The sequence below is a fragment of the Janthinobacterium sp. SUN100 genome (assembly GCF_030397705.1).
GTDB classification, from domain to species: domain Bacteria; phylum Pseudomonadota; class Gammaproteobacteria; order Burkholderiales; family Burkholderiaceae_D; genus Janthinobacterium; species Janthinobacterium kumbetense.
Genome location: NZ_JAPUBU010000006.1, coordinates 56440 through 113398, shown reverse-complemented (window position 1 = coordinate 113398; position 56959 = coordinate 56440). Strand labels below are relative to the sequence as shown.

The 56959-nt window shown below is 62.2% G+C and carries 50 protein-coding genes and 1 riboswitch (2 of these 51 running past the window's edge); of the genes, 17 read left to right on the top strand and 33 right to left on the bottom strand.

All coding sequences use genetic code 11. The annotated features are described in order from the left end of the window. From thiS to O0881_RS26095, 6 genes are all read right to left on the bottom strand, one after another. A protein-coding gene (gene thiS / locus O0881_RS26120; RefSeq protein WP_289900423.1) for a sulfur carrier protein ThiS crosses the window boundary here: on the bottom strand, window positions 1–178 show its 5' portion. Its footprint begins 35 nt before the window's first position; the window shows 178 of its 213 coding nt (coding positions 1–178); its start codon is at window positions 176–178; the stop codon falls past the left edge of the window. Between the two features lie 11 nt (window positions 179–189). Continuing rightward, a complete protein-coding gene (thiC, locus tag O0881_RS26115; protein ID WP_289913600.1) occupies window positions 190–2103 on the bottom strand; it encodes a phosphomethylpyrimidine synthase ThiC in 1914 nt (637 codons plus the stop codon). A gap of 79 nt (window positions 2104–2182) precedes the next feature. After that, a riboswitch (TPP riboswitch) is annotated at window positions 2183–2298 on the bottom strand. A gap of 108 nt (window positions 2299–2406) precedes the next feature. Further along, window positions 2407–2661 carry a hypothetical protein gene (locus O0881_RS26110; protein WP_077399591.1) on the bottom strand — a complete coding sequence of 85 codons (255 nt, stop codon included), beginning with the start codon at window positions 2659–2661 and terminating at the stop codon, window positions 2407–2409. Between the two features lie 38 nt (window positions 2662–2699). Continuing rightward, complete coding sequence (locus tag O0881_RS26105; protein ID WP_289906797.1) at window positions 2700–3506, bottom strand: response regulator; 807 nt, start codon at window positions 3504–3506, stop codon at window positions 2700–2702. Window positions 3507–3534: 28 nt separating this feature from the next. Then, the gene (locus O0881_RS26100; RefSeq protein ID WP_289913599.1) at window positions 3535–5439 is read right to left on the bottom strand and encodes an ATP-binding protein; all 1905 of its coding nucleotides are present in this window, start codon (window positions 5437–5439) and stop codon (window positions 3535–3537) included. Window positions 5440–5488: 49 nt separating this feature from the next. Continuing rightward, window positions 5489–6229: a Crp/Fnr family transcriptional regulator gene (locus O0881_RS26095; RefSeq protein ID WP_099665503.1), complete on the bottom strand. Its 741-nt coding sequence runs from the start codon at window positions 6227–6229 to the stop codon at window positions 5489–5491. Between the two features lie 237 nt (window positions 6230–6466). Here O0881_RS26095 and O0881_RS26090 point away from each other — a divergent pair, with 237 nt between their 5' ends. Then, entirely contained in the window at window positions 6467–8551 is a 2085-nt protein-coding gene (locus tag O0881_RS26090) for an EAL domain-containing protein (protein ID WP_289913598.1), read from the top strand. On the opposite strand, the gene O0881_RS26085 is transcribed toward O0881_RS26090, so the two are convergent. Further along, window positions 8548–9627 (bottom strand): porin, encoded by a 1080-nt coding sequence (locus tag O0881_RS26085; protein ID WP_289913597.1) that lies wholly within the window; start codon window positions 9625–9627, stop codon window positions 8548–8550. The genes O0881_RS26090 and O0881_RS26085 overlap by 4 nt on opposite strands. Before the next feature lie 539 nt (window positions 9628–10166). After that, window positions 10167–12521, bottom strand: a complete 2355-nt coding sequence (locus O0881_RS26080; protein WP_289913596.1) for an ankyrin repeat domain-containing protein — start codon at window positions 12519–12521, stop codon at window positions 10167–10169. A 170-nt stretch (window positions 12522–12691) separates the two neighbouring features. Here O0881_RS26080 and O0881_RS26075 point away from each other — a divergent pair, with 170 nt between their 5' ends. The 4 genes from O0881_RS26075 (at window position 12692) to O0881_RS26060 (ending at window position 19287) form a co-directional block, all read left to right on the top strand. Beyond that, complete coding sequence (locus O0881_RS26075; protein ID WP_289913595.1) at window positions 12692–15499, top strand: valine--tRNA ligase; 2808 nt, start codon at window positions 12692–12694, stop codon at window positions 15497–15499. 114 nt (window positions 15500–15613) lie between these two features. Next, window positions 15614–16081, top strand: coding sequence for a DUF2147 domain-containing protein (locus O0881_RS26070; protein WP_099665508.1), 468 nt, complete (start codon window positions 15614–15616; stop codon window positions 16079–16081). Window positions 16082–16355: 274 nt separating this feature from the next. Beyond that, window positions 16356–18131, top strand: coding sequence for an ice-binding family protein (locus O0881_RS26065; protein WP_289913594.1), 1776 nt, complete (start codon window positions 16356–16358; stop codon window positions 18129–18131). Between the two features lie 13 nt (window positions 18132–18144). Beyond that, window positions 18145–19287 (top strand): OmpA family protein, encoded by a 1143-nt coding sequence (locus O0881_RS26060; RefSeq protein WP_289913593.1) that lies wholly within the window; start codon window positions 18145–18147, stop codon window positions 19285–19287. 55 nt (window positions 19288–19342) lie between these two features. Here O0881_RS26060 and O0881_RS26055 read toward each other — a convergent pair whose 3' ends face one another. The 11 genes from O0881_RS26055 to tyrS form a co-directional block, all read right to left on the bottom strand. Further along, complete coding sequence (locus tag O0881_RS26055; RefSeq protein WP_099668247.1) at window positions 19343–19801, bottom strand: YaiI/YqxD family protein; 459 nt, start codon at window positions 19799–19801, stop codon at window positions 19343–19345. Between the two features lie 32 nt (window positions 19802–19833). Next, the gene (gene ruvB, locus O0881_RS26050) at window positions 19834–20889 is read right to left on the bottom strand and encodes a Holliday junction branch migration DNA helicase RuvB (RefSeq protein ID WP_034749202.1); all 1056 of its coding nucleotides are present in this window, start codon (window positions 20887–20889) and stop codon (window positions 19834–19836) included. Window positions 20890–20895: 6 nt separating this feature from the next. Then, a complete protein-coding gene (ruvA, locus tag O0881_RS26045; RefSeq protein ID WP_034784779.1) occupies window positions 20896–21474 on the bottom strand; it encodes a Holliday junction branch migration protein RuvA in 579 nt (192 codons plus the stop codon). A 44-nt stretch (window positions 21475–21518) separates the two neighbouring features. Next, complete coding sequence (gene ruvC / locus O0881_RS26040) at window positions 21519–22058, bottom strand: crossover junction endodeoxyribonuclease RuvC (RefSeq protein ID WP_289913592.1); 540 nt, start codon at window positions 22056–22058, stop codon at window positions 21519–21521. A gap of 99 nt (window positions 22059–22157) precedes the next feature. Beyond that, the gene (purH, locus tag O0881_RS26035) at window positions 22158–23744 is read right to left on the bottom strand and encodes a bifunctional phosphoribosylaminoimidazolecarboxamide formyltransferase/IMP cyclohydrolase (RefSeq protein ID WP_289913591.1); all 1587 of its coding nucleotides are present in this window, start codon (window positions 23742–23744) and stop codon (window positions 22158–22160) included. A gap of 102 nt (window positions 23745–23846) precedes the next feature. Next, on the bottom strand, window positions 23847–24080 hold the full coding sequence (locus tag O0881_RS26030) for a helix-turn-helix domain-containing protein (protein ID WP_008445162.1): 234 nt from the start codon (window positions 24078–24080) through the stop codon (window positions 23847–23849). Window positions 24081–24250: 170 nt separating this feature from the next. Further along, complete coding sequence (gene dusB / locus O0881_RS26025) at window positions 24251–25303, bottom strand: tRNA dihydrouridine synthase DusB (protein WP_289913590.1); 1053 nt, start codon at window positions 25301–25303, stop codon at window positions 24251–24253. Window positions 25304–25408: 105 nt separating this feature from the next. Beyond that, window positions 25409–26053, bottom strand: a complete 645-nt coding sequence (locus O0881_RS26020; protein ID WP_289913589.1) for a histidine phosphatase family protein — start codon at window positions 26051–26053, stop codon at window positions 25409–25411. Window positions 26054–26056: 3 nt separating this feature from the next. After that, window positions 26057–26689, bottom strand: a complete 633-nt coding sequence (locus O0881_RS26015; protein ID WP_289913588.1) for a YbhB/YbcL family Raf kinase inhibitor-like protein — start codon at window positions 26687–26689, stop codon at window positions 26057–26059. 18 nt (window positions 26690–26707) lie between these two features. Continuing rightward, window positions 26708–27157, bottom strand: a complete 450-nt coding sequence (dtd, locus tag O0881_RS26010; RefSeq protein WP_099665515.1) for a D-aminoacyl-tRNA deacylase — start codon at window positions 27155–27157, stop codon at window positions 26708–26710. Continuing rightward, a complete protein-coding gene (tyrS, locus tag O0881_RS26005; protein ID WP_289913587.1) occupies window positions 27154–28419 on the bottom strand; it encodes a tyrosine--tRNA ligase in 1266 nt (421 codons plus the stop codon). Before tyrS ends, dtd begins: the two co-directional genes overlap by 4 nt. 154 nt (window positions 28420–28573) lie before the next feature. Between tyrS and O0881_RS26000 the strand changes: the two genes are divergently transcribed. Together O0881_RS26000 and O0881_RS25995 are read left to right on the top strand one after the other, a co-directional pair. Next, window positions 28574–29941: a M23 family metallopeptidase gene (locus tag O0881_RS26000; protein WP_099379945.1), complete on the top strand. Its 1368-nt coding sequence runs from the start codon at window positions 28574–28576 to the stop codon at window positions 29939–29941. Between the two features lie 120 nt (window positions 29942–30061). Beyond that, the gene (locus O0881_RS25995; RefSeq protein ID WP_289913586.1) at window positions 30062–31189 is read left to right on the top strand and encodes an anhydro-N-acetylmuramic acid kinase; all 1128 of its coding nucleotides are present in this window, start codon (window positions 30062–30064) and stop codon (window positions 31187–31189) included. A 65-nt stretch (window positions 31190–31254) separates the two neighbouring features. Here the strand turns inward: O0881_RS25995 and erpA are convergent, their stop codons facing one another. The 5 genes from erpA to rplM all read right to left on the bottom strand — a co-directional run bounded on the left by erpA (window position 31255) and on the right by rplM (window position 34229). Further along, the gene (gene erpA / locus O0881_RS25990; protein ID WP_029496047.1) at window positions 31255–31617 is read right to left on the bottom strand and encodes an iron-sulfur cluster insertion protein ErpA; all 363 of its coding nucleotides are present in this window, start codon (window positions 31615–31617) and stop codon (window positions 31255–31257) included. Window positions 31618–31711: 94 nt separating this feature from the next. After that, a complete protein-coding gene (locus O0881_RS25985; RefSeq protein WP_077408960.1) occupies window positions 31712–32101 on the bottom strand; it encodes a polymer-forming cytoskeletal protein in 390 nt (129 codons plus the stop codon). A gap of 90 nt (window positions 32102–32191) precedes the next feature. After that, window positions 32192–33229: an N-acetyl-gamma-glutamyl-phosphate reductase gene (gene argC / locus O0881_RS25980; protein ID WP_289913585.1), complete on the bottom strand. Its 1038-nt coding sequence runs from the start codon at window positions 33227–33229 to the stop codon at window positions 32192–32194. Window positions 33230–33398: 169 nt separating this feature from the next. Further along, window positions 33399–33791 (bottom strand): 30S ribosomal protein S9, encoded by a 393-nt coding sequence (gene rpsI / locus O0881_RS25975; RefSeq protein WP_010393285.1) that lies wholly within the window; start codon window positions 33789–33791, stop codon window positions 33399–33401. 9 nt (window positions 33792–33800) lie between these two features. After that, window positions 33801–34229, bottom strand: coding sequence for a 50S ribosomal protein L13 (gene rplM / locus O0881_RS25970; protein WP_010393282.1), 429 nt, complete (start codon window positions 34227–34229; stop codon window positions 33801–33803). A 225-nt stretch (window positions 34230–34454) separates the two neighbouring features. On the opposite strand from rplM, the gene O0881_RS25965 reads away from it, so the two are divergent. Further along, entirely contained in the window at window positions 34455–34883 is a 429-nt protein-coding gene (locus tag O0881_RS25965; protein WP_070278278.1) for an OsmC family protein, read from the top strand. A gap of 159 nt (window positions 34884–35042) precedes the next feature. On the opposite strand, the gene coq7 is transcribed toward O0881_RS25965, so the two are convergent. Then, window positions 35043–35687: a 2-polyprenyl-3-methyl-6-methoxy-1,4-benzoquinone monooxygenase gene (coq7, locus tag O0881_RS25960; protein ID WP_035824568.1), complete on the bottom strand. Its 645-nt coding sequence runs from the start codon at window positions 35685–35687 to the stop codon at window positions 35043–35045. Window positions 35688–35772: 85 nt separating this feature from the next. Next, entirely contained in the window at window positions 35773–36204 is a 432-nt protein-coding gene (locus O0881_RS25955; protein ID WP_077399521.1) for a hypothetical protein, read from the bottom strand. A gap of 148 nt (window positions 36205–36352) precedes the next feature. Here O0881_RS25955 and O0881_RS25950 point away from each other — a divergent pair, with 148 nt between their 5' ends. The 4 genes from O0881_RS25950 to O0881_RS25935 all read left to right on the top strand — a co-directional run bounded on the left by O0881_RS25950 (window position 36353) and on the right by O0881_RS25935 (window position 43018). Next, on the top strand, window positions 36353–37132 hold the full coding sequence (locus O0881_RS25950; RefSeq protein ID WP_099668248.1) for an ATP-binding cassette domain-containing protein: 780 nt from the start codon (window positions 36353–36355) through the stop codon (window positions 37130–37132). 3 nt (window positions 37133–37135) lie between these two features. Continuing rightward, entirely contained in the window at window positions 37136–38332 is a 1197-nt protein-coding gene (locus O0881_RS25945) for an ABC transporter permease (protein WP_289913584.1), read from the top strand. Between the two features lie 203 nt (window positions 38333–38535). Continuing rightward, window positions 38536–39429, top strand: a complete 894-nt coding sequence (locus tag O0881_RS25940) for an ABC transporter ATP-binding protein (RefSeq protein WP_077399515.1) — start codon at window positions 38536–38538, stop codon at window positions 39427–39429. A gap of 10 nt (window positions 39430–39439) precedes the next feature. Next, entirely contained in the window at window positions 39440–43018 is a 3579-nt protein-coding gene (locus O0881_RS25935) for a M1 family aminopeptidase (protein WP_289913583.1), read from the top strand. Between the two features lie 53 nt (window positions 43019–43071). Here O0881_RS25935 and O0881_RS25930 read toward each other — a convergent pair whose 3' ends face one another. The 4 genes from O0881_RS25930 to O0881_RS25915 form a co-directional block, all read right to left on the bottom strand. Next, window positions 43072–43455 carry a hypothetical protein gene (locus tag O0881_RS25930; RefSeq protein ID WP_251350992.1) on the bottom strand — a complete coding sequence of 128 codons (384 nt, stop codon included), beginning with the start codon at window positions 43453–43455 and terminating at the stop codon, window positions 43072–43074. 170 nt (window positions 43456–43625) lie between these two features. Next, complete coding sequence (locus tag O0881_RS25925) at window positions 43626–45089, bottom strand: catalase (protein WP_289913582.1); 1464 nt, start codon at window positions 45087–45089, stop codon at window positions 43626–43628. A 93-nt stretch (window positions 45090–45182) separates the two neighbouring features. After that, window positions 45183–45839 (bottom strand): DsbA family protein, encoded by a 657-nt coding sequence (locus O0881_RS25920; protein WP_289913581.1) that lies wholly within the window; start codon window positions 45837–45839, stop codon window positions 45183–45185. A gap of 20 nt (window positions 45840–45859) precedes the next feature. Next, a complete protein-coding gene (locus O0881_RS25915; protein WP_289913580.1) occupies window positions 45860–46729 on the bottom strand; it encodes an MBL fold metallo-hydrolase in 870 nt (289 codons plus the stop codon). A gap of 320 nt (window positions 46730–47049) precedes the next feature. Here O0881_RS25915 and O0881_RS25910 point away from each other — a divergent pair, with 320 nt between their 5' ends. From O0881_RS25910 to O0881_RS25900, 3 genes are all read left to right on the top strand, one after another. Further along, the gene (locus tag O0881_RS25910; protein WP_257219058.1) at window positions 47050–48450 is read left to right on the top strand and encodes an alkaline phosphatase; all 1401 of its coding nucleotides are present in this window, start codon (window positions 47050–47052) and stop codon (window positions 48448–48450) included. 29 nt (window positions 48451–48479) lie between these two features. Beyond that, window positions 48480–49904 (top strand): alkaline phosphatase, encoded by a 1425-nt coding sequence (locus O0881_RS25905; protein ID WP_289913579.1) that lies wholly within the window; start codon window positions 48480–48482, stop codon window positions 49902–49904. Window positions 49905–49978: 74 nt separating this feature from the next. Beyond that, window positions 49979–50716: a hypothetical protein gene (locus O0881_RS25900; protein WP_289913578.1), complete on the top strand. Its 738-nt coding sequence runs from the start codon at window positions 49979–49981 to the stop codon at window positions 50714–50716. Between the two features lie 231 nt (window positions 50717–50947). On the opposite strand, the gene O0881_RS25895 is transcribed toward O0881_RS25900, so the two are convergent. The 3 genes from O0881_RS25895 to dprA all read right to left on the bottom strand — a co-directional run bounded on the left by O0881_RS25895 (window position 50948) and on the right by dprA (window position 55570). Next, a complete protein-coding gene (locus tag O0881_RS25895) occupies window positions 50948–53614 on the bottom strand; it encodes a DNA topoisomerase III (protein ID WP_289913577.1) in 2667 nt (888 codons plus the stop codon). A 293-nt stretch (window positions 53615–53907) separates the two neighbouring features. Next, the gene (locus O0881_RS25890; protein ID WP_099665525.1) at window positions 53908–54372 is read right to left on the bottom strand and encodes a DUF494 domain-containing protein; all 465 of its coding nucleotides are present in this window, start codon (window positions 54370–54372) and stop codon (window positions 53908–53910) included. A gap of 94 nt (window positions 54373–54466) precedes the next feature. Beyond that, on the bottom strand, window positions 54467–55570 hold the full coding sequence (dprA, locus tag O0881_RS25885) for a DNA-processing protein DprA (RefSeq protein ID WP_289913576.1): 1104 nt from the start codon (window positions 55568–55570) through the stop codon (window positions 54467–54469). 305 nt (window positions 55571–55875) lie between these two features. Between dprA and def the strand changes: the two genes are divergently transcribed. Together def and fmt are read left to right on the top strand one after the other, a co-directional pair. Further along, complete coding sequence (gene def / locus O0881_RS25880; protein WP_034784735.1) at window positions 55876–56418, top strand: peptide deformylase; 543 nt, start codon at window positions 55876–55878, stop codon at window positions 56416–56418. 108 nt (window positions 56419–56526) lie between these two features. After that, a protein-coding gene (fmt, locus tag O0881_RS25875; RefSeq protein ID WP_289906774.1) for a methionyl-tRNA formyltransferase crosses the window boundary here: on the top strand, window positions 56527–56959 show its start. It continues 524 nt past the right edge of the window; only the first 433 of its 957 coding nucleotides appear in the window; its start codon is at window positions 56527–56529; its stop codon lies off the right edge, out of view.

Sequence of the window (56959 nt, the reverse complement as noted above, 5' to 3'; positions counted from 1 at the left end):
GGTCTTGAATTTCCAGGACCCTGTCCTGCCACGCCTTGCGCGGCACGACGCTGCGGTTGACGGCCAGCGCCAGCGCCTGGTTTTCCAGCGACAGCGCGGCGATCAATTGGTCCAGGGTTTGCCCCGGCGGCACCTGGTGCGGCGCGCCGTTGAGCGTGATGTCGATCAATGCAGTCATCACGCCCTCCTTCAGACCTTGCGGTACAGCTCGGCGCCGTTCTTGATGAATTCGATGGCCTTGATTTCCATGCCCTGCTTGAGCGCCTTGTCTTCCGCGATACCCATGCCGGCCGCGTATTCGCGCACTTCCTGCGTGATCTTCATCGAGCAGAAATGCGGGCCGCACATGGAGCAGAAATGCGCCACCTTGGCCGAATCCTTGGGCAAGGTTTCATCGTGGAATTCGCGCGCCTTGTCCGGGTCCAGACCGATGTTGAACTGGTCGTCCCAGCGGAATTCGAAGCGGGCTTTCGACAGCGCGTTGTCGCGGATTTGCGCGCCCGGATGGCCTTTCGCCAGATCGGCCGCGTGCGCCGCGATCTTGTACGTGATGATGCCGTCCTTGACGTCCGCCTTGTTCGGCAAGCCCAGGTGTTCCTTCGGCGTCACGTAGCACAGCATGGCCGTGCCATACCAGCCGATCATGGCCGCGCCGATGCCCGAGGTGATGTGGTCGTAGCCGGGCGCGATATCCGTCGTCAGCGGCCCCAAGGTGTAGAACGGCGCCTCGCCGCACTGTTCCAGCTGCAAGTCCATGTTTTCCTTGATCAATTGCATGGGCACGTGGCCCGGACCTTCGATCATCACTTGCACGTCGTGCTTCCAGGCAACTTGCGTCAGCTCGCCCAGGGTTTTCAGCTCGCCCAGCTGCGCCTCGTCATTGGCGTCGTAGATGGAACCGGGGCGCAAGCCGTCGCCCAGCGAGAACGACACGTCATACGCCTTCATGATTTCGCAGATCTCTTCGAAATGCGTGTACAGGAACGATTCCTGGTGGTGCGCCAGACACCATTTCGCCATGATGGAGCCGCCGCGCGAAACGATGCCCGTCAGGCGCTTGGCTGTCATCGGCACATAGCGCAGCAGCACGCCCGCGTGGATGGTGAAATAATCGACGCCCTGCTCGGCCTGCTCAATCAGGGTGTCGCGGAAGATTTCCCACGTCAGATCTTCCGCCTTGCCGTTGACCTTTTCCAGCGCCTGGTAGATGGGCACGGTGCCGATGGGCACGGGGCTGTTGCGCACGATCCATTCGCGCGTCTCGTGGATATGTTTACCTGTGGACAGGTCCATCACATTGTCGCCGCCCCAGCGGATGGCCCAGGTCATCTTTTCCACTTCCTCGCCGATGGAGGACGTCACGGCGGAATTGCCGATATTCGCATTGATTTTCACCAGGAAATTGCGGCCGATAATCATCGGTTCGACTTCCGGGTGATTGATATTGGCGGGGATGATGGCGCGGCCGCGGGCGATTTCCTCGCGCACGAATTCCGGCGTGATTTCGACCGGGATGCTGGCGCCGAAGGACTGGCCCGGATGCTGGCGGCCCATCAGGTCGGCCAGGCGCTCGCCCATGGGGCCAGAGGCCTTGAGCTCGCGCAAATACTCCTGGCGGCGCATGTTTTCGCGGATGGCGACGAATTCCATTTCCGGCGTGATGATGCCCTGACGCGCATAGTGCATTTGCGTCACGTTCTTGCCGGCGATGGCGCGGCGCGGCTTGCGGTGCAGGTTGAAACGCAGCTCGGCCAGCTTGGGGTCCGCCAGGCGGGCGATGCCGTAATCGGAGGTGGGACCGGGCAATTCCTCCGTGTCGGCACGCTCCATGATCCACGGCAGGCGCGGCGTATCGAGGCCGGAGCGGATATCGATATTCACGTCCGGGTCCGTGTACGGGCCGGACGTGTCGTAGACGTAGATCGGCGGATTCTTTTCGCCGCCGAACGACGCTTCCGTGTCGGACTGGCTGATCTCGCGCATGGGCACGCGGATGTCGGGGCGGCTGCCTTGCACGTAGATCTTGCGCGAATTGGGCAGCGGCGCGATGGCGGCTTCGTCGACCGTGGCGGTGGCGGAGAGGAATTTCGGGTTGGCGTTCATTTTGGCTCCTTGGCTAGACTATTTTTAAGCCTGGAGCCAGCTAAGGAGGTTCGGAATTGCGCACGCGGAAAGGCGGGGTGCAGTCATCCTAAAGCTTCCCTTCGCTGGCATTATCCAGATCAGGTTCGGAGGGTATTTCTCACCCGCGCTTGCACCGTGTTTCCACAGCGAAAGGCAGGACCCCTAGCGTTTGCCGCCTTGCGGCAGCGAGCCAATTATACGCGGTTCGCGCCGCGTGGCCAGATGATTTCTTGCAGGTGTCGTCTTTGCGCATCTGCTGCATTGCAACAGACGCCAGCGCGCTTATTTCTTCTTGCCCCAGCGCCAGCTGGTCGGTTCGCCCTTCAGCTGGCAGATGAAAATGAGCACGGCAACGATGGCCACTTCATAGACGATGTAGCCGACCAGCATGGTTTGCGGGGGGAACAGGAAGGCGCCGCAGGCGAACAGCGCCAGCGCGGCCAGGAACACCAGCCAGCCTTGCCAGGTGATGGGCAAGCCCCAGCCCCAGCCATAGGTCTTGGCGGGGAACCAGTAGGAGGGAGATTTGTCGGTCATGATTTTTCCTGGTCTGTATCGATGGCGCCCAGTATAAATCAGGCACTGCGATGGCGCTCCGTGACATCGAGGCCGATGCCGCGGTAGCCGATGAAACGGCTGCCCGTGTCGAACATCGGTTCGCCGCTCACCTGCAGGTATTGCGTGCTGCCGTCGAGGTTGGCGCGGCTGTAGATAAAGTCGAGAAACGGTTCCCTTGCGGCAATCTTGGCGTCGAGCGAGGCGCGTTCGGCCGCGTTCCAACGCTGCGGCTCTTCCTCGCTGCCGATACCCAGCATTTCAGCCACGGGGCCGGAAAAGCGCGTCAAGTTGCCCTGCGCATCCTGTTCCCAGTACCAGTCGGACGACAGTTCCGTGAAGCGCTGGAAGCGCGCTTCGCTTTCGCGCAACTCCGCCGTGCGCACTTCCACCATCTGTTCCAGCGACTTGTTGTATTCGGCCAGCTTCTGGTACAGCAATCGCACTTCCAGCATGTTGTGGATGCGCGTCTTGACTTCCACCAGGTCGAAGGGCTTGCTGACGAAATCCTTGGCGCCCGCCTGCAGCGCGCGCAGCTTGTGGCCCGGCTGGGCCGTGATGACCAGCACGGGCAGATAGCTGCCCGCCTCGAGGTCGCGCAAGCCTTCCATGACTTCAAAACCATCCATTTCCGGCATCTGCAAGTCGAGCAGGATCAGGTCGTAGCGGTGCTGCTGGTGCAGCGCGCGCACGGCTTGCGGGTCCATGGTGGAGGTGATGCGCGTATAGCCGGCATTGCGCAGCACCTGTTCCAGCAGCATGACGTTGGCCTCCTGGTCATCGACGATGAGGATGCTGGCGTTCAGGATCTCGGTGGCTTGAAGCATAGCGGTATTCCTAAAAATAAATGCTGAATTAGCGTACTGCATGAGTGTCGTCGGCCAGGCCGTGCGCGGCCGCATGGTGCAGGGCCACGTCGAGCGCATCCATGAATTCGACGACCTTGATCGGCTTGGTCAGGTAACGGAAGAAGCCCGCTTCCAGGCCTTTTTCGATGTCGCGCGGCACGGCGTTGGCCGACAGGGCCATCACGGGAATGTGTTTCGTGAGCGGATCGTCGTGCAGGATATGCAGGGCGCCATAGCCGCTGATGCCGGGCAGGTTGATATCCATCAAGATCACGTCCGGCTGATACGTGCGCGCCAGGTCGATGCCCAGGTGCGCATCGATGGCCGTCAGCAGCTTCAAGTCGCTGCGGCGGGCGATCAATTGCTCCACCAGCGCCAGGTTGGCGGGATTGTCTTCCACGTACAGCAAGGTGCGCTGGCTTTCCTGCGCCTCCTGCGCCTGCGGCAGCGCATCGCCGTCGCCCAGCATCAGTGCCGGCGCGCTGCTGGCGGCCAGCTCGAACCAGAAGGTGGCACCCACGCCGACCGTGCTGTCGACGCCGATGGTGCCGCCCATCAATTCAATCAGCTGCTTGGTGACGACGAGGCCGATGCCCGTGCCCTCTTCCGTGCTGTTTTCCTGTCCCAGGCGGTTGAAGGGCTGGAACAGCTGCGCCACCTGCCCCGCATCGAGGCCGGCGCCGCTGTCGCGCACGCTGACGCGCACCTTGGCGCCGCGCTGGCTGCAGTCGACGGTGACGGAACCGCCGCCCTGGTTGTATTTGATGGCGTTCGACAACAGGTTGATCATCACCTGTTTCACGCGCGTGCGGTCCGCATGCACGAAGTAGGCTTCGCCGCAGCGGGGGAAATGCAGGCTGATGCCCCGCTTTTCCGCCTGCGGCGCGATCATCGCCTGGCAATCCTGCAGCACGTCGAGCAGGGACATCGCTTCCTGCGACAACGTCACCTTGCCCGATTCGATCATGGCCAGGTCGAGGATTTCATTGATCAAACGCAAGAGATACCAGCCGCCCTTGAGGATCTGCTCGATCGAGCGCTGCTGCGGCACGGTGGGCGGCGGCACGTCGGACGCCATCAGTTGCGCAAAGCCCAGCACGGCATTCAGCGGCGTGCGCAATTCGTGGCTCATGCTCGACAGGAATTCGGACTTGGCGCGGTTGGCCTTTTCCGCCACCAGGCGCGCCTTCTTCAGCTCGGCATTGTTGGTCTCGACGAGCGAGCGCGTGTACGCCTGCTGTTCGCGCAGGCGCTGGTCCAGCAGCGCCTGTTCCGCCTCGACCTGCTTGCGTGCCGTATTGTCGGTGCCGATCAGCAAGTAGCCGATGACCTTGCTCTGCGCATCGCGCAAGGCCGTCACGGAAACGATGGCGGGGAAGCGGCTGCCATCGTTGCGGATGTAGGTCAGTTCATAGATGTCTTCGATGCCGCGCGTGGCCTTGAAGACGAGCGCTTCCACGCCCGGCGTGATGACGGTGTCGAGTTCGGCGCTGAGGGCGGCCGCGCGCGCGACGATTTCTTGCGCGTCGGAAATGCCGGCCGGCGTCAGCTTGTCGACCACGTCGCTCGCCGCATAACCGAGCATGCGTTCGGCGCCCACATTGAAAATCTGGATCACGCCCTGCGCATCGGTGGCGATGCACGAGAAATTGGCGCTGTTGAAAATCGCATCCTGCAAGGCGCCCGCCTTGAGCAGCTGGCGCGGCAGGCTGGCCGCCACTGTGCGCCGGTACAGCGCCACGAGCAGCATCAGCAGCAAGAAGACCAGCGCGTCGATGACGCAAGCCGTCTCGAACGGCGCGCGCCAGGCCAGTACGCCGACGGCCAGCAGCGCGACGGCGCTGAAGGAAAACGCCAGCGCCATGGGCCAGCGCGACGGTGCGCGCGGGGGAATGTTTTCGACAGATTGCATGAGGTAGCCCGGGCTATGACAACGATAAGAATACGAGGCAGTGCGGTCTTCAGGAAGACTGGCGCTGGCGCACGTCCGACAGCAGGCGCGCAAATTCCTTTTTGACCACGCCATAGCATTCGCACACATGGCCTTCGAGGCCGGCGCGGTCCAGCACGGAAATATGGCCGCGCCGGTAGCTGATGAAGCCGCGCTGCTGCAGGCGCCCGGCCGCTTCCGTCACGCCTTCGCGGCGCACGCCCAGCATGTTGGCAATCAACTCCTGCGTCATCGTCAGCTCGCGGTTCGGCAAGCGGTCCATGGTCAGCAGCAGCCAGCGGCACAGCTGCTGCTCCACCGTATGGTGGCGGTTGCACACGGCCGTCTGCGACATTTGCGTGATCAGCGCCTGCGTATAGCGCAGCAGCAAGCGCATGACGGGACCGGCGCGGTCGAACTCTTCCATCAGCAAATGGGCCTTCAGCCGGTAGCCGACGCCGCCCGTCTGCACGACGGCGCGGCTCGGCGTCGAGTTGCCGCCCATAAACAGCGACACGCCCACGACGCCTTCATTGCCGACACCGGCAATTTCCGACGAACCGCCATTTTCCAACAGGTAATGAATGGAAACGATGGCCGTGGTGGGGAAATACACATGCTGCAGCTTGTCGCCCGAATCGTAGATCACGTCGCCGAGCAGCATCGACACTTGCTCCAGGTACGGGGCCAGGCGCGCGAAATCGGCGTCGAGCATGGCGGCGAGCAAATGGTTTTGATTCGGGTTGTGCAGCTGGGCATGCGGACTCGACATGGGCAGGTTTCCTGGTTTCCAGTCGTCAGCTAGGGGATCGATGAAAGGCGTCCGAACGAGGGCCGCCATGTGGTGCAGCGTAACACAGCGCTGGCACGGTGCCCCGACTATATTTCTTGCCGGCATGGCCGTCCGTTCGGTAGCGAACGGACGGTATTTCGCCGCCCGCCCTACAGTCAGTCACTGCCCGGCCTGCCTGATCATGGATCGGCACCGGCGCTGCCACGGGACGTCACCATGCAATCATTCTTCAAGCGCATCTCCATTTCCGTTTCCACCTCGGCCCTGCTCACCCTGGCGTTCGGACTGTGTCTGACGGCCCTGTGCTACGCCTCGGCGCGCCAGATCGAGTCGGAAAGCACCCGGCTGCTGCTGCAGTACCACGCCAGCGCGCACACCCTGGGCGCCGCCCTGCTGCCGGCCAAAGGCATGGGCCTGGACGCCAACCACCGCGGCTCGCTGTACGTGCTGCTGGGCGGTCTGCTGTCGAGCCTGCTGGCGGCCGCGTATGTGTATCAGCTGGTGTCGCGCAATTCCGTGATTGCCCGCATCACGGGCGAACGCACGGCGGCGCTGCAGTTTGCCAATTTGCGCCTGTCCGAAGACATCGCCGCGCGCATGCACAATGAAAAGTCGCTGCGGCTGCGCGAACGCATCATCGAAGTGTCGGCCAATGCCATCATCCTGTGCAGCGCCGACGCGCCCGGCTACCTGATCGAATACGTGAACCCCGCCTTCGAACGCATCACCGACTATGCGGCCGGCGAAGTCATCGGCCAGCGTCTGGAAGACTTGCAAGGTCCGGAGCAAGGGCGGCAAGACATGCACGCCATTACGGCGGCCCTGCGCGAACAGCGCGAAGGCAAGGCCATCGTGCGCAATTTCCGCAAGGATGGCAGCTGCTACTGGAGCGAGCTGTTCGTCGCTCCCGTGCGCGACGATGGCGATGGCCCCGTCAGCCACTTTGTCGTAGCGCAATACGACATCAGCACCGTCATGCGTTTCGAACAGGAACTGGAATTTCAGGCCAGGCACGATATCCTGACGGGCCTGGCCAACCGGGCCCTGCTGCGCGAAAGGCTGGAGCAGGCGATGGCCGTGACGCGGCGCAGCGGCCTGCCCCTGTGGGTGGTTTTCATCGACCTCGACCGCTTTAAATTCGTCAACGATACCCTGGGCCACGATGCGGGCGACCTGGTCCTGAAAAGCGTGGCCGAGCGCCTGCGCGACGCGACGCGCGAAGTCGACACCGTGGCGCGCCTGGGCGGCGACGAATTCGTGCTGTTGTTGCCCCAGCATGGCAATGGCGAACCGGGCGTGGCCATCCTGCAGCGCATCCAGGACGCCGTGACGCAACCGTTGCAACTGGGCGAATATGAATTTTTCCTCAGCTGCTGCATGGGCGTGGCCGTGTATCCCGACGATGGCGACGATGCCGACACCCTGATCAAACACGCCGACATCGCCATGTACCGCGCGAAGGAACAGGGACGGGGCCACTGGCAATTCTATGCCGCGAGCATGAATACGGGCACACTGGAACGGCTGGGACTGGAGAGCGAGTTGCGCCACGCCCTGGAGCGGGGGCAATTCCACCTCGAATACCAGCCCCAGCTGGATCTGGCCAGCGGCACGGTGGTGGGCATGGAAGCGCTGCTGCGCTGGACCCACCCGCAGCTGGGACGGATTCCGCCGGCCAGCTTCATCGGCCTGGCCGAGGAAATGGGCTTGATCACGCCCATCGGCGACTGGGTGCTGCGCACGGCATGCGCCCAGGCGCGTGCCTGGCAGCTGGCCGGCCATGGCCCGCTGCGCCTGGCCGTCAATCTGTCGGCGAGGCAATTCAAGCAAAAGAACCTGCTGCACGCGGTGGCGCAGGCGCTGGCGGACACGGGACTCGATGCAGCCCACCTGGAACTGGAATTGACGGAAAGCATGGTCATGCATGACGTGGAACAAGCCACGGTCATCATGGCCAAGCTGAAGGGACTGGGCGTGCAACTGTCCATCGATGACTTCGGCACCGGCTACTCCAGCCTGGCCTACCTGCGCCATTTCCCCATCGACGTATTGAAAATCGACAAAACCTTCGTCAGCGACATCACGCACAGTGACGATGACGCGGCCATCGTGCGCGCCATCATTTCGCTGGCGCACAGCCTGCGCCTGAAAGTGATCGCCGAAGGCGTGGAAACGGCGCAGCAGCTGGACTTCCTGCGCCAGCACGGCTGCGACCAGATGCAAGGCTATTTGTTCAGCCGCCCCCTGGCCGCCGCCGCTTTCGAGACATTGCTGCTCGAAGGCAACATGCTGCCCGCTTAAAACGCGTGCCGCAAGCCGATGTTGAAGGCGCGGTTGCCGCTGCCCACTTCGGTTGCATTGCCCACCATGTAGGCGGCGTCGTTGCGGTTGCGGATATGCGCGTAGGCAACATACACCTTGCTGCGCTTGGACAAGGCATACGTGGCGCCGATGGCCAGCTGCTGCGCGTCGCGGTTGGCCGCATCGCGGTCATCCTTGCGCACATACGAGGCCAGCAGGGTCGTCGCGCCCAGCGGCACGGAGACGCCGACGATGGCGTCGCGGCTGTCGGTGGACTGGGCCGGCGCCTGCGCCGCGCCGTACGGATTTTCCGCAAAGAACATGCTGCTGCCATCGCCCGTGTTGCGGCCATAGCCGGCAAACGCCGTGGCCACGCCAAAGTTGTAATTACCGGCCAGAATGGTGTTATTCACGTCGGCCTTGCCCGGCTCGCCGGCACGGCTCTGGCGCGCCAGGCGCAAGGTCAGGGGGCCGTTGACATAACCCAATGCCAGGCCCAGCGAACGTTGATCTGCCGCAATCCCCGTGTGCTCGCCTGCACCATACATGACGGTGCCCGTCACGCCGCGCCATTCCGGCGAGGTGTAGCGCACGGTATTGTCGATGCGCGTGGCCGAATAGCCGGCCAGGTTGGTCGCCGCGCCGGCCAGGCCGCCCTCGAACGGGTCGGCCACGTCGGTCAGTGCCTGGCTTTGCAGGTTGTACTGGCGGCCCACGGTCAGCATGCCCAACGGGCTGTCGATGCCGACAAACGCCTGGCGGCCGAACAATTGCCCCGCCTGGTCGGAGCGGCCCGAGTCGCTCAGGACGCCCGCTTCCAGGGTGAACACGGCGTGCAAGCCATTGCCCAGGGATTCCGTACCGCGCAAGCCCAGGCGCGAGCCGGCCGATACGCCGCTGGTGAGCTTGCTGACGCCGCCTTCCTGCACCAGGCCCGCATCCATCAAGCCATACATGGTGACTGACGACGGGGTCACTGACGACGGGCCGGTGGACGACTGGGCGTGGGCGGCGGGCAAGGCGCCCAGGGTGGCGATGGTCGAAACGAGGCCGACACTGATCGAGAGTTTTTTCATGCTGGTTTCCTTGTAAAGGCAAAACCGGGAAAGCGCGCGGCCATGGCGCGGCCACAGGCGTCAAGGCGCGCCGTAGTTACATGCCGTATCGAAAGACGACGGGCCAGATAACAACATTCCTGGCTAAGCTGTGGCGGCGCGGCCGATAAAGACGATGGCGCGCGGTATTCCGCCGTGAATGGTGCACCGCTGGCGGTGCGCGTGGCTCAGGCGCCCGGCCCGAAGGGGACGCGCTGAAGGTGGCTGGCATCGCGGATGCGCTGGCCTTGAGACGCGGGCGCGTGTTGGATATGAAACGTTGATACAACCGCGTCTGCAGGCGCCGTCCGCAAGGATGAGGCAGGAGGCGCCGAGGCCGGCATTATAGCATCGGCAGCGCCTTGATCCCCGTTCTGTTGCAGTAAAACGACTCGCCAGGCCGCCAAAACACAGCGCTGTCGCCGCCCAAGGCGGCGCATGCCGGTCACCAGGCGAACGCTATTGCGGCGGCAGGCTGGCGGCCTTGTCCCTGCCTTGTGCAGCGGTGCGGCTGCCGGATGCTAGCGCGCCGCGGCAGCCGCCCGCAACGCGGCCAGCACGGCTTTGTTTTCCGACGTCGACGCCCGTTGCTGCGCCATCTTCAACACGGAAATCCCCCCGGCCTGCGGATCGGCGCCCAGGCCCAGCAGCAGCTTGACCATCGCCGCGTCGCCATTTTCGACGGCCGCCAGCAAGGGCGGAAGATAGCCGTCGCTGACGACGGGCGCGCCCATCGCGGCCAGGCGGGTGACCCAGTCTGGCCGCTGGCTGCGCACGGCATGCCACAGCAGCGTCTCCTTTTCCAGGCGCCGCGAATCGAGCGCCGCCCCCTGTCCCTTGTAAGACTCTTCGGCGGCGGGGCCGACTTGCTGCCATGGCATGCCGGGCACCACCAGTTGGCGCAGCACGTCTTCGGACGCCGGTTGATGGTTGTACATGGCGCGCATCGCGGCATCGAGCCAGCGGTCCTTGCCCTTCGCGTCATGCCGGGGCACGCGCTGCTTGAGCCAATCGAGCACGCCGGCGTTGCCCGCTTCGGCGGCATAGGCGTACAGCGACTTGTCCTGCTCATCAATATTCGGCGTGGTGCCGGTGGCCAGCATTTTGTCGAGCACTTCAGTGCCGCGCGTCAGGCGCAGCAAGCGCCCCCATGTCAACGAATCGGCCAGCGGCCGTTCGGCTGGCTGCGCAGCCCCGCCTTTCTTGGCTTTTTTCTCTGCCAGATACTGATCTACCAGTAAATATGGCCGGCCCGCGCCTGCGTCGAGCAAGGCGATCATGCTGGCCGTCCGTTCATTCGCGTCGATCAATTCCGGCAAGATGCCCGCATCCTCCTGCTGCAAGGCGTATTCCAGCGGCGCCATCGTTTGGTTTTCGCCGCCGTATTGCCGCGCATCGGCGCCATGGGCCAGCAACAGGCGCACCATCGCGGCATTGCCATACAGGGCAGCCAGATGCAGGGGTGCGGCGTGGTACAGCGTATCGCCTTCGCCGAGCGGCACGCCGCGTTGCAACAGCAGCGTCATCATGCGCAGCTTGGTGGGCAACAGCGCGGCGTGCCGCTCACGCAGCGCCTGGCGGCGGGCCGGCTCCGACGCTTGCGCCAGTCGCTCCTGATCGTCGTCCCGCCACGTTTGCGCCTTCAGCCATGCCGCTTCGGCTTTGAACATGCCGGATGGGGGCAAGATCAAATAGTTCAGCAAGGGAAGCCTGTCGATCGCATAGTTGCCCGGCTCGGCGACACCGGCAAGCAGCTTGCCGAAGGCCGCTTCATCGCCCTCTCTGGCAGCCTTGAACAGCGCCGTCACCTCTGGCGTCGGCGGCAGCTTGTTGCGTGCCTCGTGCACATAATTGATCAAGCGTTCCATGCCGTGCACGGAGACCTGCGGCAATGGCATGCCCACCTTCCATGCCCGCGCCAGCTGATCCGCCTCGGCGTGTTGCGCCGCATTCAATTTCTTTGCCCAGCGGGCCACGACGTCGCCGGCCTCCGCCGCGCCGCCCGCCGCCGCCAACTGGCTCAGCATGGAAGCGAGCACATAGTCCTGCGGCACGCCCGCCTCCTCTCCATACAGAACAGCCAGCTGCAACTGGGCCTTGGCACTGCCGCTTTCGGCGGCCTTGCGCAGCCAGCGGGCGGCCTGCGGTTCATCCAGGCCGCCCGTGCCTTTCCAGCACAGCAAGCCCAATTGGTAGGCGGCTTCCATGTCGCCGCCCTCGGCGGCGCGGCGGTACCAGTCCTGCGGCGAACGCTGTCCCGTCAGCGACATCGCCGGTAAGGGTGCGCCCCGCTTCCAGCCGGCAGCCAGGCGCACGGCTTCGTCGACCTGGTCCGGCGACATCCTGTCACGCTGCGCCGGCAGGGACTTCTCCATCGCGGCCGCGCCGCTCCACTCCTTGTCTTGCTGCGCCAGCAGGTTGAGCGCGTACGACAGCACCCGGTCGACCGGCCCTCCTTCACCCCGTTCATGCATTTGCGCCAGTTCCTGCAGCGGCTTGCCGTCACCCTGCGCGGCCATGACGCCCAGCCAGGGCCGCGCGCGCGCGGGATTGCGCATGCGGCCCGGCGCGTATGCATACATGAAAACCAGCGCCTTCTGCGCGGCGCGATCGCCCCCCTTGGCCGCCAGCAGATACCAGCGCTCGGCTTCGGCCTCGCTGCGCGCCACGTCCCGGCATCCTTGCTCGCCCAGGTAGATATCGGCGAGGACTTTTTGCGCCTCGACATCGCCACCTTGCGCCGGTCCGCTCAATTGCCTCACGGCCTCGCTGCAGCGCCCGGCCTGGAAAGCCGCCACCCCTTCCGGAACGCCGGCGCATGCGCCGCCGGCAGCCAATCCGACGCCGAGCACGGCCAATTGCCACATTTTTTTCATGATAGTCTGGGCTTTCAAGTAATGTTGCAAATATGATAGCTTAGAAAAAATACAATGAAGCAATATTGCTCAATCGTGCGCGGCTTTTCGGCGCATCCAGGGCCGCTATTTGCTGCGCATGCTTTATGCACCCCTTATAATGGTTCCTTTTGCCAATCACACGCCAAATCATGGAATTAGCCAAGTCTTTCGAGCCCGCCGACATTGAACAATTCTGGCGCACCGAGTGGGAACAGCGCGGTTACTTCACCGCCACCCTCGATGCCGGAAAACCTTCCTTCAGCATCCAGTTGCCGCCGCCGAACGTCACCGGCACCCTGCACATGGGCCATGCGTTCAACCAGACCATCATGGATGGCCTGACCCGCTACCACCGCATGCTGGGCCACAACACGGCCTGGATTCCCGGCACCGACCACGCGGGCATCGCCACGCAAATCGTCGTGCAACGCCAGCTGGACGCACAAAAGATTTCGCGCCATGACCTGGGCCGCGAGAAATTCGTGGAAAAAGTGTGGGAATGGAAAGAAAAATCCGGTTCCATCATCACCGGCCAGATGCGCCGCCTGGGCGCGTCGGCCGACTGGCAGCGCGAATACTTCACGATGGATGAACCGCGCTCGAAAGTCGTCACCGACGTCTTCGTGCGCCTGTTCGAGCAAGGCTTGATCTACCGCGGCAAGCGCCTCGTCAACTGGGACCCCGTGCTGGGCACGGCTGTCTCGGACCTGGAAGTGGTGTCCGAGGAAGAAGACGGTTCCATGTGGTACATCAAATACCCGCTGGCCGATGGCAGCGGCTTCCTGACGGTGGCGACGACCCGTCCTGAAACCATGCTGGGCGACGTGGCCGTGGCCGTCGATCCGACGGACGAGCGCTACACGGCGCTGGTGGGCAAGATGCTGAAACTGCCGCTGACGGACCGCGAAATCCCCATCATCGCCGACGAATACGTCGACAAGGAATTCGGCACGGGCTGCGTGAAGATTACGCCTGCGCACGACATGAACGATTACGCCGTGGGCCAACGCCACAAGCTGGCGCAAATCGTCATCCTGACCCTGGACGCGAAGATCACGGACGATGCGCCGGCAGCGTACCGCGGCATGGACCGCTTCGCCGCGCGCAAGCAGATCGTCGCCGACCTGGACGCGCAAGGCTTGCTGGAGCAAGTCAAGCCCCACAAGCTGATGGTGCCGCGCGGCGACCGCACGGGCGTCGTCATCGAGCCGATGCTGACGGACCAGTGGTTTGTCGCCATGAGCAAGCCGGCCCCGGAAGGCACTTTCTTCCCCGGCAAGTCGATCGCGGAAACGGCGCTGGACAAGGTCGCCAACGGCGAAATCAAGTTCGTGCCGGAAAACTGGAGCACTACCTACAACCAGTGGCTCAACAACATCCAGGACTGGTGCATCTCGCGCCAACTGTGGTGGGGCCATCAAATCCCGGCGTGGTACGACGACGCCGGCAATATCTTTGTTGCGAAAACGCAAGCCGAAGCGGAAGCCAAGGCGCTGGCCGCCGGCAGCACGGGCCCGCTGAAACGCGACGACGACGTGCTTGACACGTGGTTCTCGTCGGCGCTGGTGCCGTTCTCGACCATGGGTTGGCCTGAAGAAACCCCGGACATGAAGGCCTTCCTGCCGTCGTCCGTGCTGGTGACGGGTTTCGACATCATCTTCTTCTGGGTCGCGCGCATGGTCATGATGACGGCGCACTTCACGGGCAAGGTGCCGTTTGAAACCGTCTACGTGCACGGCCTCGTGCGCGATTCGACAGGGCAGAAGATGTCCAAGTCGAAGGGCAACACCCTGGACCCGATCGACTTGATCGACGGCATCGACCTGGAAGGCTTGATCGTCAAGCGCACCACGGGCCTGATGAACCCGCGCGACGCGGAAAAGATCACCAAGGCCACGCGCAAGGAATTCCCGGAAGGCATTTCGGCCTACGGCACGGACGCCGTGCGCTTCACCATGGCCAGCTATGCATCGCTGGGCCGCAACATCAATTTCGACCTGGGCCGCTGCGAAGGCTACCGCAACTTCTGCAACAAGATGTGGAACGCCACCCGTTTCGTCATGATGAACACGGAAGGCAAGGATTGCACGGCGAACGACGTTGATCTGTCGCAAGCAGACAAGTGGATTATTTCCCTGCTGCAAAAAGCGGAACTGGACGTGGCCAAGGGCTTCGAAGACTTCCGTTTCGACAATATCGCCGCATCGATCTACAAATTCGTGTGGGACGAGTATTGCGACTGGTACCTGGAAGTCGCCAAGGTGCAAGTACAGCAAGGTACGGAAGGCCAGCAGCGCGCCACCCGCCACACCCTGCTGCGCGTGCTGGAAGTGGTGCTGCGCCTGGCCCATCCGATCATTCCGTTCGTCACGGAAGCGTTGTGGCAAACGGTGGCGCCGCTGGCCGGCAAGACGCTCAAGCCAGAGGGCGATTCGATCATGATGCAGCCGTATCCGATCGCCAACACCGACAAGATCGACGAGTCGGCCGAAGCGTGGATGCTGCAGCTGAAAGCCTTGACGGATGCCACGCGCAACCTGCGCGGCGAAATGCAGATCTCGCCATCCGTGCGCGTGCCGCTGATCGTCGAGGCAGGCAATGCCAGCGAGAAAGAAGCGCTGGCGTCGTACGCACCGTACATCCAGTCGCTGGGCAAGCTGGCCGAAGTGCAGATCGTCGATGCGTTGCCGGACTCGCCTGCGGCCGTCGCCATCGTCGGCACTACCAAGCTGATGCTGAAAGTGGAAATCGACGTGGCTGCCGAACGCGAGCGCCTGGGCAAGGAAATCGCCCGCATCGAAGCGGAAATTGCCAAGGTCAACAGCAAATTGGGCAATGAAAGTTTCGTCGCGCGCGCCCCTGCCGCCATCGTTGCGCAAGAAAACGAGCGTTTGCTCAGTTTTTCGGCGACAATTGAAAAACTGCGCGAACAGTTTGCTAAACTAGCCAGCGCATAAGGCAAGTTTGGAAAGATTGCGCGGCGTCATCCGTGACGCCGCGCAGGATGGCTGGTCTTGCCTTGGTATATACACTGTTCGTGACCCGATCAAAAAAACCATTGGAGACTAGCAATGCATAAAATTTTCAAAGCAAGCGTCACAGCAAGCATCATGATGGCCGCCCTGGCCATCGCCGGCAGCGCCGCCGCGCGCGACGGCAACTACACCCCCGTCGGCACGTGGAAAACCATCGACGACGCCAGCGGCAAGCCGAAATCCCTCGTCGTCATCACGGAAAGCAACGGCGTCTTGCAAGGCAAGATCGAAAAGCTGTTCCGTGGCCCGAATGAAGAGCAAAATCCCAAGTGCGACAAATGCACGGGCGCCAACAAGGACCAGCCCATCATCGGCCTGGTGATCCTGTCCGGCCTGAAATATGACGGCAAGGAATGGACGGGCGGCGAAATCACGGACCCGGCCAGCGGCAAGGTCTACAAGAGCAAGGCCGAGCTGATCGAAGGCGGCACCAAGCTGCAAGTGCGCGGCTATGTCGGCGTGCCGATGTTTGGCCGCTCGCAAACATGGGTGCGCGAAGAGTAATCAACGCACGCCCTGCCCTGATGAAGCCGGCCCTGCGCCGGCTTTTTTGTGCCCCCTTGCGGCAAACCTGTTGTTTTCCAGGCCAAATTCCTCGCATTCCCGCGTATTTCCACGTGCGGGCAAGCTATGCGCGCCACCGAACATACTTGAAATTTCCTAAATGAAATAGTGCATGCCTGTGACGCCATCGCCCTGTAGCGAAAGGCGGCATGGCTCTGCCGGATGACCCCATCCGCGGATGCCCGGCAATGACTGCCATGCACAAAGGAACTATATGAATCTCTTCAAGCGATATCTGACCCCGCTGCTCGTCTCGGCAGGTTTGTTGGCCATGACCGCCCTCGCCGGCTGCGGCGGCGGCGACCAGGGGCGCGATCCCATCCTCGGCTTGCCGGGCGCCACCCTGTCCAGCCTGGCAGTCACGCCCGCCACGGCCACGGTCGCCATCGGTGCGGGCCAGCAATTCACGGCCATCGCCACGTACAGCGACGGCTCCGCGCAAGACGTCAGCGCCAAGTCGGCCTGGACGTCGGCCACGCCGGCCAATGCCACCGTCAATGCCGCCACGGGCTTGAGCACCGGCATTGCTGCCGGCACCTCGGCTATCGCAGCCGCGTTCGGCGGCAAGAGCGCGGCGGCCCAGTTGACCGTCTCGCCCGCCACCCTGACGGCCATCGCCATCACGCCGCTCGCGCCATCGATCGCCATCAGCGCAACGCAGCAATTCACGGTGAGCGGCAGCTTCAGCGATGGCGCCACGCGCGACGTCACGGCCGTCTCGACCTTTGCCTCGGCCAGTCCCGCCACGGCCAGCATCGCCGCCACCGGCCTGGCCCTGGGCAAAGTTGCCGGCACGACGCAGATCACGGCCACCACGGGCACGCTCACGGCCAGCACCGTGCTGACCGTCACGCCAGCGACCTTGCTGGCTATCGCCGTCACGCCGCAAAACCCCATCATCCCCGTCGCCGCGACGCGCCAGCTGGCCGTCCTTGCCACGTATTCGGATGGCAGCACCGCCGACGTCACGGCCGGCAGCAGCTTCGTTGCCGCCACGCCCGCTTTCGCCAGTGTCGCCAGCAATGGCCTCGTCACCGGCGTTGCCTTTGGTAGCAGCGTCATGAATGCCAGCTTCAACGGCAAGACGGCCAGCACCACCGTCACCGTGCCTGCCGCCACCATCGTCAGCATCGCCGTCACGCCGGCCACCGCCAGCATCGCGGTCGGCACCCAGCAACAATTCATTGCCACGGCAACGTATTCGGACAGCTCGAACGCCATCATCACCAATAGCGCCGCCTGGACCTCGGGCACCGTCGCCAATGCCACGGTATTGAACACGGGCGTCGCCACGGGCATCGCCGCCGGCACCAGCAATATCACGGCCACGGCCGGCGGCCAGTCGGGCAGCGCGCTGCTGACCGTCACCGCCGTCGCCATCCCGCCCGTCCTGAACCCGATCATCCTGGGCCGCGCGGCGCCATTCGGCGTGCTGGCCGGCACTTCGATCACGAACAATTCGGGCGGTACCACCCTGATCACAGGCGACGTCGGCGCGCCGTCGCAAACGGTCGACCCGACCCAGGCGGCAGGTTTTACCAACTACAAGTCGGGCGCCATCCTGGCCGGCGCCATGACGGATTTGCAAGCGGCGATCACGGACGGCAACAGCCGCACTTGCGACGTCAGCTTTGCCGGCGGCATCGACCTGGGCGGCCAGACCTTCGGCCCCGGCGTGTATTGCTATGCGGGCGCCATCAGCATCACGGGTACCTTGACCCTGAACGGCCCCGGCGTGTATATCTTCCGCACGGCGCTGACGCTCGATTCGACCGTCAATTCGGTGGTGGCCCTGAACAATGGCGCCACGGCCGACAACGTCAGCTGGCTGCCCGTCGGCCCGACCACCCTGGCCGCGAACAGCGTCTTCAAGGGCAATATCCTGGGCCAGTCGGCAGCGATCACGGTGGGCGACAACACGACCCTGCTCAACGGCCGCGTGCTGACGGCTGCCGCCGTTACCCTGCGCAACAACCAGATCACCAAATAATCAGGACATGACCATGACTATCGCACACACACTGGGCGCCCTGAGCGTGATGACGGCCTCGCTGCTGGCAGCGCAAGCGGCGCAGGCGCAGGACAACACTTTCATCAACCCGGACTGGGCCAACAGCGCCTGGTACCTCGGCGCGGGCGTGGGCCAGTCGCGCGCCACCATCGACGAACCGCGTCTGCGCGCCAGCCTGGCCGCCAACGGCGAAACCGTCACCGGTTTTGCCAAGGACGAGCGCGACACGGGCTATAAATTGTTTGTCGGCCGGCAACTGAACCAGTATGTCGCCGTGGAAGCGGGCTACTTTGACCTGGGCAAGTTCGATTTCCAGTCGACTACCAGCGGCAACGGCGTGCTGAACGGACAAGCGGGCTTTCGCGGCGTGAACCTGGACTTGCTGGGCCAGTTGCCGCTGTCGCAGCGCCTGTCCCTGCTGGGCCGGGTCGGCATGCACTACACCAAGACGAATACGGAGTTCAGCGGCAACCGCCTGCTGGGTTCGGCCAACACGCATGCCAGCGAGCGCAAACTCAACGCCAAGCTGGGCCTGGGCCTGGAATACAAGTTCAGCGAAGCGCTGGCCCTGCGCGGCGAAGTCGAGCGCTATCGCTTGAACGACGCCGTCGGCAACCGCGGCGATGCGGACCTGTATTCCGTCAGCCTCGTGTATAAACTGGGCCGCCCGGCCAGCGCCACGCCCGCCTACCAGCCGGCGCCGCAAGTGGCATTGCCGCCCATCAGCGAAACCATACCGGCCCCCGTGGCCGAGGTAAAGCCGGCACCCGTCTCGGAAAAAGTATCATTTGCCGCGGAAGCGCTGTTTGATTTCGATCAATCGACGCTCAAGCCGCAAGGCAAGGCGGCGCTGGACCAGTTGCTGGGCCAGTTGAATGGCATGGACCTGGAAGTCATCGTCACGGTGGGCCATACGGATGCCGTCGGTCCGGACGCCTACAACCAGAAACTGTCGCAGCGCCGCGCCGAAGCCGTCAAGGCTTACCTGGTGGCGCAAGGCGTGGAAACGAACCGCGTCTACACGGAAGGCAAGGGAGAAACGCAGCCCGTGGCCGACAACACGAGCGCCGCCGGGCGCGCCAAGAACCGCCGCGTGACGGTGGAAGTGGTGGGCACGCGAAAAGTTTCACGCTAAGTTTCACGCACATGTAAAAAAACCGGCTTGCGCCGGTTTTTTTTCGCCTGCCGCTTTACGCCGGCTTGCGGTGATGCTTGCTCAAATGCCGGTCCAGGCTGTTGGCGAACTGTTGCCGGTCCGACTGGCTGAAGGCGGCCGGGCCGCCCGTGTCGACGCCGCCGCTGCGCAATTCTTCCATGAAGGCGCGCATCGTCAGTTGCTGGGCGATATTGTCCTTCGTGTAAAACTCGCCACGCGGGTTCAGCGCAAAACCGCCCTTCGTCAGCACGTCGGCGGCCAGCGGGATGTCGCCCGTGATGACGAGGTCGCCGGGATTCAACAGCCGCACGATTTCCTGGTCCGCCACGTCGGCGCCGGACGGCACTTGCACGGTGCGGATGAAACGCGAAGGCGGCACGCGCAAGCCCTGGTTGGCCACCAGGGTGAGCGGCAACTCCAGGCGGTCGGCGACTCTGTACAAAATTTCCTTGATGACGACAGGACAGGCATCGGCGTCGATCCAGATCTGCATGCCCGGCGCAGTCTGTTGGCTGCCTTCCGCCATCACAATTCCCACGCTTCGCCGCCGGGACCCATGCGCGGCGCGCTGACGCCGAAGTGCAGGTACGCGGCCGGCGTGGCGACACGGCCACGGGGCGTGCGCTGCAGGAAACCTTGCTGTATCAGGTACGGTTCCAGCACATCTTCGATGGTATCGGCCGCTTCGCCGATGGCTGCCGCCAGATTCCCAATACCGACGGGGCCGCCGCCGAACTTGAACAGCACGGCTTCGAGCAGCTTGCGGTCCATCACGTCGAAACCGGCGGAATCGACGTCGAGCATGGCCAGCGCGCGGTCGGCCACCACCTTGGTGATCTCGCCATTGCTTTTGACTTCCGCGAAGTCGCGCACGCGGCGCAGCAGGCGGTTGGCGATGCGGGGCGTGCCGCGCGCGCGCTGGGCGATTTCGTGCGCACCTTCCGGATCGATGGGCGCCTTCAGCAAGGCGGCGCTGCGCGTGACGATCTTCGTCAACTCGCCCGTGTTGTAGAACTCCAGGCGGGCGACGATACCGAAGCGGTCGCGCAGCGGATTGGTCAGCATGCCGGCGCGCGTGGTGGCGCCCACTAATGTAAACGGTTGCAGATCGAGTTTCACGGAACGGGCGGCCGGGCCTTCGCCGATCATGATATCGATTTGATAATCCTCAAGCGCCGGATACAAAATCTCTTCCACGACAGGCGACAGGCGGTGGATTTCATCGATGAACAGGACGTCGTTCGCTTCCAGGTTCGTCAGGATCGCCGCCAGGTCGCCCGGACGCTCCAGCACGGGGCCGGAGGTCTGGCGCAGGTTGACGCCCATTTCGCGCGCGATGATGTGCGCCAGGGTCGTCTTGCCCAAGCCAGGCGGGCCGAACAACAAAGTGTGGTCGAGCGCTTCCTTGCGCTGGCGCGCGGCCGTAATAAAAATTTCCAGCTGGTCGCGGATCTTTTCCTGCCCTACGTATTCATCGAGTTGCTTCGGGCGCAAGGCCCGTTCGATGGCCTCTTCGTTGTGCGAAATGGGCGCCGCATCGATGATGCGCTGTTCCGTGAAGCTGTCGGTCTGGATGCTCATGCCCTATCAGCCTTTCGACAGCGCTTTCAGCGCCAGTTTGATGCCGTCGGACACACCGCTGCCAGCCGGCACGTTTTTCACGGCCGCCAGCGCTTCCTTGTCCGAATAGCCGAGCGCGACCAGCGCGTTGAGGATGTCCGATTGGGCGTCCGGCGCCGCATGCGCGCCCAGCGGGCCAAGATCGGCACCGATCTTGCCCTTCAATTCCAGTAATAAACGTTCGGCCGTCTTCTTGCCGATGCCCGGCACTTTCACGAGGCGGCCGGAATCCTGCAGGGTAATGGCTTGGGCCAGGTCGGCAATCGTCATGCCGGACAAAATCGACAGGGCCATGCGCGCGCCCACGCCCGTGATCTTGATCAACTGGCGGAATACGGCCCGCTCGGCCGCATTGCCGAAACCAAACAGCAAATGCGCATCTTCGCGGATGGCCTGGTGCGTGAACAGCACGACTTTTTCACCCACGTGGGGCAAGTTATAAAAAGTGCTCATCGGCACGTCGACTTCATAGCCGACGCCCTGGCAATCGACCAGCAATTGTGGCGGATTCTTTTCAAGCAAAATACCGGAGAGACGGCCTATCATCGCGTGTTCCTAATGTTGTGTATATATATATGAGGGCCATGCAGCTATCCCACTAAACGGCCGCGCTTCATGCGCAGCCCCTGCAGCTGGGGCGCCAGCGCGCCGAGCATGGCCAGCGCATCGATGCTGTTGGCATGGCAAATGGCCACGCCCAGGGCATCGGCCGCATCCGTGCCGGGCAAGCCGGGCAAGGACAGCAGGCGCGACACCATTTCCTGCACCTGCTCCTTGGCCGCCTTGCCGTGGCCCGTGACGGCCTGTTTCACTTGCAGCGCCGTGTATTCGGCCACCGACAGGTCGGCGTTGACGAGCGCGCAGATGGCCGCGCCACGCGCCTGGCCCAGCAGCAAGGTCGATTGGGGATTGACGTTGACAAACACTTTTTCGATGGCCGCGCAATCGGGCTGGTAGGTGCCGACGATTTCGCCCACGCCTTGCAGGATGACCTTCAGGCGCGGCGGCAATTCCCCTTCGGAACCCGTCTTGACGGTACCCGACGCGATATAGCGCAGCTTGTTGCCGTGTTTTTCAATGACCCCAAAGCCGGTCGTGCGCAGGCCAGGATCGATGCCAAGAATAATCATCGCCAGATTCTATAATGAATACGGCAGGCACCGGTGAATAACCGGTGCCTGCCGCTGAGTTACTGCCAGCCGGGGTATTGAATCCCGGCCTGTTCCAGATCAATGACGGAAGTGACGGGTTCCGGTATACAACATGACAACGCCGCGCTCGTCCGCCGCATCGATCACTTCCTGGTCGCGCATGGAGCCGCCCGGGTGGATGACGCAGGTCGCGCCCGCGTCGACGACGACGTCGAGGCCGTCGCGGAACGGGAAGAAGGCGTCCGACGCCACCACGGAACCGGTCAGGCTCAGGCCGGCGTTTTGCGCCTTGATGGACGCGATGCGGGCCGAGTCGATACGGCTCATCTGGCCTGCGCCCACGCCCAGGGTCATGTTATTGCCGCAGAAGACGATGGCGTTCGACTTGACGAATTTCGCCACTTTCCAGGCGAACATCAGGTCGGCCAATTGCTGCGGCGTTGGCTGCAGCTTGCTGACCACGCGCAAGTCGGCGATACCGACGTTTTTCGCGTCCGGCGATTGCACCAGCAAGCCGCCACCGACGCGCTTGAAGTCCATGGCGTGCACGCCGCCGCCCAGCGGAATTTCCAGCATGCGCACGTTTTGCTTGCTCGACAGAATCTGTTTCGCTTCGGCGGAGAACGATGGAGCGATCAGCACTTCGACGAACAGCTTGGCGATTTCGCCGGCGGTGGCGCCGTCGAGTTCGGTATTAAACGCGATGATGCCGCCGAATGCCGAGGTCGGGTCCGTCTGCAGGGCGCGCGCATACGCTTCCGCCGCATTCTTGCCCAGGGCGACGCCGCATGGGTTCGCATGCTTGACGATGACGCAAGCGGCGCTTTGCTCGAAGCCGCCCATGCTCTTCACGCATTCCCAGGCCGCATCCGCATCGGCGATGTTGTTGTACGACAATTCCTTGCCTTGCAGCTGGCGGTAGTTGGCCAGCGCGCCATCGGTGGCGACCAGGTCACGGTAGAAGGCGGCGCTCTGGTGCGGGTTTTCACCGTAGCGCATGTCTTGCACTTTCTCAAATGCAACGTTGAGGATTTGCGGGTAGGCGCCGCGCTCGGCGTGCACTTTCGTCGGGCCCAGGCTGGTCAGGTAATTGGTGATGGCGCCATCGTATTGCGCCGTGTGCGCAAAGACTTTTTTCGCCAGCATGAACTTGGTGTCGTAGCTGACGTCGCCGGCCTTGCCGTCGGCCGAGCGCATTTCCGCCAGCACGGCGTCGTAGTCGCTCGGGTCGCAGATGACGACCACGTCCTTGTGGTTCTTGGCCGCCGAACGCAGCATGGTCGGGCCGCCGATATCGATGTTCTCGATCGCGTCTTCCAGGGTGCAATCGGCCTTGGCGACCGTGCCCTGGAACGGGTACAGGTTGACCACCACCATGTCGATGGTCGGCATGTCGTGCTCGACCAGCTTCGACATGTGCTCAGGGAAATCGCGGCGCGCCAGGATACCGCCGTGCACTTTCGGGTGCAGGGTCTTCACACGGCCATCGAGCATCTCCGGGAAACCCGTGTAATCGGCAACTTCCGTGACGGGAACACCGTTGTCTGCCAGCAATTTTGCGGTACCGCCCGTGGACAGGAGGTTGACGCCGAGGGCGGACAGGGCGCGGGCGAATTCGAGAACGCCGGTCTTGTCGGAAACGGAGAGGAGAGCTTGTTTGATCATGGCTGTGGCTAGGTGGTTAAGTGTTCTTGGCGAATGGCGCCGCTCAGTCGTCTGGCTGAGGCGGCGGCGGATTCAAATCTTGGCGTCACTTGCATGCCGGCATTACAGCAAACCGTGCTCCTGCAATTTCTTGCGCAGGGTATTGCGGTTGATGCCCAGCATCTGCGCGGCGTGCGACTGGTTGCCATCGGCGCGTGTCATCACGACTTCCAGGATGGGCTTTTCCACGGTCAGCACGACCATGTCATAGATATTCGATGCTTGCTGTTCGCCCAGGTCATTGAAGTAATCTTCTAGACTTTTCTGTACGACTTCCTGAATGCTTTCTTTGCTCATTTGTATGCTTCAACCGGCTAAACACCTGGCTATCCGGTGCCGCGTCGCTCATGCGGTCCGCGTGCTGCCCTCTTGCCTCGGTGTTGTAATTAATATTGCATGACGCTCTGTATATAGGCGCTCGCCCTTGTACTGCTGGTCACTGATTTATGCTGCTTGTTGCTATCTGCTCATGCTGCCGTGGCCGCAGGTTCGATCACATCGATCAGGCCACCTTCACTGGATTCGGAGAGGCGGTATTGTAACCGTTCGCCAAATTTCCATTGCGACTCAAAAAATTGATCGACGGCCAGCAACTGCGCTTCCGTCGACTCCAGCAAGTTCATTTGCTGTCGGAACGCTTCGCCGCCTTCCAGATCCTTGACATACCAGCCGATGTGCTTGCGCGCCGTGCGCACGCCGAGAAATTCCCCATAAAACGCGTAATGGGCGCGCAAATGCTCATCCATCAGGGTGCGGACTTCATCCACGTAAGGCGCCGGCAACAAGGTGCCGGTGCGCAAAAAATGGTCGATTTCACGACAAATCCACGGCCGGCCCTGCGCCGCGCGGCCGATCATGACAGCATCGGCGCCAGTTTGATCCAGCACAAAGCGGGCCTTCTCAGGACTGGTAATGTCGCCGTTGGCCACCACGGGAATGCCCACCGATGCTTTCACGGCGGCAATAGTTTCATATTCGGCATCGCCCTTGTAGCCATCGGCGCGGGTGCGGCCGTGCAGGGTCAGCATCTGGATGCCGGCTTGCTCGGCGATGCGGGCGATTTTCAGGGCATTCTTGTTTTCGCGGTTCCAGCCCGTGCGAAATTTCAGGGTGACGGGCACGTCGACGGCGTTGACGACGGCGTGCAAGATCTTTTCGACCAGGCTTTCGTTTTGCAACAAGGCCGAACCGCACCAGCTGTTGCACACCTTTTTGACGGGGCAACCCATGTTGATGTCGATGATCTGCGCGCCCCGGTCCACGTTGAACTTGGCGCAGTCGGCCAGGTCTTGCGGATCGGCGCCGGCGATCTGCACGGCCTTCGGCTCCATTTCGCCTGCATGGTCCGTGCGGCGCGAGCTTTTTTCCGTCGCCCACAGGCGCGGATTCGACGCCGCCATCTCCGACACGGCGTAACCGGCGCCCAACTGCTTGCACAACTGGCGGAAAGGCCGATCCGTCACGCCCGCCATGGGAGCGACGAAAACGTTGTTACGCAGAATGTGAGGGCCGATTTGCACTGAAGAACCTGGAATGGACGGAGGAACCTGCTATTTTAACCGATTCCCTGCCTAATTAATAAGCACTATTTTTTTGCTCAGTGCGTCAGAGTGAGGAGAGGCCGCTTAGCCCAGCTCGTCCATCGCGGGCGCGCTCAAGTGTTCGATATTTCCCCAGTGCACTAAATGCAGCTTGCCGTCGGCGTAAGAAAAACGGTTGACGCTGGCATTTTTGACCTGGAAGTCGCGCGGACTGTCGAGCGTCATGCCGACCGCCTCGCGGTAAGCGCACTCGAGCACGCCGCCATGGGCCACGATGGCGATCGTCTGGCCGTCATATTGCCGGGCCCAGCGGGCGATGGCGCCATTTGCGCGCGCATAGAACTGGCGGAAGCTTTCGGCTTGGCGCTCGCCCGACGGCATCACGGCGTCGATCTGGCGCGATTGCCACTGTGCATACTCGTGCGGATAGCGCGCGGCGATGTCCGCATACAGCAAGCCTTCGAAGGCGCCGTAGCAGCGCTCGCGCAGCAAGGGATCCGTTTGCACGGGTAAATCTTTCACGTCGGCCACGGCTTGCGCCGTCTGCTGCGCGCGTTGCAAGTCGCTGGCGATGATGGCGGCCAGCGGTTCGTCCGCCAACGCCTGCCCTAGCGCCCCCGCTTGCGCCAGGCCCGCCTCGTTCAGGGCGATGTCGATATGGCCCTGCAGGCGGCGGCCCGCATTCCAGGCCGTTTCGCCATGGCGTATCAGTAAAATCGTGGTGCTCATGCGTTATTTCTTCAGGGTAAGTGCCAATTCGGGGTTAAGCGAATAGGCAACGACGAGCTGGGCCTCGTCGAGGATGTGGCCGTACAGGGCGGCGTAGGCTTGCTGCCCAGTAAAACGCTCGGGCAAGGTCAGCTGCGGCACGTCGAGCGCATACAGGCGGAAAATGTAGTGGTGGATGCGCTCGTCATTCCACGGCGGGCACGGGCCATCGTAGCCGTAATAGTCGCCGGCCATGTCCGGGTCGGCGGCAAACCAGCCCGTGTAGTCGTTCAAGCCCTGGCGCAGCCCAATACCGGCAGGCTTGCCGCGCGGCGTGATGCCGCTGGAAAATTCTCCGGCGGCAATAACCCGCATGGCAGGCGGCAAGTCGAGCAAGCTCCAGTGATAAAAGTCGCCGCGCGGCGCCGTCAGCGGCAGGGCCTGGCCTTCAACATTGACCAGGCTGGCGTCTTGCGGCGCATCCGGGTCGATGCAGAACAGGGCCAGCGACTCGGTGCCGTTCGGCACCTCGTCCCAGGCCAGATGGGGATTGCGGTTGCCGGCGAGGCGCACGCGGCTGGCCGGATCGATCTCGGCAAAGGCATGGTCGGCCGGCATCAGGCCGCCATCACGAAACGTCTCGCTCCACAATTTCATCGCTTGCTCCTCTTTTAGTTATTGTTTGGCGTTCACTTGCAGCCAGAACGTGACGGGGCCGTCATTCGTCAGCGACACTTGCATGTCGGCGCCAAACTGTCCCGTCTGCACGGTCGCATGGCGGCTGCGCGCCTGGTCCACGAAATGCGTGAACAGGCGCAAGCCGTCCTGCGGCGCGGCGGCCGGCGTAAACGACGGGCGCGTGCCGGACTTGGTGTCGGCCGCCAAGGTGAACTGCGGCACCAGCAGCAAGCCGCCGGCCACGTCCGTCACGCTGCGGTTCATCTTGCCCGCGTCGTCGGCAAACACGCGATAGCCGAGCAACTTGGCCAGCAGGGCGTCCGCTTCCTTTTCCGTATCGCCCCGCTCCGCGCACACGAGCACCATCAGGCCGGCGTCGATGGCGCCGATGGTGGCGCCGGCCACGTCGACCTTTGCCTGCGTCACGCGCTGCAGCAGCGCGATCATGCCGTCAAGGTGACGCGCGCAAAGCTGCGCTTGCCAACTTGCAACACGAACTGACCGGCTTCCACTTGCAAGCCCTTGTCGCTGATGACGGTGCCGTCGATGCGCACGCCGCCCTGGTCGATCTTGCGCATGGCTTCCGACGCCGATGGGCACAGGCCCGCCTGTTTCAGCAGTTGCGAAATGCCCAGCGGCGCGCCGGCCAAGGTCACTTCCGGGATAACGTCGGGGATGCCGCCCTTCGAGCGGTTGACGAAGTCGGCCAGCGCATCTTCCGCCGCCTGCTGCGAGTGGAAGCGGGCGACGATCTCTTGCGCCAGCGCAACCTTGGCATCGCGCGGATTGCGGCCTTCCTCGACTTCGCGCTTCAGCTGCGCCAGTTCGGCGATCGAGCGCCACGACAGCAGCTCGTAGTAGCGCCACATCATGACGTCGGAAATGCTCATCAGCTTGGCGAACATGGTATTGCCCGGTTCCGTGATGCCGATGTAGTTATTCTTCGACTTGGACATTTTTTCCACGCCGTCCAAACCTTCCAGCAGAGGCATGGTCAAAATACACTGCTGCTCCTGTCCGTACTGCTTTTGCAGTTCGCGGCCCACCAGCAGGTTGAACTTCTGGTCCGTGCCGCCCAGTTCCAGGTCCGATTTCAGGGCCACCGAGTCGTAGCCCTGCATCAGCGGGTACAGGAATTCGTGTACGGAAATAGGAATGCCGCCCTGAAAGCGCTTGGTGAAGTCGTCGCGCTCGATCATGCGCGCCACCGTGTAGTGGGAAGCGAGCTGGATGATGCCGCGCGCGCCCAGCGGATCGCACCACTCGGAGTTATAGCGGATTTCGGTCTTGCTGGCGTCCAACACTAAAGATGCTTGCGCGAAATACGTCATCGCGTTAATCTCGATCTGTTCCTTGGTCAGGGGCGGACGCGTGACGTTGCGGCCCGACGGGTCGCCGATCATGGATGTGAAGTCGCCGATGAGGAAAATGACTTGATGGCCGAGGTTTTGCAGCTGGCGCATCTTGTTCAGGACGACAGTATGGCCCAGATGCAAGTCGGGTGCGGTCGGGTCCAGGCCCAGTTTGATGCGCAGTGGAACACCGGTTTTCTCGGAGCGTGCTAATTTTTGCGCAAATTCGCTTTCGATCAAGAGTTCGTCGACGCCACGCTTGGTAATCGCGAGGGCTTCTTGTACTCTGTCCGACAGCGGAAGCGCGGTCTGAGCGGCGTTAGCCTTTGTAGGCGATGCGGTGGTGTTGATTTCCATAAAATTTGACTGTAGATCTCAAAATGGTAGTAGGTTTGCGGAGTTTGCTATAATGCTCGATCCCATCAATCTTGCCGTATGAAAACGAACCAAAATAACAATAACAAAGAGCACTAGTTCACGAATCGTTCAAGGGCAAATTTTAACTGATTGCATGAACCCTATACATAAAATCACAGGCTCACGCTTGTACACACAGCTGACGACGACACGCAAGGCACGCATTATCGGTGCCTCCGCAGTGCTGCTCGCCGTGGCCGCCTTCGGCGCGGTCGCTGTGTCGCCCATGGCGCCCGACGCATCCGATTTGCCGGTCACGTCCATCGCCCAAAACCTGGAAATGCCTGATCTCGCCTCGCAAATTTCTGCGATGGAACAGGTAGACCAGAATTTCACCCACGAAGAAAAAGTCCGCGCCGGCGATACCCTCGCCACCCTGCTGACCCGTCTCGGCGTGGATGATCCGGTGGCCGCCAATTTCATCAAAACCGACAAGATCGCGCGCGGCGTGATGTTGCTGAAATCGGGCAAGCGCGTACAAGCGCAAACGTCCGAAAACGGCGACCTCAACTGGATGCGCGCCACCCTCGTCGATGGCACGGACAAATCGGTCAAGAACATCCTGATCACCCGCAAGGGCGACAAGTTCGTGGCCACGGAAGTCGCCGCCCAGCTGGAACGCCGCGTTGAAATGCACGCGCGCAAGATTACCTCCACCCTGTTCGCCGCCACCGACTCCAGCCTGGACGGCACCCGCCTGCCAGACTCGATTTCCGCGCAAATCGTGGAAATGTTCTCCACCAATATCGACTTCCGCTCCGACCTGAAACGCGGCGACTCGTTCAATGTTGTCTACGAAACATTCTGGCAAGATGGCGAATTTGTCCGAGCGGGCCGCATCCTGGCCGGTGAATTCACCAACCGCGGCACGACTTACCAGTCCGTTTGGTTCGAAGACCCAGCCAGCAAGCAAGGCGGCGGTTACTACAGTTTCGACGGCAAGTCCCTCAAAAAAGCCTTCCTGAAATCCCCCCTCGAATTCTCCCGCATCTCGTCCGGCTTCTCCATGCGCGTGCACCCGATTTCCGGCAACTGGAAAGCGCACAAGGGCATCGATTTCGCTGCAGCAACGGGCACGCCTATCCGCGCTTCGGGCGACGGCGTGGTCGATTCCGTCGGCAGCCAAAACGGTTACGGCAATGTTGTTGTCCTGAAACATTGGGCCAACTACACGACCGCCTATGCGCACATGAGCCGCTTCGCTTCGGGCCTGAAAAAAGGTCAAAAAGTGAGCCAGGGCGATGTGATCGGCTACGTCGGCACCACCGGCTGGTCCACGGGCGCCCATTTGCACTATGAATTCCGCGTTGGCGGCGTGGCGCAAGACCCAAGCAAGCTGAATGTGCAAGCCCAGGCGCCATTGACGGCCGCCGAGCTGAGCCGCTTCCGCATGGTGTCCAATGACATGATGCACCGCTTCACCCTGCTGCGTCCGAACGACACGGCCCTGGCGTCGCGTTAAGCAACACTGCCTTCGGGCAACAATAAAGGCACCGCCCATGCAGATGGCCGGTGCCTTTGTTTTTTCCCGCGCGCTTTTGTTTTTCCTGCGCGCTTTTGCGTGCGGCACAAATGCGGCACAATGCACCTCACCACTTACGTATTCAAGGAAAACCCCATGCTGTATATCGGTTTAATGTCGGGTACCAGCCTCGATGGCGTCGACGGCGCGCTGATCGACTTTTCCGACGAGGGCACGCGCAGCCTGGGCGATGCGTACATTCCCTTTCCCGCCAGCCTGCGCGCCGACCTGATGGCCTTGCAAAGTGCCGGCCAGAATGAAATCGAACGCGAAGCGCTGGCGGCCAATCAACTCGTGCGCCATTACGCCGAGTGCGTCGCCATGCTTTTAAGCAACGCGGGCATCGTCGCGGACGCCATCGCCGCCATCGGCGCGCATGGCCAGACCATCCGCCACCGCCCGGAACTGGGTTTTACGCGCCAGCTGAACAATCCGGCCCTGCTGGCCGAATTGACGGGCATCGACGTCATCGCGGACTTGCGCAGCCGCGACGTGGCGGCCGGCGGCCAGGGTGCGCCGCTGGTGCCGGCCTTTCACCAAGCTACCTTCAATCTGCCGGGCCACACGCGCGTGCTGGCCAATATCGGCGGCATCAGCAATATCAGCGTGCTGCATGCGGATGGCACGGTGACGGGCTACGACACGGGTCCCGGCAATGCGCTGATGGATGGCTGGGTCTTGCGGCACCTGGGCCAGCCCTACGACGCCAACGGCGCCTGGGCCGCCACGGGCCAGGTCATCCCTGCCCTGCTGGCGGATTTGCTCGATGAGCCCTATTTTGACTTGCCGGCGCCAAAAAGCACGGGCCGTGACCTGTTCCATGCCGACTGGCTGAGCGCCAAGCTGGCCAATTACCCCACCGCCCTGCCCGCCGACGTGCAGGCGACATTGACCCAGCTGACGGCCGCCAGCCTGGCGCGCGCCATCCTGCGCGACGGGGCGCAGGCGGAAACCGTGTATGTGTGTGGCGGCGGGGCGCAGAACGCCAGCCTGATGGCGGCGCTGGCCCGGGAATTGCCAGGCATGGCGGTGGAGTCCACGCAAGCATTGGGCGTGGCGCCCAGCCAGGTCGAGGCGCTGGCCTTTGCGTGGCTGGCCTGGCGCTTTACGCAGCGCAAGCCTGGCAACTTGCCGGCCGTGACGGGTGCGCAGGGCTTACGCATACTGGGCGCGCTGTACCCGCGCTGAGCCGGCGTAGAAACACAAATAGCGGATCATCGATCCGCTATTTTCTTGCTTGCCCAGTTTAGTATTTAAACGGAGAAAGACGAACCGCAACCGCAGGTGGACGTCGCTGTCGGATTCTTGATCACGAACTGCGCGCCTTCCAGGTCATCCTTGTAGTCGATTTCCGCGCCGACCAGGTACTGGTAGCTCATGGAATCGATCAACAGCTGGACGCCGTTCTTGACCATGGTGGTGTCATCTTCGTTGACGATTTCGTCGAAGGTGAAGCCGTACTGGAAGCCGGAACAGCCGCCACCCTGCACGAACACGCGCAATTTCAGGTCGGGATTGCCTTCTTCCTCGATCAGCTGCGCGACTTTTTCGGCGGCGCTATCGGTAAAGATGATAGGCGAAGGGATCACATCTTGCATTTCAGCGACTGCATTCATTTCAGACTCCTCAGAAAACATAGCCTCATTATAGACTGTTGGCGCAAGTCACGCTGCGGCCGCCGCTGGCGCGGCTGGCGGGTGTTGTTCCTGCTCACATTTCCGACACGGCCAGGTGCAGCACTGGGTCGGCGCTGTCGTGGCGGCTGAGCTTGCCCTGGACTTGCGCGCCGCTGTGCATTTCCAGCACCTTGTAATAGACCTCTCCTACAATGCGGGCTTTTGGCTGGATTTCAAGCATTTCGGACACATACACGGGGCCGTTGATCTCGCCGCTGACGACCAGACTCGAGCAGCGCACCTCGCCATCGATGCGGCCCGCCTCGCCCAGCACCACATAGGTGGGGTCGCCCGGCTCGCCCGTGACGTTGCCGCGCACATGGCCGTCGATGCGCAGACCGCCGCAAAACAGCAAGTCGCCCTCGATCCGCGTGGAAGCGCCGATCAGGGTATCGATGGGGTTTTTCGCGTTGCGCTCGAACATGAACGTCATCCTGTCGGGGTACGTGGCAGTCCAATTTATCACAGGTCCGGCAAAAAGGCGCCGGACCTGCGCAAACGCCTGTGCCTATATTTAAGGCATCACGGCGATGTGTTGCAAACCGGCCGTTTCTTTCAGGCCAAACATCAAGTTCATGCATTGCACGGCCTGGCCCGCTGCGCCCTTGACCAGGTTGTCCTGCACCACCAGCACGACGACGGTATTGCCGCCTTCGGGACGGTGCAAGGCCAGGCGCAGCATGTTCGAGCCGCGCGTGGAGCGGGTTTCCGGGTGCGAGCCGAACGGCATCACGTCGACGAAAGGCTCATCCTTGTATTGCTCTTCGAACAAGGATTGCAATTCTTCATTGCTGACATCCTTGTTCAGCTGCGCGTACAGGGTGGAATGCATGCCGCGGATCATCGGCACCAGGTGCGGCGTGAAGGTCAGCGCCACTTTCTCGTCCGTGAAACGCTGCAATTGCGCCGTCGTTTCCGGCAGGTGGCGGTGGCCGGCCACGCCGTAGGCCTTGAAGCTGTCGCTTGCCTCCGAGAACAGGATGCCGATTTCCGCCTTGCGGCCGGCGCCGGACACGCCCGACTTGCAGTCGGCGATCAAGCCGCCCGCATTGACCAGGCCTGCCTTGAGCAGCGGGTAAAAGCCCAGCTGCATGGTGGTCGGGTAGCAACCGGGGTTGGCGATCAGCTTCGCTTGCTTGATGTCTTCGCGGTTCAGTTCCGGCAAGCCGTACACGGCCTGTTCGATCAGCTCGGGCGCCGTGTGGGGAATCTTGTACCACTGCTCGAACTTGGCCTGGTCTTTCAGGCGGAAGTCGGCAGCCAGGTCGATGACCTTCACGCCGGCGGCCAGCAGCGCTGGAGCTTGCGCCATAGCAACACCGTGCGGGGTGGCAAAGAAGACCACGTCGCACTGCTCCAGGTCGGCTTTGTCGGGCGAGGAAAACGCCAGTTTCACGTGGCCACGCAGGGAAGGATACATGTCAGCAACGGGCAAGCCATCTTCCTTGCGCGAAGTAATCGCCGTCAACTCGACATCTGGATGGGTAGCGAGCAAGCGCAGCAATTCCACGCCCGTGTATCCAGTGCCGCCGACGATGCCAACTTTGATCATGTTCTTTCCTTGTGTATATATTGCATAGAGATGGAGGGGAGACAGTCCCCACGGGATTTCCGCGTATTTTACAGCGCAACGCCGAGTCACGCTGAAATGCAAAAAAGCCGCGAGACCGAAGTCCAGCGGCTTTTCGACCAGCACCCCGGAAGGTGCTGTAGCGTAGAAATTAACGCTTCGAGAATTGCTTTGCGCGACGTGCTTTGCGCAGACCAACTTTTTTACGCTCGACTTCACGTGCATCGCGGGTCACGAAGCCGGCTTTCGCCAGTTCCGGTTTCAACGCTGCATCGTAGTCGATCAGAGCGCGGGTGATGCCGTGACGAACTGCACCAGCCTGGCCCGACTCACCGCCGCCATGGACGTTGACTTTGATGTCGAAACGCTCGACATTGCCGGTCAGTTCCAGTGGTTGACGGATGACCATCAGACCCGTTTCGCGCGAAAAGTATTCGTTTGCTGGTTTGCCGTTAACAACGATCAAGCCTGTGCCAACTTTGATAAAAACCCGAGCCACTGCACTTTTGCGACGGCCGGTTCCATAATTGTAATTACCGATCATGTCAGTTCCTTAGAGAACAAGTGCTTTAGGTTGCTGAGCAGCGTGCGGATGGGAACCTTCCGCGTACACTTTCAGCTTCTTGATCATTGCGTAGCCGAGTGGGCCTTTAGGCAGCATGCCTTTGACCGCTTTCTCAAGCGCGCGACCTGGAAAACGCTGTTGCATTTTCTGGAAGTTGGTTTCGTAGATGCCGCCTGGATAGCCAGAGTGACGGTAGTAAATTTTCTCAGTAGCTTTGGTACCGGTCACACGCAGTTTGCCTGCGTTGATGACGACGATGAAGTCGCCGGTATCGACGTGAGGAGTAAATTCTGGTTTGTGTTTGCCGCGCAGTCGGAGTGCCACTTCGCTGGCAACACGTCCGAGGACTTTGTCCGTCGCGTCAACCACGAACCAATCGCGCTGGACTTCATGTCCTTTAGCGGAAAATGTTTTCATGTTGACTTCCTAATAGATTACACGCTCAAATGGTGGTTCCGCCGATGCTGCTATGCGGACTCTGCCTTATTTACTTTTCCTGAGCGAACGGAAAGCCGACAAGTATAAGCGGCTTTGCCTTGCCGCGTCAAGCTGCAATCGAGGCCGGCTGCGGCCCGGCGGGCGGCACATGGATGGGCATTCCTCTATTACAATACAAAACGCTTACAATTTTCGGAGAGTACGATGGAATGCAAAGTCAGCTGGAATGGCCCGTCGGGCATGAGTTTTCGGGCAGAAACGGGTTCCGGCCACCTGGTGACCATGGATGGCGCGCCCGACGGCGGCGGCCACAACCTGGCGCCGCGCCCCATGGAAATGGTCTTGCTGGGCACGGGCGGATGCACCGCCTATGACGTGGTGCTGATCCTGAAACGGGGCCGCGAAGCCGTCAGTGGCTGCGAAGTGACCCTGAAGGCCGACCGCGCCGACACCGATCCGAAAGTGTTTACCAAGATCCACTTCCACTTCACCGTGCGCGGCAAGGCCCTGAAACCCACCGCCGTGGAACGGGCCGTGGCCTTGTCGCATGACAAATATTGCTCGGCGTCGATCATGCTGGCCAAGACGGCGGAGATTACGCATTCCTTCGAGATCATCGAAGAAAGCGCCTGACCAAACCTACTGCGCGTCGGTATAGGCGGCCTGCGATGCTCACCGTGTTCCAGCACGGTTGCGCTTCTCGACCACCTCTCCCTTCCGCTCGCTACAGTTTGTCAGGCGTTTCACGGCTCAGGCATGCATAAAAAAGGCGCTCTTCAGAGCGCCTTTGTTTTAAATGTAATACGCGGTTTTTGTCATGACTTTGCCCATGATGCCCATCAGCGCCTTCACGGGCGCCGGGGTGTCGATGGCGCCCAGTCGCTGGGCGGCGGCGCCGTGTTCCACTTCATCGATGGCCATCTGTTTCACAATGGCACGCGACTTGGCGTCCTGCGGCGGCAATTCCTGCAAGTGGCTGGCCAGGTGCGCTTCCACCTGGCGTTCCGTTTCCACCACGAAACCCAGGCTGCGGCCGTCGCCCATGCGCGCGGCGATGGTGCCCAGCGCAAACGAACCCGCATACCACAGGGGATTGAGCAGGCTCAGACGCGAGCCCAGCTCCGTCAGGCGCTGCGCCGTCCAGGCCAGATGGTCTTCCTCTTCGCGTCCCGCTTCGTCGAACTGGGCGCGGATGGCCGGGCTGTGCGCATAGCGCGCCTGCGAGTTGTACAAGGCTTGCGCGCACACTTCGCCCACATGATTGACGCGCATCAAGCCGGCGCTGTGGCGCTGTTCGGCCGGGCTCAGTTCCGCATCGGGCGCATGCGCGGCCGGCGTGGGGCGCGAGGCCGAGGCCACGCCCGCCATGACGCGCAGGGCCTTGTCGGCGCCAACAATCAAACGATCCAGGGGGTCAAAGTGGCGGTTCGCGGTCATCGTGGCTATTCATGTAAGGGAAAACATGGATTATAGGACGATCAGGGCCAGCCGTACCCACGCCGCGCGCAGGGTGAACGGGGCTTTATTGACTTGTGCGCGCTTTTTCCCGCTCGATCCAGTCCACCACGGGGCCGACGGCGTCCAGGCCGGACAGGCTTTTCGCCACGCCCAGGTTCAGTGAAATCAGGAAGGAAATGCTGTCGACGGGGATGTCCGGGCAATGTTCGGCAAACGCGGCGCGAAAACGCTCCGCTTGCAGCACACGCAAGACTTTCTCGCCGCTCATGAATTGCAGCACGCTGGCGATGCTGTGACCGCCACCGATCGAGTGGTAGATAAAACGGTTGTACTTCGCGTCGATCTGCTTGAAATCGAGGGTTTCCTCCGTCATCAGGCCCGCCAGGTAGTACAGCCCCAGGCTGACGCGGAAGAAACCGATGGCTTCGGCACTGGTCATGCCGGCGCGCGCCACGGCCAGTACCTTGTCCTGCATCGCCTGATCGATCGTTTGCATTGCGCTCTCCCGCGCCGTCCGCCGGCGCCCACCGGGCCAGCTTGCATGAAGATGCTGTTTTTTTCAATAGAGCAAACGATATTTCCACCTTGCAAGTTACATTTTTTGCATGCTATTCTCGTTCTTCACCGTTAAATGGATGAAGCACATGATTGAGGTCAAGCACCTGGCAAAACGTTTCCGCATGCCGCCCCACAAGGGCAAGGCCGCGCACGTCAGCGATCCGCGCGAACACGAGGGCTGGTTTCACGCCGTGCGCGACGTCAGTTTCAGCTGCGCTCCCGGCGAAGTGCTGGGCCTGCTGGGCCCGAATGGCGCCGGCAAGACCACCACCCTGCGCCTGCTGTCGACGGCCTTGCAGGCGGACGCGGGCAGCGCCCTCGTCAACGGCGTCGACGTGCTGCGCCAGCCGCTGGTGGCGCGCCAGAGCATCGGCTTCCTGTCCGGCTCGACAGGCTTGTATGGCCGCCTGACGGCGCGCGAGAACGTGGAATATTTCGGCCGCCTGCATGGCATGCCGGCCGACAAGCTGAAACGCCGTTGCGACGAACTGTTTTCACTGCTGCAAATGGAGGAATACGGCGGTAAGCGGGCCGATCAATTGTCGACGGGCATGAAACAGAAGTGCGCGATCGCCCGCACCGTCGTGCACGAACCGCAGGTGGTGATCCTCGACGAACCGACGACGGGCCTGGACGTGATGTCGGCCAAGATCTTGCTCGACTTCATCGCCAGCTACAAGGCGCTGCGCGTGCCGCTGATCTTTTCCACGCACCACCTGCACGAGGTGGAAAAGCTGTGCGACCGCGTCTGCATCATCAACCGCGGCACCACCGCCTTCAATGGCACGGTCAGCGAACTGCGCCACCTGGGCGGCAGTGCCGATCTGTACGACGCCTTTGTCAGCGTCATCAACCAGGGAGCCTGAGCCATGTGGACCATCTATCTGAAAGAGTTGCTGGAACTCACGCGCGACCGCAAGACGCTGATCTTCACCATCCTCATCCCCATCTTTGCCATGCCGCTGATCTTTGGCGGCTTCGCTTATGTTTCAAGCAATATGTTCAAGAACGCGAAGACGGCGGAAATGCGCTACGCCCTGTTCGGCAAGGACCATTCGCCGGGCTTGAGCGGGCGTTTTGCCCAACAGCACAACCTGCGCGAAGTGCCGCTGGCCAGCGAGGGCGACATCCGCCGCGCCATCGGCGACGACACCATCAAGTTCGCCGTCGTCATTCCGCCGCATTTTGAAGCATCGCTGCAGCAACAGCAGCAAACGAAGGTAGTGCTGCACTACAACAGCGCCAGCACGGTCGACGTGACCCAGCAGCGGGTGCGCGAGATCGTCGAGGCGTACAACGCCAGCCTGCGCGAAAGCGCGCTGTCGGCCCTGAACCTGAGCCCGGCCCAACTGGCTTTTGCCCTGCACCCCATCGTGCTCGACAAACAGTCGACGGCCAACGAGCGCGAGCAGATGGGCGCCATCGTCGGCGGCATGCTGCCCTATCTGCTGCTGATGGTGTGCCTGACGGCGGCCATGTATCCGGCCATCGACCTGGGCGCGGGCGAAAAGGAGCGGGGCACGCTGGAAACCCTGCTGCTGGCACCCGTGCCGCGCAGCGCCATCGTGCTGGCCAAGTTCTTCGTGCTGTTTACGGTGGGCATGACCTCGGCCGTGCTGATGGTGGGCAGCATGGGCGCCCTGCTGGCCATCTTCGGCAGTTCGCTGGAAGGCAACATGGCCGTGATGGTGCGCAGCATCGGCTTGCCCGACCTGGCCATGGTGACCCTGATGCTGGTGCCCACGGCCGCCATCTTCGCCTCGCTGCTGCTGTCGATCTCGATCTACGCGAAAAGCTACAAGGAAGCGGCCGGCATGATCACGCCATTGATGCTGTTCGTCATCCTGCCCACGGTAGCGGCCATGCTGCCCGGCGTCGAACTGAACTGGATGTGGGCCATGGTGCCGCTGACCAACGTGTCGCTGGCCATGAAGGAATTGGTCAAGGGTACCATGGATTACCGCATGTTCGGCGTGATCCTCGCCTCCACCACGGTGATCGCAGGCGCCCTGCTGATGCTGTGCCGCTGGTGGTTTAACCGCGAATCGGTGCTATTCCGTAATTGATAGTCGCGCGGCGCGCCAGCGGGGCAAAACAGGCCCCCACGGAAGCCCCACACGGGCGCGCCGTCCACCCCGCCCAATTGCACTCTGGTCACGCGAAAATGCCGTGTATCGCATGCAACTGCCCAGTACGTCTTAAATTCAATACAATGCCAGCATACAGAAGCCCTGCACCATCGGGCTGCAACGCATGAGTTAGGAGTTGTATGGAATTGCAGATTCGCAAATTGTCGAAGACCTACGCGAATGGCGTGGTGGCGCTGGATAACGTGTCGCTGACGATACCGCCCGGGATGTTTGGCTTGCTGGGCCCGAATGGCGCCGGCAAGTCGACCCTGATGCGCACCCTGGCCACCTTGCAGGAATGCGATTCCGGCTCCGTTTTCTTCGGCGACTACGACGTACTCGACGACAAGGACGAGATCCGCCGCATGCTCGGCTACCTGCCGCAAGACTTCGGCCTGTACCCGAAAGTGACGGCCTACGAGCTGCTCGACCACTTCGCCACCTTGAAAGGCCTGTCGCAGCGGGCGCGCCGGCGCGAGGTCGTCGATGGCCTGTTGCAGCAAACCAACCTGTTCGACGTGCGCCACCAGCGCCTGGGCAGCTTTTCCGGCGGCATGCGCCAGCGCTTCGGCATCGCGCAAGCCCTGCTGGGCGACCCGAAACTGATCATCGTCGACGAGCCGACGGCCGGCCTCGACCCGCAGGAAAGAGTCCGCTTCCACAACTTGCTGTCCGACATCGGCGAAGACAAGACGGTGATCCTGTCGACCCACATCGTGTCCGACGTGGCCGACCTGTGCGCCAACATGGCCATCATCAACAAGGGCCATTTGCTGCTGTGCGGCAAGACCCAGGAACTGATCGACGAAGTCAGCTGCAAGATCTGGGCGCGCTTCGTCGAGAAGAAGGAGCTGGCCAGCTTCCAGCAGCGCCACGCCGTCATTTCCACGCGCTTGCTGTCGGGCCGTACCTTGATACACGTCTACAGCGACGACGACCCGGGCGACGGCTTCGAGGAAGCCATCGGCGACCTGGAAGACCTGTACTTCGCCACCATTGCCGGGCGCCACCGCGTCGCCCCGCAGTGCGACTGAGGGGCGCGCCATGTTTGCCATCGCCCGCTTTGAAGCGCGACAGCGGCTCAAGCTGCTGTCCACCTGGGTGTATTTCGCCATGTTCCTGGCGCTGGCCATGCTGTGGATGGCCGCCGCCGGTGGCGTCTTCAAGGAAGCGAGCATCAGTTTCGGCGGCAAGTTCCTGATCAACGCGCCCCGCTCGCTGGCATTCACGTGCAGCCTGCTGGGCTGTTTCGGCGCCGTCGTGGTGGCCGCCATGATGGGCCGCTCGGTGCAGCAGGATTTCGAATACGGCATGCAGCATTTCTTCTTCAGCGCGCCGATCCGGAAATACCAGTACGTGTTCGGCCGCTTCCTCGGCGCCTGGCTGGTGCTGGCTGTCGTGTTTTCCAGCATCGTCATCGGTGCCTGGCTGGGCGCCTGGCTGCCCGGCATCGACCCGGAACGGCTGGGGCCGCAACGGGCGCTGGCCTACCTGATGCCGTATGTGTTTACCCTGCTGCCGAACCTGTTCATCTTTGGCGCCATCTTCTTCGTCATCGCGGCCCTGACGCGGCGCATGCTGCCCGTCTACATCAGCTCGGTGGTCATGCTGATCGGCTACCTGGTGGCCCCGTCCCTGGCGCGCGACCTCGACTACAAGACCCTGGCCGCCCTGATCGACCCCTTCGGCACCACGGCGCTGATACGCCTGACGGAATACTGGCCGAACGCGGAGCGCAACACGCGCCTGGTGACCCTGGAAGGCGTGTATTTGCTGAACCGCGCCATCTGGTCCGGCTTTGCCCTCGTGGCATTGCTGCTCGGCTACTGGCGCTTCCAGTTCCACGCCACGACGGACGCGGGCGCCGGCAAGCGCCGCAGCGAGGGCGACGTGCCGCTGCGCCTGTCGAACGCGTCACTATCCACGCAGGAAACACCGGACTTCGCGCAGCGCAACCTGGCCGCCCTGCTCCTCAAGATGAGCTGGCTGAACTTGCGCGAAACCATCAAGAACATCTATTTTGTCGTCATCGTGCTGGCCGGCGTGCTGACCATGTATGGCGGCGCGCTCGACATGGGTTCCATCTATGGCACGAATACGTATCCCGTGACGGAAAGGGTGCTGGACATGGTCAGCGCCTCGTTCGCCCTGTTCATGCTGATCATTACCACCTTCTATGCGGGCGAACTGGTGTGGCGCGAACGCGAGGCGGGCACGCACTTGATGCTCGACGCCCTGCCCGTGCCGAACTGGCTGCCCCTGCTGTCGAAGCTGTTTGCGCTGATCGGCCTGCAGGCCTTGCTGAGCCTGGTAATCATGCTGTGCGGCATGTCGATCCAGATTTTCAAGGGTTACTACCGCCTCGACCCCGGCCTGTACCTGGAATCGCTGTTCCTGTCGCACCTGCCGTCCTACGCGCTGATCGCCGTGCTGGCCATCTTTTTGCAGGTATTGATCAATCACAAGTATTTGGCGTATTTCGCCATGATCCTGTACCACATCGCCAGCATCAGCTTTTCCTCGCTGGGCCTGGGCGACCCGCTGCTGCTGTACGGCAACACGCCGGACTTCGTGTATTCGGCCATGAACGGCGCCGGCCACTATCTGTTGCGCGAACGCTGGTACTTGCTGTACTGGAGCGGCGCGGCCGTCATGCTGACGGTGCTGTCGCTGCTGTTCTGGCCCCGCGGCGCGCAGGACAGCTGGCGCATCCGCCTGCGCCTGGCGCGCCACGGCCTGACGCAGGGCGTGCTGGCCAGCTTTGCCGGCGGTGCCCTGATCTTCGTCGGCGCCGGCGCCGTGCTGTTCTACGTCTTCCACGTGGCCAACGATTACAAGTCCGAATTCACCCGCGATGCGGACCGCGCCACAGTCGAACGCCAGTACCGCAAGTTTGCCGCCACGCCGCAGCCGAGAATCACCGACGTGAAACTCGACGTGGCCATCTACCCGGCGCAGCGCACCCTGGCCGTCACGGGCCGCTATGTGCTGCAAAACAAGACCAGCCTGCCGATCAGCCACATTTTTGTGCAGCAAGACCCGAGCTCCACCATGCGCCTGCGTTTTGACGCACGCGTGCATCCCGGCCTCGATGACGGCAAGCTGGGCTTTTACAGCTACCGCCTGGCCGCGCCGCTGGCGCCGGGCGCCACCCTGGGCCTCGATTTCGACGTCCGCTTTGCGCCGCGCGGCATCTTCGGCCTGGGCCAGGACACGCCCGTGGTGGCCAACGGCACCTTCTTCACGAATGCCGTGCTGCCCCACATCGGCTACCAGCCGCAGCAGGAATTGACGGACCCGCGCGACCGCAAGAAACACGGCTTGCCGGCGCGCGAACGGGCCTTGCCGCGCGACGATGCACGGGGGCTGGCCGACAATTACATCAGCAACGACGCCGACCGCATCAACTTTGACGCCACCGTCAGTACCGTCGACGGCCAGACGGCCATCGCGCCGGGCATGCTGGACAACGACTGGATCGCCAAGGGCCGCCATTACTTCCATTACACGATGGAACAGCCGATCCTGAATTTTTACGCGTTCCAGTCGGCCCGCTACGCCGTCAAGCACGAGCGCTGGCAAGACGTGGCCATCGACGTGTATTACCACCCGGGCCATGAATACAACCTCGATCGCTTCGTGCGCGGCAGCAAGGAAGCGCTCGAGTACTACACGAAGAATTTCGGCCCCTACCAGCACAAGGTCCTGCGCATCGTCGAGTTCCCCCGCTACGCCACGTTTGCGCAATCGTTCCCGAACACGATACCGTACTCGGAAGGGCTGGGCTTCATCGCCAGGGTTGATGACAAGAATCCCAAGGATATCGATTATCCGTTCTACGTGACGGCGCATGAAGTGGCGCACCAGTGGTGGGCGCATCAATTGGTGGGCGGCAATACACGGGGCGCTACCGTGCTCAGCGAAACCCTGGCCGAATATTCGGCCCTGATGGTGATGAAGAAAACCGCGGGGCCGGCCAAGATGCGCCGCTTCCTGCGCTATGACCTGAATCAATACCTGATGGGACGCAGCGAGGAACGCAAGAAGGAATTGCCGCTGGCCGAGAATGAAAACCAGCCCTACATCCACTACAACAAGGGCAGCCTGGCCATGTACTTGCTGCAAGACATCATCGGCGAAGACAAGGTCAACGGCGTGCTGCGCGAGTTGCTGAAGACGCATGGCCAGAAAGGCCCGCCGTATGCCAGCGTGACGGCGCTGATCCAGGGCTTGCGTCAGGTCACGCCGCCCGAGCAGGCTTACCTGATCGACGACCTGTTCGAGAAAATCGTGTTGTTCGACAACCGCGCCCTGTCGGCCACGGCCACGAAACGCAGCGACGGCAAGTACGCCGTCACCGTGAAAGTGCAGGCGAGCAAGTTGACGGCCGGCGAACAGGGAGAGGAACACGACGCGCCCCTGCACGACTGGATCGAGATCGGCGTCGACGACGCGAACGGCCATCCGCTGCTGCGCGAACGCCTGCGCATGACGGCGCGCGAAGCGAGCTATACCGTCATCGTGGGCAGCCGTCCCGGCAAGGCGGGCATCGATCCCGACAACAAGCTGATCGACCGCAAACCCGATGACAATATGGTCACCGTCGACATCGCCGAACCATGACAAAAAATGGCCACCCTGGAAAGGTGGCCATTTTTTTTATTCTCAGGCGCTCCTCAAGCCTCGGCGCAACGCGTCACCAGGCTCAGGCTGATACCCATTTCCGTCAGGTGCTGCATGTCGGCCAGGGTCAGATCCAGCGGGGAGTCGACCGTGTCGTCGCCATTCAGCTCCAGTTGCAGTTCAGCAACGATACGCGGCATGGTGAAGCTGACGCCGCGCGAGCGGCATTCGGCCAGGTAACTGCGTATGCGCGAGGGTAACACTTGCGATTTGGATGCCTGCGCGATCAGCACCTCGAAGCCGGAATCGAGATGCACGCGGCCCGCGCCCTTCGCCTCGCCCTTGCGCCATTGCCGTTCGGGATCCGTGGGCAAGACTTCGAGGATGGATTTGAGCGTGGGGTCGTCCCCATGCACCGACAGCTTCGCCATATTCATATTACAAGACTTTCTAGTCAGGACGCTGCCAGGAAGGCGGCGCGATCATCAGACCGACAAGTCTACGCATGGGCGGCAAATATGTCCATACGGCAATATTTGGTATCTCCCTCTAATTTGTGCTGTATCAACAACAGGCGGAACAAGCTTGTTCCGCCTGCAACACATAATTACAGCACCACGCCGCGCGCCTGCAAGGCGGCCCGCACGCCGGCGCCATACGCGGCATCGGCACGGTCGAAGTGGCCCAGCTGACGCTGCAAGGTTTCCGGCCGCACCTGGCTCAAGGGACCGGCCAGGTTGTCGAACAGGTTTTGCTTCGCCTGCACCGACATCAAGCGGAACAGATTGCCGGCTTGCGTAAAGTCATCTTCCACGCCGCGGCCATCGTAGCGCGCCGCGCCGCCGGCCAGGTCCAACGCCGGCTCGCCGTGGCCCAGCCCTTGCGGCTGCGTGCCTGCCGCCGCCACGTTCGCATAGTTGCGCGCCGCGCCGCCATTGTTGATCGCCATGCCGCCGTCGCGCTGCTGGTTGTGGAAGGGGCAGCGGGCCGCATTCACGGGCAAGTGCTGGTGGTTCGTGCCGACCCGGTACAGCTGGGCGTCGTGGTAGGCGAACAATCGGCCTTGCAGCATCTTGTCCGGCGAGTAACCCATGCCGGGCACGGCGTTGGCCGGCGAAAAGGCCGCTTGCTCGACTTCCGCGTGGTAATTGTCCGGGTTACGGTTCAACTCGAAAATACCCACGGGCAGCAGCGGGAAGTCCGCATGCGGCCACACTTTCGTCAAATCGAACGGGTTCCAGCCCGTGCGCTGCTCCCATGCATCGAGTTGCTCCTGCGTCGCCACCTGCAGCTTGACTTCCCACTGGGGAAAATCGCCGCGTTCGATGGCGCCGAACAGGTCGCGCTGGGCGTAGTCGGGGTCAGCACCGGCCAGGCGGCCCGCTTCCGCGGCAGGCAGGTTCTTGATGCCCTGGCGCGTCTTGAAGTGCCATTTCACATACACGCGCTGGCCGTCGGCATTGATCAGGCTATACGTGTGGCTGCCGAAGCCATCCATGTGGCGGTAGCCGTCCGGCGTGCCCCGGTCCGAGAACAGCATGGTGACCTGGTGCAAGCTTTCCGGCGCATGGCTCCAGAAATCGAACATCATTTCGGCCGATTTCAAGTTGCTTTGCGGATCGCGCTTTTGCGTGTGGACAAAGTCGGGAAACTTGATCGGGTCCTTGATGAAGAACATGGGCGTGTTGTTGCCGACGAGGTCCCAGTTGCCCTCTTCCGTATAGAAGCGCACGGCGAAACCGCGCGGGTCGCGTTCCGTGTCGGCGCTGCCGCGTTCGCCACCGACGGTGGAAAAGCGCGCGAAGGTGGCCGTCTGCTTGCCCACTTCACTGAACAGCTTGGCCTTGGTATGGCGTGAAATGTCGTGCGTGACGGTAAAGGTACCGTAGGCGCCCGACCCTTTTGCGTGCACCACGCGCTCGGGAATGCGCTCGCGGTTGAAATGCTGGAGTTTTTCGATCAGGTGGAAGTCTTGCAGCAGCAAGGGGCCACGGGGGCCGGCGCTGAGGGAATTCTGGTTGTCGGCGACGGGGATGCCCGAGGCGGTACTGAATGGCGGCTGTTGGCTCATGGCTGCTTTTCCTTCGTTGTTGACTAATAGAACTAGTGTAACGAGGTCAACAACAAAGGAAAAGCTAATTGATTTTATCGAACCGATAGATATTTACAATGCGCAACCTTGTGCATCGCACACGCCGCCCAGTTGTGCCTGCAGCTTCGCCGGCTGGCCCAGGAAGCCGCCGATATCGATCACGGACAGCTTGCCGCTGCCATCGTCGAGCACGAACGTGGGAAAGCCCTGGCCGCCCACCTGCGCCAGCAAGGCGCGGCTGGCCTCGATGTGCCGTTGCGTGGCGGCGCCCGCCTGTTGCGCATACGCGGCCTCGAAGGCGGCGCCGTCCATGCCCAGTTCTTGCGCCAGCGCCACCAGCACGGGCAGGTCGGCGATGCGCAAGCCGTCCACGTAATGGGCCCGTTGCACGCGCTGCAGCATGTCCAGGCCCTTGCCGGCCAGCGATTCGGCCGCCAGGATGGCCGTGATCGGCGGTTCGGAATCCATCATGGCCGTGGTGTCGTTCAGCAAGCCGTTGATATAGGCGTCGCCGAAGGGCTGGCCAGACAATTGCTCGATGCGCCGGTCATGCGGCAGCACATAGCCGCGCCAGGCGGGCGTGATCTGGCGGCGATTGCTGCCCGTCATCATGCCGCCGGCGTGGAAGGCCAGCGTCAGTCCGGGCACGGCGCGTGCCGCCTCGACCAGCGGCGCGGCGCCGTAGCACCAGCCGCACAGGGGGTCGAAAATGTAGTGCAGTGTGGGCATGGTTGACTCCTTGTTGCCGCTTACCATTTCATTTCGCCTTTGGCCACCTTCGCACTGGTCTCCAGCGCGCCATCGAGGCCCAGGCTCGGGTAATGCTGTTTCATCGCTTCGATCAGGGCGGCCGAATTGGCCGCCTTGGCCGTTTCCGCTTCGAACGTCACCAGGTAGTCACGCGTAAAACCGATGCTGTCCGGCGTCAGGGGCGAACCGACCTTGAAGTGGCCCGGCACAACGGTGACGGGTTTCAGGGCGGCGATGCCGTCCAGGGTCTTGAGCCAGTCCTGGCGCGATTGCAGGCTTTGCGTATCGGCCGTCCACACGTGCAAGTTGCCAAACAGCACCACGCCACCGACGACGGCCTTGATCGATGGAATCCACACATAGGTGCGCGCTGGCGTCGGGCCGGCGATATCCAGCGACTGGCCTTCCAGGCTGATGCGCTTGCCCTTCAGCGCTTCGGGAATGACGATGCCGTGCGGCGCATTGTCTTTCAGGATCGGGCCCCAGTAGGCGACCTTGGCGTCAGCCTTGCGGCGGATTTCCGCGACGGTTTCTGGCGTGGCAACGATTTTCGCCTGCGGGAACGCTGCCTTGATCACGTCGAGGCCAAAGTAAAAATCGGGATCGCTGTGGCTGATGTACACGGTCGTCAGTTTCTTGCCGCTGGCGCGGATCTTTTCCACCAGTTTTTGCGCTTCGGCGCGCGAGAATTGCGCATCGATCAGCACGGCGTCATGCTTGCCCGCGACCAGCACGGAAGCGACGGGAAAGATGGCCGCTTCGCCCGGGTTGAAGACTTCCAGGGTCAGGGGTGCGCTGGCGGCGGCCGAGGCGGCGCCGGCGGCAAACAGGGTGGAGACAAGAACGCTGCTGATGGATTTGGAGAACATGATGCGCCTTCACAAGATGATTGGGATGACTGCATCTTACGTTGCTCAAAGCGGTAGAAAAACTAGGTAAAGCGCAATAGTTTGTTGCTTATATCGATGCAATCACCCGATGACGAACACGCTACGGCGTATTTTTCCAACGACGGCGCGCGCCAAAGTCACGCCACTGCGGCGGCGTAGTGCCGTCGCAAAATGTGTCACAGCGTCATGAGGGTGTCACATTGGATTGTTATCTTGCTAGCTCTTTCAAACCTAGCCGGATGAACCACATGACACGCAGAAAAATTTCCGTCGCTGGCTGCAGCGTCGCCATCACCCTGATGCTGGCCGCCTGCGGCAGCGACGCAAAAAAAGAAGAGGCAGTGGCTGAAGCGCCGCCGAAAAACGTCATCTTCTTCCTTGGCGATGGCATGGGCCTGACCACCATGACGGCCGCGCGCATCTATTCCGTGGGTGAAGAGGGTGCGCTGACCATGGACACCCTGCCGGAAACGGCCTTCGTGAAAACGTACTCGAACGACGCGCAAGTGACGGACAGCGCGCCATCGATGGCCGCCTACATGACCGGCGTCAAGATGAACAATGAAGTCATTTCCATGTCGGCCAACACGGTCGCCATCGATCCGGGCACGGATGCGAATAACAACAAGCTGGTCAACAAATGCGGCACCGGCAACGGCACGCCCGCCACCACCTTGCTGGAACTGGCCAAGGCCAAGGGCTTCGCCGCCGGCGTCGTCAGCACGGCGCGCGTGACGCACGCCACGCCGGCCGCAACCTACTCGCACATCTGCCACCGCGACCTGGAAAACGATATCGCCGCGGCCCTGGTGCCAGGCGGCACGGGCTACAACAGCGCCCTGGGCACCACCGGCCTGGAAGTGGTCCTCGGTGGCGGCGCGCAATTCTTCACGCAATTCAAGGATGGCGGCAAGCGTTCCGACGGCCGCGACCTGATCGCCGAATTGAAAGCCAAAAGCTACACGGTCGCCAACAACGCCACCGACTTCAAGGCCGTCGATGCGGCCAAAACGGACCGTTTGTTCGGCGTATTCACGTCCAGCCACATGAGCTACGACCTGGACCGCGACGCAGCGAAGGAACCTAGCCTGGCGGAAATGACCACCAAGGCCATGGACGTGCTGGCGAAGAACAAGAAGGGTTACTTCCTGATGGTCGAAGGCGGCCGCATCGACCATGCGCTGCACGAAACGACCGCCAAGAAAGCGCTGCAAGACACCGTCGCGTTCGACAACGCCATCAAGGCCGCCATCGAAAAAGCCAAGCTGACCGATCCGACCCTGGCCAATACCCTGATCGTCGTCACGGCCGACCATGACCACACGCTGGTGCTGAACGGCTATGCCAAGCGCACGGGCAAGACGGCTGCCGGCAACCCTGGCGTGCTGGGCGTAGTGAAGAACTACGTGACCGGCGCGGTCGAGAAAGACCTGGATGGCGCACCGTATTCGATCATCGGCTTCGGCAATGGCGAAAACCGCACGCAATCGAGCCGCGCCGCCATGGCCAGCCTCGATGAAACCGTCACCAGCGCCAATAATTACCACCAGGAAGCAGTGATCCGCACGGCCGTCGGCAATGAAACCCACGGCGGCACCGACGTCTTCCTGGGCGCCATCGGCAAGGGTTCGGAAACCTTCCTTGGCACCATCGAAAACACCAAAGTATTCGGCCTGGTCAAGACCGCCGGCGGTCTGTAATCCCCAAGAGACAAGAATTGGACAAGCACATGAAACTTGCATCGACACCCGCCGCACTGAAATCGGCCCTGAAACTCTCCTTGCTGACCACGCTCGTGGCCGCCAGCGTCGCCAGCGCCTACGCCGCCGACGCCAAGAACGTCATCTTCTTCCTCGGCGACGGCATGGGCCCGTCCGTCGTGACGGCAGCGCGCATCTACCAGTACCAGGAAGACGGTAACCTGACGATGGACACGCTGGAGCGCACGGCGCGCATCAAGACGTTCTCGAACGATGCGCAAACGACGGACAGCGCGCCATCGATGGCCGCCTACATGACCGGCGTCAAGATGAACAATGAAGTCATCTCGATGGCGCAGGACACCATCGCCAAGGAACCGAGCCGCGACGTCAACGGCAACCTGGGCGTGGATAACTGCCCGGCCGGCGGCAAGAGCGCGCCGACCATCCTGGAATTGGCGAAAGCCAAGGGCAAGGCCGTGGGCGCCATCACCACCACGGAACTGACGCACGCCACGCCGGCGACGACTTTCTCGCACATCTGCAACCGCAATGCGCAATACGCGATCGCCGCGCAAACGGTGCCGGGCGGCGCGGGCTACAACGCGGCCCTGGGCGACGGCGTCGACGTGCTGATGGGTGGCGGCCGCAACCACTTTACGCCTTGGTCGGCCAGCAACAAGTATGGCCGCGCCGATGGCCGCAACCTGTTGACGGAATTTGCCGCCAAGGGCTACACCGTGGCCGCCAACAAGGCGGAAATGGCCGCGGCGCAGAGCGGCAAGAAATTCATCGGCCTGTACAGCACCCGCAGCCACCTGGAATATGAACTGGACCGCACCGCCACGCCGCCGCTGGGCGAAGGCGCGACCCAGCCTAGCCTGTCGGAAATGACGCTGAAAGCCATCGACTTGCTGTCGAAAAACGCGAACGGCTACTTCCTGATGGTCGAAGGCGGCCGCATCGACCACGCCTTGCACGGCATCAACGCCAAGCGCGCGCTGACGGACACCATCGCCTTCGACGACGCCATCAAGGCGGCCATCGCCAAGATCAAGGAAACCGATCCGACGCTGGCCAACACCCTGATCGTCGTCACGGCCGACCATGACCACACCCTGGCCTTCAACGGCTACGGCAAGCGCGGCAACCACATCCTCGACATCAACCGCGGCTACAAGGATAACCAGCCGAGCAAGGATGCCGATGGCAATACCTACACCACCCTGGTGTTCGGCAACGGCCCGAACCGCCCTGCCCTGCGCAGCAACGTCGACAGCGCCACGGCCCTGAAAGACAACTACCTGCAAGAAACAGGCGTGCGCCTGGCCAGCGAAACCCACGGCGGCGGCGACGTCAAGCTGCTCGCCACGGGCGCCGGCGCGAAGGCCTTCAAGGGCACCCTGGACAACACCAAGGTGTTTGACCTGCTGAAGGCGGCCTTCGGCTTCTGATCCACATCAACACGGTAACCCCACCGGGGCGGATGGCGTATGCCCTCCGCCCCTCTGCACGTAAAGGCAACACCATGAAATCGTCCCTGATCGCCGTCCTCCTCGCCGCCGGCTTTGCCGCCAGCGCGCAAGCCGCTCCTGCCACGCCTGCCGCTCCTGCCGACCTGGACCTGGGCATCACCTATTACAGCCGCGTCCTGACGCCCGAAGGCGTGACGCGCGAAAGCCGCTACGAAGAAAAGATGCTGCGCCGCCCCGGCCACGTGTGGGTCGAGCGCGTTCTGGCGCCGTCGACCGATGCGCATGCGGGCCACAGCCACGGTGAAAACAAGAAAGTGGCATTGAAAACGTCGACCGCGGCCACGCAGCATGAGCACAAGCACTTCAATCCCGTGCTGATACCGCGCCATGTGACGCTGGAAAAGAACACCGTGCGCGTGGAATACATCGATGCGCATGACAAGATCGTCGTCGCCATCCCCAAGGCCGAGTACGAAAACGTCAATTTCGACGGTTCCTGGGAAAACAGTTTTTATCTGCTGGACCCGAAACTGGTGGCCGCTATGCCGCTGTCGAAACAGGCGTCGAACGTGACGGGCGCGCGCTGGCGCGAAGTGGAAAAGAATGGCGTGTTCCAGCGCATCCTGTGGGATGAGCAAAAACAGATTCCGCTGATCATCGAGAGCGGCGACCGCGCGAATACCTTCTATCGCCGCGTCGACGTCAAGCTGCAGCCCACCGTCAGCAAGGCGCAGCCGTGGGCCAACTTGCAGAACTACGCGCAGCGCGAGTATTCGGACTACCTGGACTAAGAGCCTATCCCAGTAGGGAGCGTCTTCTGCTGGCAGCACATCAGGAGCGCGGACAAGGCGTGAGGAGGACGCGTGGCGAGCCACGCGACGACGATCAACGCAGTCCCCGCTTCTGAGGCGCGCCAGCGGGGGATGTATTCATCTACTGGGACAGGCTCTTAGCCAGCCTCGGGACGTAAAAAAAGCCAGGGAAATCCCTGGCTTTTGTTTGCCTGACCGGCGGGCGCCGGATTACTCCGCCGCTGCCGCCTTCTTCGCCGGCGCCTTCTTGGCGGCCGGCTTTTTCACGGCCGTCGCTTTCTTGGCTGGCGCCTTTTTGACGGCTGCCGCTTTCTTGACGGCCGTTTTCTTCGCTGGCGCCGCGCCTTCTTCGCCCTCGGCTTCGGCCGCTGCCGCCTTCGTCTTGGCGCCCGGCTTGGCCTTGCGCTCTTCAAACTCGAAGCTCACCTTGCCATCCTTGCCGCGCACGAGGAATGCCTTGAACGGACGGCGGGTACGCTGCGAAACAAAGCCTGGCAACAAGTCCGTCTTGCCATCGTTGAGCAGTTTTGCCATTTGTTCCGGCAAGATTTCCTGCTGCAAGATGATACGGCCGCTGCGGAAGTCGCACGTCTTCGGCTTGGCCACGCTGTGTTCGCACACATAGGCCAGGCCCATTTCGTACACGCCGGCGTTGCACTTGGGGCACGGTCCCACGGGCGTCTGGCCCGTGAAATCGACGCCTTCGCCATCTTCGCTCTCGTCGTTCTGGCCGAAATCGAATTCCAGCTTGAAATTCTTGATCTCTTCATCGCGCACGATGCGCAGGATGGCGGCGAACGGACGGCCCATCTTCGAGCGGAAGCCTTGCAGCGGGCCAATGGTGCGGTCCTTCAGCAATTGTTCCACTTCGGCAATTTCGAACTGGCGCGAACCCGGTGTCTTGCTCATCGAGAATTCGCACTTGGTGCAGGCGAAACGACGGTAGTTTTCCTTCACCACGCCGCTGCAATTCGGGCATGGCGTTTCCAGCGTCGCATAGTCGCCGGGAATGGTGTCATTATCGTATTCCTTGGCGCGCTTGACGATGATCTGCGTCATCTGCGCGATTTCGCGCATGAATTCTTCGCGCGAAATCTTGCCTTTTTCCATCTGCGACAGCTTGTATTCCCACTCGCCCGTCAGCTCCGGCGCCGTCAATTCATTGACGCCCAGGCCTTTGAGCAGAGTCATCAGCTGCGATGCCTTGGCCGTCGGAATCAATTCGCGGCCTTCGCGGATCAGGTAACGTTCCGTCAGCAAGCCCTCGATGGTGGCCGCGCGCGTCGCCGGGGTGCCGAGACCCTTGCCGGCCATCGCATCGCGCAGCTCGTCGTCGTCGATCAGCTTGCCGGCGCCTTCCATGGCCGACAGCAAGGTCGCCTCCGTGAAGCGCGCAGGCGGCTTCGTCACCAGGCCGTTGGCATTGACGCTTTCCGTCTGCACTTTCTCGCCCTTGGCCACTGGCACCAGGTTGCCGTTGCCATTGCTTTCCTTGTCGGCGTCCGTCGACGCTTCCTTGCCGTAGATGGCCAGCCAGCCCGGATTGGTCATGACCTTGCCTTCAGTCTTGAACTGATGGCCGGACACTTCCGTGTAGCGCGTGGTGACCTGGAATTCCGCAGGCGGGAAGAACACGGCCATGAAGCGGCGCGTGACGAGGTCATACAGCTTCTGTTCCGGCTCGGACAGGTTCTTCGGCGCGATCGTCGTCGGGATGATCGCGAAGTGATCCGAGATCTTGGTGTTGTCGAAAATGCGCTTGTTCGGCTTGACCCAGCCCTTGTCGATGATCTGCTTGGCGAACTGGTGGTAGTTGCTGTTGTCCTTGACCGTTTCCAGCGCCTGCAGCACGGTCGGCATGTAGTCTTCCGGCAGGTGGCGCGAATCGGTACGCGGATACGTCAGTACCTTGTGCTTTTCATACAGCGCCTGGGCCAAACCCAGGGTGTTCTTGGCCGAGAAGCCGAAACGCGAGTTCGCTTCGCGCTGCAGGCTGGTCAGGTCGAACAGGCCCGGCGCCATCGAGGTGGTCGGTTTCGATTCTTCCGTGACATTGCCTTGGCGGCCGCGGCAGGCGGTGGCGATCGAGTCGGCAGCCGTCTTGCTCCACAGGCGCTCGGCGCGCTTCTCGGGGTCGTTCTCGTCCTTCTTGAACTTCGTATCGAGCCAGCGGCCTTCATAGATACCGGCCGCGCAAACGAATTCGGCGCGCACTTCCCAGAAGTCGCGCGGCACGAATTTCTTGATCTTGTCTTCGCGTTCGACCACGATGGACAGGGTCGGCGTTTGCACGCGGCCCACGGTGGTCAGATAAAAACCGCCTTCTTTCGAATTAAACGCCGTCATGGCGCGCGTGCCATTGATACCGATCAACCAATCGGCTTCCGAACGGCAGCGGGCCGCATCGGCCAGCGGCAGCATTTCTTCGTCGCTGCGCAGGTGCGAGAAACCGTCGCGGATGGCGCCCGGCGTCATCGACTGCAGCCACAGGCGCTTGACCGGTTGCTTGGCTTTCGCGTTTTGCGCGATCAGGCGGAAAATCAGCTCGCCTTCGCGCCCCGCATCGCATGCGTTGATGAGGGTGGTGACGTCTTTGCGTTTGATCAGCTTGTTTAATACTTTGAGGCGCGCTTCCGTCTTGGCGATCGGGTTCAGCGCGAAATACGGTGGAATCATCGGCAAGTGCGCGAAACTCCATTTGCCGCGCTTCACGTCGAATTCTTCCGGCACGGCGATCTCCAGCAAGTGGCCGACCGCCGACGACAGGACGTATTCATCCGATTCAAAGTACTCATCGTGCTTGGTAAAGCCGCCAAGCGTCTTCGCGATATCGTTCGCGACAGAAGGCTTCTCGGCGATGATGAGGGTTTTTGTCATATTTTTTAGTCTCGAAAAATGCTCTAGGATAGTTTCAGCATGCGCATCATACAGTGCATTGCCAGGCGTCGACGCTTTTGTCTGCGCAAGGCCTTGTGACTTGTGGTCTTGTCAAGCGGCCAATGATAAGCGCCTATTGAAGAATTCGGCAAGTTATCTGCAAGCAAGAATGCGCAAGCGCAAACACAACAGGCTGGCGGGCGCACTGGTGCAACACATGGTAATGGGGATGGCGCGGCAGCGGCGCCAGGGTCAGGCCGGCAGCGACAGCGGCCGCCAGCGACGTCTATATATTAGTGCAATAAGCGCGGCGGGAGGTCTTCGTCGTCGACAAACAGATCGTCGAACATCAGGGCGTCCGGTTCCTTGCCCTGGCTCCACAGCAGCATCAGCACGATGACTTTCAGCTTGCCCAGCGAAACGGGTGCCTCGTCGAGCGCCAGCGCCCGTTCGATGACGATTTCGCGCTGCAGCGGCGACAGCACCTTGGCGCTTTCCAGGAACTGGATGAAGCCGACGGCGGCCGTGCCCAGCACGTCGCTTTCCTGCTGCACATAGAAGCGCGTGCCCGTGGAGCTGGCCGTCAGGGTTTGTTCGACGCCGGCCATGGCGTTCAAGTCCGTCAGCCACACGAGCGCTTCGGAAATCTCCACGTCGTCGAAACCGACGGCCGACAGTTTGCGCGCCAGGACTGCCGGCTCGGGGCAGGCATCGGGGCGATAGTAAGTCTCGTAGAGGTACACCAGGATATCGAACATGGCTCTACTCTATCAGCTAAGTTCGCTGCGACACAAGGGTGTGCGCCGACAAAGCGCCCCCGTGCGGCAAGGCCGCCACACAAGTGACAAGCTGTCATTTACAGCGTTGAAACAGTCCTCCCGGCAAGCGTTCCACCCGGCCCGCCAGCTCCAGCGCCAGCAATTCGCCCATCAGCACGCCCATGGCCAGGCCGCTGCGCGCGGCCAGGGTATCCGCATCGAGGGGATCGTGGCCCAGCGCGGCCAGCAGCGGCGCTTCGTCTTCCACCGCTGGCGGCACTTGGGGCACGCCGCCCAGCCATTGCAACTCTTGCAGCACGTCATCAGCCGACTCGACCAGCTTGGCGCCCTGCTTGATCAATGCATGGCAGCCCTTGGCCAGGGTCGCATGGATGGAACCGGGCAAGGCATACACATCGCGCCCCTGCTCGCCGGCCAGACGCGCCGTGATCAATGAACCCGATTGCGCGGCCGCCTCGATCACCAGCACGCCGCGCGCCAGGCCGCTGATCAGGCGGTTGCGGCGCGGAAAGTTAGCTGGCATGGCGGGCAAGCCCAGCGCGTACTCGCTGACGATGCAACCCTGTTCGGCAATTCTTTGCGCTAGATCAAGGTTACGTCGCGGATACACCAGATCGGCGCCCGTGCCGATCACGGCGACGGTAGCGCCCGCGCCGCGCAAGCCGCCCTCGTGCGCGTGCGTATCGATGCCCAGCGCCAGCCCGGAAATGATGGTCAGACCCGCCATGCTCAGCGCTTGCGCGAAAGCGGCCGCATTCTGCATGCCTTGCGCGCTGGCATTGCGGCTGCCGATGATGGCCACGCCGGGACGCGACAGCAGTTCCGCCCGCCCCCGTACATATAACAACAGCGGCGGATCGGCGATTTCCAGCAGCAGGGGCGGATACGCGGCATCGGCCAAAGTCAGCACGGCGTTGCCGGGCCGCTGCAGCCACTGCAGGGTGAGTTCCAGCTGGCTGTTGGCCACGGGCTTGGGCGGCTGCACGATGGCGCGCGCCACGCTGGCCGGCACCGCTTCACGCAAGGTCTCGAAAGGTGTGGCGAAGATCTCCGGCGGCAAGCCGAAGCGGGCCAGCAAGGCGCGCGCCGCCACCGGCCCCACGCCGGGCAGATGCTGCAGGCGCAGCCAGCCCGCCAATTCCGTGGCCGTGTCTGCCGTCGTTGCAAGTGCATGCATGACCACCTCGCTGTGTACTGTGCCCTCCCATGCTAGCGCGATGGCACGCACGCGATACCGACGCGCGCAAGGATGCGTGCAATGCGCGTGCAAAACGGCCCCCCATCCACAGGAGCATGGGCGTCTGTGATAAAATTTCCCTTTGCAGGAAACGATTAGCGCACTGGCAAACGCATCTGCCGCGCCGTTGTGCCATACGCGCCCAAGCATGGCGTACCCAACAGAAAATAGCCCTGCCATCGTTCGCATGGCCCAGGCATGAATAATCCGGCGCACCGGCGCCCACCTTAACCAGTCGAATCCGTATGTCCATATTAAATATCCTGCGTTACCCCGATCCTCGCCTGCACACGATCGCCAAGCCCGTCACCGAATTTGACGCGCGCCTGCAAACCCTGATCGACGACATGGCTGAAACCATGTACGACGCCCCGGGCGTCGGCTTGGCCGCGTCGCAAGTGGACGAGCATATCCAGATGATGGTGATCGACATCACCGAAGAAAAAAACCAGCTGCAAGTGTTCATCAACCCGGAAATCACCTGGGCCAGCGAGGAAAAGCAGGTCTACGATGAAGGCTGCTTGTCCGTGCCTGGCGTCTACGATGGCGTCGAGCGTCCGGCCCGCATCAAGGTGCGCGCCCTGGACCGCCACGGCAAGCAGTTCGAACTGGAAGCCGATGGCTTGCTGGCCGTCTGCATCCAGCATGAGATGGATCACTTGCTGGGCAAGGTATTCGTCGAATACCTGTCGCCGCTCAAGCGCAACCGCATCAAGACCAAGATGATCAAGGAAATCCGCGGTCTCGAGCGCGAAGCGAGCCTGCGCGCACAGAATCGCCGTTTCTAAGCCGCTTTTGCAGCTGTGCTGATAGACTGACCGCAAAGACTGACCGTAACACCACGCCAGCCTGGCGCCCTCGGGCGCGGGCCTGCGCACCTCACGTCAAGGAACCATATGAAAGTGATCTTCGCAGGCACGCCTGAATTTGCCGCCACGGCCCTGAAAGACTTGCACGAAGCGGGATTCGAGATTCCGCTGGTGCTGACCCAGCCCGACCGCCCTGCCGGACGCGGCATGCAATTGCACGCCTCGGCCGTCAAGCAATATGCACAGCAGCACGGCATCGAGGTGCTGCAGCCCTTGTCGCTGCGCATGGACAGCAAGGATCCGCAGCGCGCCGCCGAAGCGAAAGCGGCGCACGAGCGCCTGCTGACCACCGACTACGATGTGATGGTGGTGGCGGCTTACGGCTTGATCTTGCCGCGCAGCACCCTCGACATCAAACCCTGCATCAATATCCACGGTTCCTTGCTGCCGCGCTGGCGCGGCGCCGCGCCCATCCACCGCGCCATCGAAGCCGGCGACGATGAAACGGGCGTGACCATCA

Excerpts from the sequence above, each read along its gene's own strand:
- O0881_RS25985 (WP_077408960.1), bottom strand. The coding sequence starts at position 32,101 with ATGTTCGAGCGCAACGCGAAAAACCCCATCGATACCCTGATCGGCGCT.
- O0881_RS25950 (WP_099668248.1), top strand. The coding sequence starts at position 36,353 with ATGATTGAGGTCAAGCACCTGGCAAAACGTTTCCGCATGCCGCCCCAC.
- O0881_RS26110 (WP_077399591.1), bottom strand. The coding sequence starts at position 2,661 with ATGACCGACAAATCTCCCTCCTACTGGTTCCCCGCCAAGACCTATGGC.
- def (WP_034784735.1), top strand. The coding sequence starts at position 55,876 with ATGTCCATATTAAATATCCTGCGTTACCCCGATCCTCGCCTGCACACG.
- O0881_RS26080 (WP_289913596.1), bottom strand. The coding sequence starts at position 12,521 with ATGAAAAAAATGTGGCAATTGGCCGTGCTCGGCGTCGGATTGGCTGCC.
- ruvC (WP_289913592.1), bottom strand. The coding sequence starts at position 22,058 with ATGATTATTCTTGGCATCGATCCTGGCCTGCGCACGACCGGCTTTGGG.
- O0881_RS26020 (WP_289913589.1), bottom strand. The coding sequence starts at position 26,053 with ATGAGCACCACGATTTTACTGATACGCCATGGCGAAACGGCCTGGAAT.
- O0881_RS25940 (WP_077399515.1), top strand. The coding sequence starts at position 38,536 with ATGGAATTGCAGATTCGCAAATTGTCGAAGACCTACGCGAATGGCGTG.
- rplM (WP_010393282.1), bottom strand. The coding sequence starts at position 34,229 with ATGAAAACATTTTCCGCTAAAGGACATGAAGTCCAGCGCGATTGGTTC.
- O0881_RS25935 (WP_289913583.1), top strand. The coding sequence starts at position 39,440 with ATGTTTGCCATCGCCCGCTTTGAAGCGCGACAGCGGCTCAAGCTGCTG.
- coq7 (WP_035824568.1), bottom strand. The coding sequence starts at position 35,687 with ATGACCGCGAACCGCCACTTTGACCCCCTGGATCGTTTGATTGTTGGC.
- thiC (WP_289913600.1), bottom strand. The coding sequence starts at position 2,103 with ATGAACGCCAACCCGAAATTCCTCTCCGCCACCGCCACGGTCGACGAA.
- O0881_RS26100 (WP_289913599.1), bottom strand. The coding sequence starts at position 5,439 with ATGCAATCTGTCGAAAACATTCCCCCGCGCGCACCGTCGCGCTGGCCC.
- O0881_RS26055 (WP_099668247.1), bottom strand. The coding sequence starts at position 19,801 with ATGCAGATCTGGATCGACGCCGATGCCTGTCCTGTCGTCATCAAGGAA.
- O0881_RS26060 (WP_289913593.1), top strand. The coding sequence starts at position 18,145 with ATGACTATCGCACACACACTGGGCGCCCTGAGCGTGATGACGGCCTCG.
- O0881_RS25900 (WP_289913578.1), top strand. The coding sequence starts at position 49,979 with ATGAAATCGTCCCTGATCGCCGTCCTCCTCGCCGCCGGCTTTGCCGCC.
- O0881_RS26000 (WP_099379945.1), top strand. The coding sequence starts at position 28,574 with ATGAACCCTATACATAAAATCACAGGCTCACGCTTGTACACACAGCTG.
- O0881_RS26105 (WP_289906797.1), bottom strand. The coding sequence starts at position 3,506 with ATGCTTCAAGCCACCGAGATCCTGAACGCCAGCATCCTCATCGTCGAT.
- O0881_RS25915 (WP_289913580.1), bottom strand. The coding sequence starts at position 46,729 with ATGTTCTCCAAATCCATCAGCAGCGTTCTTGTCTCCACCCTGTTTGCC.
- O0881_RS25920 (WP_289913581.1), bottom strand. The coding sequence starts at position 45,839 with ATGCCCACACTGCACTACATTTTCGACCCCCTGTGCGGCTGGTGCTAC.
- O0881_RS25895 (WP_289913577.1), bottom strand. The coding sequence starts at position 53,614 with ATGACAAAAACCCTCATCATCGCCGAGAAGCCTTCTGTCGCGAACGAT.
- O0881_RS25965 (WP_070278278.1), top strand. The coding sequence starts at position 34,455 with ATGGAATGCAAAGTCAGCTGGAATGGCCCGTCGGGCATGAGTTTTCGG.
- dtd (WP_099665515.1), bottom strand. The coding sequence starts at position 27,157 with ATGATCGCGCTGCTGCAGCGCGTGACGCAGGCAAAGGTCGACGTGGCC.
- purH (WP_289913591.1), bottom strand. The coding sequence starts at position 23,744 with ATGATCAAACAAGCTCTCCTCTCCGTTTCCGACAAGACCGGCGTTCTC.
- O0881_RS26070 (WP_099665508.1), top strand. The coding sequence starts at position 15,614 with ATGCATAAAATTTTCAAAGCAAGCGTCACAGCAAGCATCATGATGGCC.
- O0881_RS26075 (WP_289913595.1), top strand. The coding sequence starts at position 12,692 with ATGGAATTAGCCAAGTCTTTCGAGCCCGCCGACATTGAACAATTCTGG.
- ruvA (WP_034784779.1), bottom strand. The coding sequence starts at position 21,474 with ATGATAGGCCGTCTCTCCGGTATTTTGCTTGAAAAGAATCCGCCACAA.
- dprA (WP_289913576.1), bottom strand. The coding sequence starts at position 55,570 with ATGCATGCACTTGCAACGACGGCAGACACGGCCACGGAATTGGCGGGC.
- O0881_RS26030 (WP_008445162.1), bottom strand. The coding sequence starts at position 24,080 with ATGAGCAAAGAAAGCATTCAGGAAGTCGTACAGAAAAGTCTAGAAGAT.
- O0881_RS25945 (WP_289913584.1), top strand. The coding sequence starts at position 37,136 with ATGTGGACCATCTATCTGAAAGAGTTGCTGGAACTCACGCGCGACCGC.
- ruvB (WP_034749202.1), bottom strand. The coding sequence starts at position 20,889 with ATGAGCATCCAGACCGACAGCTTCACGGAACAGCGCATCATCGATGCG.
- O0881_RS26065 (WP_289913594.1), top strand. The coding sequence starts at position 16,356 with ATGAATCTCTTCAAGCGATATCTGACCCCGCTGCTCGTCTCGGCAGGT.
- O0881_RS25930 (WP_251350992.1), bottom strand. The coding sequence starts at position 43,455 with ATGAATATGGCGAAGCTGTCGGTGCATGGGGACGACCCCACGCTCAAA.
- argC (WP_289913585.1), bottom strand. The coding sequence starts at position 33,229 with ATGATCAAAGTTGGCATCGTCGGCGGCACTGGATACACGGGCGTGGAA.
- O0881_RS26085 (WP_289913597.1), bottom strand. The coding sequence starts at position 9,627 with ATGAAAAAACTCTCGATCAGTGTCGGCCTCGTTTCGACCATCGCCACC.
- erpA (WP_029496047.1), bottom strand. The coding sequence starts at position 31,617 with ATGAATGCAGTCGCTGAAATGCAAGATGTGATCCCTTCGCCTATCATC.
- O0881_RS26090 (WP_289913598.1), top strand. The coding sequence starts at position 6,467 with ATGCAATCATTCTTCAAGCGCATCTCCATTTCCGTTTCCACCTCGGCC.
- rpsI (WP_010393285.1), bottom strand. The coding sequence starts at position 33,791 with ATGATCGGTAATTACAATTATGGAACCGGCCGTCGCAAAAGTGCAGTG.
- O0881_RS26015 (WP_289913588.1), bottom strand. The coding sequence starts at position 26,689 with ATGAAATTGTGGAGCGAGACGTTTCGTGATGGCGGCCTGATGCCGGCC.
- O0881_RS25995 (WP_289913586.1), top strand. The coding sequence starts at position 30,062 with ATGCACCTCACCACTTACGTATTCAAGGAAAACCCCATGCTGTATATC.
- O0881_RS25925 (WP_289913582.1), bottom strand. The coding sequence starts at position 45,089 with ATGAGCCAACAGCCGCCATTCAGTACCGCCTCGGGCATCCCCGTCGCC.
- O0881_RS25905 (WP_289913579.1), top strand. The coding sequence starts at position 48,480 with ATGAAACTTGCATCGACACCCGCCGCACTGAAATCGGCCCTGAAACTC.
- O0881_RS25890 (WP_099665525.1), bottom strand. The coding sequence starts at position 54,372 with ATGTTCGATATCCTGGTGTACCTCTACGAGACTTACTATCGCCCCGAT.
- O0881_RS26095 (WP_099665503.1), bottom strand. The coding sequence starts at position 6,229 with ATGTCGAGTCCGCATGCCCAGCTGCACAACCCGAATCAAAACCATTTG.
- O0881_RS25910 (WP_257219058.1), top strand. The coding sequence starts at position 47,050 with ATGCTGGCCGCCTGCGGCAGCGACGCAAAAAAAGAAGAGGCAGTGGCT.
- O0881_RS25955 (WP_077399521.1), bottom strand. The coding sequence starts at position 36,204 with ATGCAAACGATCGATCAGGCGATGCAGGACAAGGTACTGGCCGTGGCG.
- tyrS (WP_289913587.1), bottom strand. The coding sequence starts at position 28,419 with ATGGAAATCAACACCACCGCATCGCCTACAAAGGCTAACGCCGCTCAG.